Origin of the sequence: Streptomyces sp. NPDC047061 (assembly GCF_040643955.1) — a bacterium.
In the GTDB taxonomy this organism is placed as follows: Bacteria; Actinomycetota; Actinomycetes; order Streptomycetales; family Streptomycetaceae; genus Streptomyces.
In genome coordinates, this window is the sequence record NZ_JBEYVI010000049.1 from 1 (window position 1) to 56595 (window position 56595).

The 56595-nt window shown below is 71.0% G+C and carries 47 protein-coding genes and 4 pseudogenes (1 of these 51 only partly in view); 28 read left to right on the forward strand and 23 right to left on the reverse strand.

From position 1 onward, the window contains the following. A partial coding sequence (locus ABZ887_RS43265) for a type I polyketide synthase (RefSeq protein WP_361303216.1) occupies positions 1 to 2882 on the forward strand: 2882 nt, incomplete at its 5' end. A gap of 99 nt (positions 2883 to 2981) precedes the next feature. Here the strand turns inward: ABZ887_RS43265 and ABZ887_RS43270 are convergent. The 3 genes from ABZ887_RS43270 to ABZ887_RS43280 are packed head-to-tail and all read right to left on the reverse strand — an operon-like array spanning position 2982 to position 7551. After that, entirely contained in the window at positions 2982 to 3755 is a 774-nt protein-coding gene (locus tag ABZ887_RS43270) for an AfsR/SARP family transcriptional regulator (RefSeq protein WP_361303219.1), read from the reverse strand. Further along, positions 3752 to 6829: an amino acid adenylation domain-containing protein gene (locus tag ABZ887_RS43275; protein ID WP_361303222.1), complete on the reverse strand. Its 3078-nt coding sequence runs from the start codon at positions 6827 to 6829 to the stop codon at positions 3752 to 3754. The genes ABZ887_RS43270 and ABZ887_RS43275 overlap by 4 nt, the downstream gene beginning before the upstream one ends. After that, positions 6826 to 7551 carry a hypothetical protein gene (locus ABZ887_RS43280; RefSeq protein ID WP_361303225.1) on the reverse strand — a complete coding sequence of 242 codons (726 nt, stop codon included), beginning with the start codon at positions 7549 to 7551 and terminating at the stop codon, positions 6826 to 6828. The genes ABZ887_RS43275 and ABZ887_RS43280 overlap by 4 nt, the downstream gene beginning before the upstream one ends. A 292-nt stretch (positions 7552 to 7843) precedes the next feature. Here ABZ887_RS43280 and ABZ887_RS43285 point away from each other — a divergent pair, with 292 nt between their 5' ends. Genes ABZ887_RS43285 through ABZ887_RS43300 form a run of 4 tightly spaced genes read left to right on the forward strand, consistent with a single transcriptional unit; the run spans position 7844 to position 11171 of the window. Further along, positions 7844 to 8149: a hypothetical protein gene (locus tag ABZ887_RS43285; RefSeq protein WP_043687803.1), complete on the forward strand. Its 306-nt coding sequence runs from the start codon at positions 7844 to 7846 to the stop codon at positions 8147 to 8149. Then, on the forward strand, positions 8146 to 8925 hold the full coding sequence (locus ABZ887_RS43290; protein ID WP_361303228.1) for an SDR family oxidoreductase: 780 nt from the start codon (positions 8146 to 8148) through the stop codon (positions 8923 to 8925). Before ABZ887_RS43285 ends, ABZ887_RS43290 begins: the two co-directional genes overlap by 4 nt. A 48-nt stretch (positions 8926 to 8973) precedes the next feature. Beyond that, positions 8974 to 9591, forward strand: a complete 618-nt coding sequence (locus ABZ887_RS43295) for a helix-turn-helix domain-containing protein (protein WP_361303231.1) — start codon at positions 8974 to 8976, stop codon at positions 9589 to 9591. A 32-nt stretch (positions 9592 to 9623) separates the two neighbouring features. Then, positions 9624 to 11171: an MFS transporter gene (locus tag ABZ887_RS43300; protein WP_361303234.1), complete on the forward strand. Its 1548-nt coding sequence runs from the start codon at positions 9624 to 9626 to the stop codon at positions 11169 to 11171. 261 nt (positions 11172 to 11432) lie between these two features. On the opposite strand, the pseudogene ABZ887_RS43305 reads toward ABZ887_RS43300, so the two are convergent. Next, a pseudogene (locus tag ABZ887_RS43305) lies at positions 11433 to 11852 on the reverse strand (IS21 family transposase); the annotation flags it as partial. Positions 11853 to 12220: 368 nt separating this feature from the next. On the opposite strand from ABZ887_RS43305, the gene ABZ887_RS43310 reads away from it, so the two are divergent. Both ABZ887_RS43310 and ABZ887_RS43315 read left to right on the forward strand, forming a co-directional pair. Then, the gene (locus ABZ887_RS43310; RefSeq protein ID WP_361303416.1) at positions 12221 to 13273 is read left to right on the forward strand and encodes a MupA/Atu3671 family FMN-dependent luciferase-like monooxygenase; all 1053 of its coding nucleotides are present in this window, start codon (positions 12221 to 12223) and stop codon (positions 13271 to 13273) included. 58 nt (positions 13274 to 13331) lie between these two features. Beyond that, positions 13332 to 15938 (forward strand): annotated as a pseudogene (locus tag ABZ887_RS43315) (AAA family ATPase); the annotation flags it as partial. A 36-nt stretch (positions 15939 to 15974) separates the two neighbouring features. Here the strand turns inward: ABZ887_RS43315 and ABZ887_RS43320 are convergent. From ABZ887_RS43320 to ABZ887_RS43335, 4 genes are all read right to left on the reverse strand, one after another. Further along, positions 15975 to 16478: a flavin reductase family protein gene (locus ABZ887_RS43320; RefSeq protein ID WP_361303237.1), complete on the reverse strand. Its 504-nt coding sequence runs from the start codon at positions 16476 to 16478 to the stop codon at positions 15975 to 15977. Next, on the reverse strand, positions 16445 to 16681 hold the full coding sequence (locus tag ABZ887_RS43325; protein WP_361303240.1) for a hypothetical protein: 237 nt from the start codon (positions 16679 to 16681) through the stop codon (positions 16445 to 16447). The genes ABZ887_RS43320 and ABZ887_RS43325 overlap by 34 nt, the downstream gene beginning before the upstream one ends. Before the next feature lie 510 nt (positions 16682 to 17191). Then, on the reverse strand, positions 17192 to 17464 hold the full coding sequence (locus tag ABZ887_RS43330) for a hypothetical protein (protein WP_361303243.1): 273 nt from the start codon (positions 17462 to 17464) through the stop codon (positions 17192 to 17194). Then, positions 17461 to 18231, reverse strand: coding sequence for an alpha/beta fold hydrolase (locus ABZ887_RS43335; RefSeq protein WP_361303246.1), 771 nt, complete (start codon positions 18229 to 18231; stop codon positions 17461 to 17463). The genes ABZ887_RS43330 and ABZ887_RS43335 overlap by 4 nt, the downstream gene beginning before the upstream one ends. A gap of 311 nt (positions 18232 to 18542) precedes the next feature. Here ABZ887_RS43335 and ABZ887_RS43340 point away from each other — a divergent pair, with 311 nt between their 5' ends. Then, positions 18543 to 21254 carry an AAA family ATPase gene (locus tag ABZ887_RS43340; protein WP_361303249.1) on the forward strand — a complete coding sequence of 904 codons (2712 nt, stop codon included), beginning with the start codon at positions 18543 to 18545 and terminating at the stop codon, positions 21252 to 21254. Between the two features lie 254 nt (positions 21255 to 21508). On the opposite strand, the gene acnA is transcribed toward ABZ887_RS43340, so the two are convergent. Further along, positions 21509 to 24223: an aconitate hydratase AcnA gene (acnA, locus tag ABZ887_RS43345; RefSeq protein ID WP_361303252.1), complete on the reverse strand. Its 2715-nt coding sequence runs from the start codon at positions 24221 to 24223 to the stop codon at positions 21509 to 21511. A gap of 638 nt (positions 24224 to 24861) precedes the next feature. On the opposite strand from acnA, the gene ABZ887_RS43350 reads away from it, so the two are divergent. The 3 genes and pseudogenes from ABZ887_RS43350 to ABZ887_RS43360 form a co-directional block, all read left to right on the forward strand. Then, positions 24862 to 25785 carry a GNAT family N-acetyltransferase gene (locus ABZ887_RS43350; RefSeq protein ID WP_361303419.1) on the forward strand — a complete coding sequence of 308 codons (924 nt, stop codon included), beginning with the start codon at positions 24862 to 24864 and terminating at the stop codon, positions 25783 to 25785. 357 nt (positions 25786 to 26142) lie between these two features. Beyond that, positions 26143 to 26865, forward strand: a complete 723-nt coding sequence (locus ABZ887_RS43355) for a hypothetical protein (RefSeq protein WP_361303255.1) — start codon at positions 26143 to 26145, stop codon at positions 26863 to 26865. Between the two features lie 420 nt (positions 26866 to 27285). Beyond that, a pseudogene (locus tag ABZ887_RS43360) lies at positions 27286 to 27366 on the forward strand (CGNR zinc finger domain-containing protein); the annotation flags it as partial. Positions 27367 to 27378: 12 nt separating this feature from the next. Here the strand turns inward: ABZ887_RS43360 and ABZ887_RS43365 are convergent. The 4 genes from ABZ887_RS43365 to ABZ887_RS43380 form a co-directional block, all read right to left on the reverse strand. Next, entirely contained in the window at positions 27379 to 27657 is a 279-nt protein-coding gene (locus ABZ887_RS43365) for a PqqD family protein (protein ID WP_361303258.1), read from the reverse strand. Positions 27658 to 27673: 16 nt separating this feature from the next. Further along, complete coding sequence (locus ABZ887_RS43370; protein WP_361303261.1) at positions 27674 to 28360, reverse strand: hypothetical protein; 687 nt, start codon at positions 28358 to 28360, stop codon at positions 27674 to 27676. Between the two features lie 234 nt (positions 28361 to 28594). Continuing rightward, complete coding sequence (locus ABZ887_RS43375) at positions 28595 to 28798, reverse strand: hypothetical protein (RefSeq protein ID WP_361303264.1); 204 nt, start codon at positions 28796 to 28798, stop codon at positions 28595 to 28597. A 107-nt stretch (positions 28799 to 28905) separates the two neighbouring features. After that, on the reverse strand, positions 28906 to 29067 hold the full coding sequence (locus ABZ887_RS43380) for a hypothetical protein (RefSeq protein WP_361303267.1): 162 nt from the start codon (positions 29065 to 29067) through the stop codon (positions 28906 to 28908). A 264-nt stretch (positions 29068 to 29331) separates the two neighbouring features. On the opposite strand from ABZ887_RS43380, the gene ABZ887_RS43385 reads away from it, so the two are divergent. Continuing rightward, positions 29332 to 30861 carry a UDP-N-acetylglucosamine 1-carboxyvinyltransferase gene (locus ABZ887_RS43385; protein ID WP_361303270.1) on the forward strand — a complete coding sequence of 510 codons (1530 nt, stop codon included), beginning with the start codon at positions 29332 to 29334 and terminating at the stop codon, positions 30859 to 30861. Positions 30862 to 31023: 162 nt separating this feature from the next. Here the strand turns inward: ABZ887_RS43385 and ABZ887_RS43390 are convergent, their stop codons facing one another. The 3 genes from ABZ887_RS43390 to ABZ887_RS43400 form a co-directional block, all read right to left on the reverse strand. Next, positions 31024 to 32235, reverse strand: a complete 1212-nt coding sequence (locus ABZ887_RS43390; RefSeq protein WP_361303422.1) for an alkaline phosphatase — start codon at positions 32233 to 32235, stop codon at positions 31024 to 31026. Between the two features lie 263 nt (positions 32236 to 32498). Continuing rightward, positions 32499 to 33410 (reverse strand): helix-turn-helix domain-containing protein, encoded by a 912-nt coding sequence (locus ABZ887_RS43395; protein ID WP_361303272.1) that lies wholly within the window; start codon positions 33408 to 33410, stop codon positions 32499 to 32501. Continuing rightward, positions 33403 to 34314, reverse strand: a complete 912-nt coding sequence (locus ABZ887_RS43400) for a peptidoglycan-binding protein (RefSeq protein ID WP_361303275.1) — start codon at positions 34312 to 34314, stop codon at positions 33403 to 33405. The genes ABZ887_RS43395 and ABZ887_RS43400 overlap by 8 nt, the downstream gene beginning before the upstream one ends. A 230-nt stretch (positions 34315 to 34544) precedes the next feature. Here ABZ887_RS43400 and ABZ887_RS43405 point away from each other — a divergent pair, with 230 nt between their 5' ends. From ABZ887_RS43405 to ABZ887_RS43415, 3 genes are all read left to right on the forward strand, one after another. After that, positions 34545 to 35000: a peptidoglycan-binding domain-containing protein gene (locus tag ABZ887_RS43405; protein ID WP_361303278.1), complete on the forward strand. Its 456-nt coding sequence runs from the start codon at positions 34545 to 34547 to the stop codon at positions 34998 to 35000. 47 nt (positions 35001 to 35047) lie between these two features. Continuing rightward, complete coding sequence (locus ABZ887_RS43410) at positions 35048 to 35416, forward strand: SH3 domain-containing protein (RefSeq protein ID WP_361303281.1); 369 nt, start codon at positions 35048 to 35050, stop codon at positions 35414 to 35416. Between the two features lie 631 nt (positions 35417 to 36047). After that, on the forward strand, positions 36048 to 37052 hold the full coding sequence (locus tag ABZ887_RS43415) for a substrate-binding domain-containing protein (RefSeq protein ID WP_361303284.1): 1005 nt from the start codon (positions 36048 to 36050) through the stop codon (positions 37050 to 37052). A gap of 14 nt (positions 37053 to 37066) precedes the next feature. Here ABZ887_RS43415 and ABZ887_RS43420 read toward each other — a convergent pair whose 3' ends face one another. After that, positions 37067 to 38080 carry a LacI family DNA-binding transcriptional regulator gene (locus ABZ887_RS43420; RefSeq protein ID WP_361303287.1) on the reverse strand — a complete coding sequence of 338 codons (1014 nt, stop codon included), beginning with the start codon at positions 38078 to 38080 and terminating at the stop codon, positions 37067 to 37069. 235 nt (positions 38081 to 38315) lie between these two features. Here ABZ887_RS43420 and ABZ887_RS43425 point away from each other — a divergent pair, with 235 nt between their 5' ends. Genes ABZ887_RS43425 through ABZ887_RS43440 form a run of 4 tightly spaced genes read left to right on the forward strand, consistent with a single transcriptional unit; the run spans position 38316 to position 42640 of the window. Further along, positions 38316 to 39266, forward strand: a complete 951-nt coding sequence (locus ABZ887_RS43425; protein ID WP_361303290.1) for a TIM barrel protein — start codon at positions 38316 to 38318, stop codon at positions 39264 to 39266. Positions 39267 to 39277: 11 nt separating this feature from the next. Beyond that, positions 39278 to 40717, forward strand: a complete 1440-nt coding sequence (locus tag ABZ887_RS43430) for a sugar porter family MFS transporter (RefSeq protein ID WP_361303293.1) — start codon at positions 39278 to 39280, stop codon at positions 40715 to 40717. Positions 40718 to 40760: 43 nt separating this feature from the next. After that, positions 40761 to 41777: a Gfo/Idh/MocA family oxidoreductase gene (locus tag ABZ887_RS43435; protein WP_361303296.1), complete on the forward strand. Its 1017-nt coding sequence runs from the start codon at positions 40761 to 40763 to the stop codon at positions 41775 to 41777. Beyond that, on the forward strand, positions 41774 to 42640 hold the full coding sequence (locus ABZ887_RS43440; protein WP_361303299.1) for a sugar phosphate isomerase/epimerase: 867 nt from the start codon (positions 41774 to 41776) through the stop codon (positions 42638 to 42640). Before ABZ887_RS43435 ends, ABZ887_RS43440 begins: the two co-directional genes overlap by 4 nt. A gap of 115 nt (positions 42641 to 42755) precedes the next feature. Here the strand turns inward: ABZ887_RS43440 and ABZ887_RS43445 are convergent, their stop codons facing one another. Further along, positions 42756 to 44744 (reverse strand): BTAD domain-containing putative transcriptional regulator, encoded by a 1989-nt coding sequence (locus ABZ887_RS43445; RefSeq protein ID WP_361303302.1) that lies wholly within the window; start codon positions 44742 to 44744, stop codon positions 42756 to 42758. Positions 44745 to 44812: 68 nt separating this feature from the next. Between ABZ887_RS43445 and ABZ887_RS43450 the strand changes: the two genes are divergently transcribed. Further along, on the forward strand, positions 44813 to 45685 hold the full coding sequence (locus ABZ887_RS43450; RefSeq protein WP_361303305.1) for an alpha/beta hydrolase: 873 nt from the start codon (positions 44813 to 44815) through the stop codon (positions 45683 to 45685). A 77-nt stretch (positions 45686 to 45762) separates the two neighbouring features. On the opposite strand, the gene ABZ887_RS43455 is transcribed toward ABZ887_RS43450, so the two are convergent. After that, positions 45763 to 46182: a DUF6299 family protein gene (locus tag ABZ887_RS43455; protein WP_361303308.1), complete on the reverse strand. Its 420-nt coding sequence runs from the start codon at positions 46180 to 46182 to the stop codon at positions 45763 to 45765. A gap of 272 nt (positions 46183 to 46454) precedes the next feature. Between ABZ887_RS43455 and ABZ887_RS43460 the strand changes: the two genes are divergently transcribed. The 6 genes from ABZ887_RS43460 to ABZ887_RS43485 all read left to right on the forward strand — a co-directional run bounded on the left by ABZ887_RS43460 (position 46455) and on the right by ABZ887_RS43485 (position 51199). Then, on the forward strand, positions 46455 to 46655 hold the full coding sequence (locus ABZ887_RS43460) for a DUF5999 family protein (protein ID WP_361303311.1): 201 nt from the start codon (positions 46455 to 46457) through the stop codon (positions 46653 to 46655). Positions 46656 to 46784: 129 nt separating this feature from the next. Beyond that, a complete protein-coding gene (locus ABZ887_RS43465) occupies positions 46785 to 47609 on the forward strand; it encodes a PaaX family transcriptional regulator C-terminal domain-containing protein (protein WP_361303314.1) in 825 nt (274 codons plus the stop codon). 210 nt (positions 47610 to 47819) lie between these two features. After that, positions 47820 to 48371, forward strand: a complete 552-nt coding sequence (gene cysC / locus ABZ887_RS43470; RefSeq protein WP_361303317.1) for an adenylyl-sulfate kinase — start codon at positions 47820 to 47822, stop codon at positions 48369 to 48371. Further along, entirely contained in the window at positions 48368 to 49270 is a 903-nt protein-coding gene (gene cysD / locus ABZ887_RS43475) for a sulfate adenylyltransferase subunit CysD (protein WP_361303320.1), read from the forward strand. The genes cysC and cysD overlap by 4 nt, the downstream gene beginning before the upstream one ends. 2 nt (positions 49271 to 49272) lie before the next feature. After that, a complete protein-coding gene (locus tag ABZ887_RS43480) occupies positions 49273 to 50481 on the forward strand; it encodes a GTP-binding protein (RefSeq protein ID WP_361303323.1) in 1209 nt (402 codons plus the stop codon). A 265-nt stretch (positions 50482 to 50746) separates the two neighbouring features. Further along, positions 50747 to 51199 carry an ATP-binding protein gene (locus ABZ887_RS43485; protein ID WP_361303326.1) on the forward strand — a complete coding sequence of 151 codons (453 nt, stop codon included), beginning with the start codon at positions 50747 to 50749 and terminating at the stop codon, positions 51197 to 51199. On the opposite strand, the gene ABZ887_RS43490 is transcribed toward ABZ887_RS43485, so the two are convergent. The 4 genes and pseudogenes from ABZ887_RS43490 to ABZ887_RS43505 form a co-directional block, all read right to left on the reverse strand. Next, positions 51181 to 51330 carry a hypothetical protein gene (locus tag ABZ887_RS43490; protein WP_361303329.1) on the reverse strand — a complete coding sequence of 50 codons (150 nt, stop codon included), beginning with the start codon at positions 51328 to 51330 and terminating at the stop codon, positions 51181 to 51183. The two genes, ABZ887_RS43485 and ABZ887_RS43490, sit on opposite strands and share 19 nt — an antisense overlap. 33 nt (positions 51331 to 51363) lie before the next feature. Continuing rightward, a pseudogene (locus ABZ887_RS43495) lies at positions 51364 to 52802 on the reverse strand (amino acid permease). A 118-nt stretch (positions 52803 to 52920) separates the two neighbouring features. Next, entirely contained in the window at positions 52921 to 53928 is a 1008-nt protein-coding gene (argF, locus tag ABZ887_RS43500) for an ornithine carbamoyltransferase (RefSeq protein WP_361303332.1), read from the reverse strand. A 104-nt stretch (positions 53929 to 54032) separates the two neighbouring features. Next, positions 54033 to 55256 carry an arginine deiminase gene (locus ABZ887_RS43505; RefSeq protein WP_361303335.1) on the reverse strand — a complete coding sequence of 408 codons (1224 nt, stop codon included), beginning with the start codon at positions 55254 to 55256 and terminating at the stop codon, positions 54033 to 54035. Between the two features lie 151 nt (positions 55257 to 55407). Between ABZ887_RS43505 and ABZ887_RS43510 the strand changes: the two genes are divergently transcribed. Further along, on the forward strand, positions 55408 to 56541 hold the full coding sequence (locus ABZ887_RS43510) for an SPFH domain-containing protein (RefSeq protein WP_361303338.1): 1134 nt from the start codon (positions 55408 to 55410) through the stop codon (positions 56539 to 56541). Then, a protein-coding gene (locus ABZ887_RS43515; RefSeq protein ID WP_361303341.1) for a hypothetical protein crosses the window boundary here: on the forward strand, positions 56538 to 56595 show its beginning. It continues 854 nt past the right edge of the window; the window shows 58 of its 912 coding nt (coding positions 1-58); its start codon is at positions 56538 to 56540; its stop codon lies beyond the right edge, outside the window. Before ABZ887_RS43510 ends, ABZ887_RS43515 begins: the two co-directional genes overlap by 4 nt.

A 56595-nucleotide genomic window follows, 5' to 3' on the forward strand; every position in this document is an offset into this window, starting at 1 on the left:
CCTACTGGACATCCCAGATCCGCAGCACCGTCCGCTTCCACGACGGCCTCACCCACCTCCACACCGAGCACTCCCCCGCCCTCTACCTCGAACTCGGACCTCGGCCGACGCTCACCACCCTGACCCAGCAGAGCCTGGACGGAGTGGTGGCGCACGCCGTCCTCGATCATCGCAAGGACGACGCCACCGCGTTCCTGACCGCGCTCGCGCACACCGGGGCACCGTGGAAGGCTCCGGCTGTCCGGCCCAGGGTGCCGCTGCCGACCTACCCGTTCCAGCACCGCCGCTACTGGCTGACCGGCGACGCCGCCCCCGAGACCGCGACCGGTCTCGGGCTGGCCGCCGCCGGGCATCCGTTGCTCGGCGCGGCCGTCGAACTGCCCGACGAGACCGTCGTTCTCACCGGGCGGCTCTCGACGGGAACCCATCCTTGGCTGCTCGACCACGCCGTCCACGGGACGCCGCTGCTGCCCGCCGCCGCCCTCCTCGACCTGGCGCTGCACGCCGGGCGGGCCGTCGGATGCCCGGTCGTCGACGAGCTGACGCTCCTCGAAGCCGTGCTCCTCGCCCCGGAGACGCCGCTCGACCTGCACCTGATCGCCGGGCCGCCGAACCCGGCCGGGACGCGCCGGCTCACCGTGCGCTCCCGCCCCAGCGGCTCGGACACCCCCTGGACGGAACACGCCACCGGCACGCTCACCTCGGTCGAGCCCGCCCCTGTGCCCGTCCCGGACGTCCCGGACGACGCGAGCCCCGTGGACGTCAGCGGGCTGTACGAGACGCTCGCCGCCCACGGCTACGACTACGGGCCCGCCTTCCAGAACCTGGCCGGGCTGAGCGAGTCCGGCGACGCGCTGCACGCGACCGTCCGGCTCGGCGAGGACACCCCCACCACAGGATTCGGCGTCCATCCGGCGCTGTTCGACGCGGCGCTGCATCCGCTGGCGCTGCGCGAGGCGTCGAACGGGGGGCGGCTGCTGCTGCCGTACTCCTGGTCGGGGGTCGTCCTGCACGCGGCGGACGCGACCGAGGCGCGGGCCGTCGTCGAACCGGCCGGCGGCGACGCCCACCGGATCGTCCTCGCGGGCGCCGACGGCCGGCCCGTCCTGACCGTCGGATCCCTGTCCGTCCGCGCCCTGCCCGACGGGGCCCTCGCCGGACGGCGCCGCGACCCCCTCTACGAGACCGCCTGGGTCCCGGCGTCGGCCTCGGCCGACCCGCAGGAATCCCCGTACGTCCTCCTGCCCGTCCCCGACGAGCCGCGCGAGCCGCTCGACGTGGCGTCGGCCGCGCTCCCGGGGCTGCGTGACCTGCTCGACGGAGACGCCCGCATCGTGGTGGTCACCTCGGGGGCCGTCGTGGCCGGGCCGGGTGAGGACCCGCGCCTGGACCACACGGTGCTCTGGGGCCTGGTCAGGACGGCCCAGTCCGAGCATCCCGGACGGATCGTGCTGATCGACTCCGACCGGACCGCGGCGTCCGCCGCCGCCCTCGCCCCGGCGATCGCGTCGGGCGAGCCGCAGCTCGCGCTGCGGGACGGCCGTGCCCTGGTCCCCCGGCTGACGCCCCTGACCGCCGCCCCGGACGCCCCGCCGCCGTTCACCAGGCCGGGCACCGTCCTGATCACCGGCGGCACCGGGGCGCTCGGCGGGCTCATCGCCGAGCACCTGGCCGTCCGGTACGGCGTCCGGCGCCTCCTGCTCACCGGGCGGCGCGGCCCCGACGCCCCCGGCGCGGCGGACCTCAAGGCCCGCCTGGAGGAGCACGGCGCGCACGTGACGATCGCCGCCTGCGATGCCGCCGATCCCGGCGACCTCGCCGCGCTCCTCGCGTCGGTCCCGGCCGAGCACCCGCTCACCGCCGTGATCCACGCGGCCGGAGTACTCCGCGACGCCCCGCTGCACGCCCAGACCGACGACCACCTCGCCGACGTGTTCCGGCCCAAGATCGACGCCGCCTGGAACCTCCACCGGCAGACCCGCGACCTCGACGCCTTCATCCTGTTCTCGTCCGCCGCGGGACACCTCGGCACGCCGGGGCAGGCCAACTACGCGGCGGCCAACACCTACCTCGACGCCCTCGCCCACCACCGCCACGCCAAGGGCCTCCCCGCCACCTCCATCGCGTGGGGGCTCTGGGACCAGGGCGGCATGGGCGGCGCTCTGTCGGCGGCGGCGCTGGCGCGGCTCGCCCGCTCCGGCATCGTCCCGCTCCCGCCCGAGCAGGGCCTCGCCCTGTTCGACGCCGCCCTCGCGGCGGGCCGGCCCGTACCGGTGCCGATCGGCCTCGACACGGCGGCGCTGCGAGGCTCCGACGCCGAAACCCTTCCCGTCGTGCTACGGGGCCTGGTGCGGAGCCGCGCGGTCCGGCGAGCGCCCGCGGCACTCTGGACCGACCGGCTCACCGGCCGCACCGCCGACGAGCAGGAGGGCCTGCTGGTCGGCCTCATCGGCGGGGAGATCGCCGAGGTCCTCGGCCTCGACGGCGCCGCGTCGGTCTCCCCCGACCGTGGCCTGTTCGACCTGGGCCTGGACTCGCTGACGGCGATGGACCTGCACGGCCGGCTGTCCCGGGCGACCGGGCTGAAACTCCCGTCCACGCTGGTCTTCGACTATCCGACGCTGCTCCAGCTGGCGGGCCGTCTCCGGGACGGCCTGGACCCCGGGCGTCCGGGCGAGGCCTCGCCGCTGGCGGCGCTCGCCGAACTGGAGGCCGCGTTCGCCGACCTGCCCGACGACCCCGAGCTGCGGTCCGCCGCGGCCCGGCGGCTGCGGGACCTGGTGGACCGGCTCGGCGAACGTCCCGGGCCCGGCCCGGCCGACCGGTTCAGCGGGGCCGACGACGAGGAGCTGTTCGCCTTCCTCGACGGCCCGGCCGACTGACCGCCCGTCCGGGCCCGGCGGTCGCCGGGCCCGGACGGACATGCGGAAAGGCCGCGGGCCCGGGGACAACTCCCCGGGCCCGCGGCCTTTCGAGAAAGTTCAGCCGGCGACGCGGACCCGCCCCGAATCGCGGGCCAGGATCGTCCGCTGCGCCTCGCGGAGCCCCGACCCCGGTTCGAGGCCGAGCTCCCGGTCGAGGGTGTCCCACGCGCTCCGGTAGACGCGCAACGCGTCGGCGCGCCGCCCAGAGCTGAACAGCGCCCGCATCAGCTGCTCGTAGAAGACCTCGTTCAGCGGATACTCGTTGATCAGGCCGTAGAGGAAGCTGACCAGCTCCCGATGGCCGCCCAGGATCAGCTTGGCCTCGACCAGCCGCTCCAGGCACTCCACCCGGATCTCCTCGACCCGGGTCACGAGACCGCGGCCCATCGGCCCGAGCGGCAGCCCGCTGAGCATCGGGCCGCGCCACAGCGCGAGGGCCTGCTCGAACATCACGAGCGCGGCCTCGCACCGGCCCCGCCGCAGCTCGCCGCGGCCCACCCGGACGAGGTCCTGGAACAGCAGGTAGTCGATGTCCTCAGGGGCGGCCCGCAGCACGTAGCCGGGCGCCTGCGTGACGATCGGGCTCTCCCCGGCGCCGGGCCTGGACAGGAGCTTGCGCAGCTGCGAGATGTAGACGTGCAAGGCGGGAACGGCACGCAGCGGCGGGTCCCCGTCCCAGATCTCCTCGACGAGCTGCTTGGTCGAGACGACCTGGTTCACCTGCGCCAGCAGCGCCGCGAGCGCCGTCCCCATCTTCTGGGCCTGGACCAGGTGCACGGTGTCGGCATCGGCGTCGACCAGCTTGATGGGACCAAGGACCTGGTACCTCACAGGCTGCCTCCTCCACGGATCCTGGCGGCGAGCGCCAGCGGCGTCGGATGTTCGAAGATCTCCGCGAGCGGCAGCGTCACAGCCGTCAGCTCCTCGACCCGCTGTCCCAGCAGCGCGCCCTGCAGCGAGTTCCCGCCGCTGAGGAAGAAGTTGGTGTGGCCGTCGGGGTCGGGGACGTCGAGCAGCTCACGCCAGATGCCCAGCAGGGCCGTCACGAGCTCGTCGCCGTCGGCGGGCTCGCCGCCCGCGCGGGCGGCGGGCACGGTGCGGCCGGCCAGGAGGCGGGTCAGCGCCGGATAGTCGATCTTGTCGTTGGCGGTCTTGGGAAACTCCGCCAGCTCCGCGAACTCGGCCGGGACCATCGAGCGGGGCAGCCGCTCACCGGCCCAGCGCCACAGCTCCTCGGGAGACGGGACCGTCCCGGCGGCGGTCACGAACGCGACCAGCCGGCCGTCGCCGGTCGGATCGCCGTCGAGGACGACGGCCACCGACCGCAGATCGGGATGCTCGGCCAGGATCGACTCGATCTCACCCAGCTCGATCCGGTTGCCGCGCAGCTTGATCTGCCGGTCGCCGCGGCCCAGCAGGACGAGGCTCCCGTCGGCCTGCCAGCAGGCGGTGTCCCCGGTCCGGTAGAGGCGGCCGAGCCCCGGAACGTCGGGGAACCGCTCGGCGGTCAGGTCGGGGCGGCCGTGGTAGCCGTCGGCGAGACCGCCTCCGGCGATGCACAGCTCACCGCGCACGCCGATCGGCAGCGGCCTGCCGTGCGGGTCGAGGACCAGCACGCGGGTGTCGCGGATCGGCCGCCCGACGTCCGTCCTGGCGCCGATCGGCCCCGGCACGACCGCCGACGTCGACCAGATCGTCGTCTCGGTCGGGCCGTAGACGTGGTGCAGCTCGCAGCCGGTCTCCAGCAGGCGCCTGGCCAGCTCGGGCGCCAGCGGTTCGCCGCCGCTCAGCACCTGCCTGCCGCCCAGTGCCGGGCCCGCCTCGTCCAGGACCGCCCGCCAGGTCGTGGGGGTCGCCTGGACGGCGTGGGCGCCGTGCCGCTCGATCACCCCGGCGAGGACTCCGCCGTCGACCCTGGCCCGGTCGGGGGCGACGATGACGCGGCCGCCCGAGGCCAGCGGGACGAACAGCTCCAGGCCCGAGATGTCGAACGCGAACGTGGTCAGCCACACCATCGCGTGCCCGGAGTCCGCGCCGAGTTCCTCGGCGAAGTGGGCGACGAGGTTCGCCAGCGCGGCCCGTCCGACCAGGGTGCCCTTCGGCCTGCCGGTGGAGCCCGAGGTGTACATGAGGTAGGCGAGCGCGGCCTGGTCGTCGTCCGGGGCCGGGCCCGCGGGGACGCCGCCGTCGCCGGGCACCTCAGGGATCTCCCGGACGTCCGGGGCCTCGGCGGCGGGCTTGCGCCCGTGCCACAGGAGCGTTCCCGCTCCGGAGTCGGCCAGCTGGTGATTGATCCGGGCCGCGGGATGGTCGGGGTCGATCGGGAGGTACGCGGCGCCGGTCAGCCAGACGCCGAGGACGGCGGCGGCCAGTTCCGGCCCGCGGGGAGCGGAGACCGCGACGACGTCGCCGGGGCCCGTCCCTTCCAGGAGGTCGCGGACGGCCAGCGCCCCCGCCCACAGGCCGCCCCTGGTGACGGTGCGGTCGCCGTCCAGGACGGCGGGGGCGGCGGGATCCTGGACGGCGTGGGCGTGGATCGCGCCCAGCACGCCGTCCGCGGGTGCGGCCTCGGTGGCGTTCGCGGCGCCGATCACGGCGTGGTCGCGGTCGCTCCACGCCCTCAGCGAGCCGATGGTCGCACCGGGATCGGCGTCGAGGGCCGTCAGGAGCCGTTCGTAGCGGTCCAGCATCAGGTCGACGTCGTCCCGGTCGAACAGCTCCGTCCGGTAGACCGCCCGGATCCGGACGGCGTCGGGCGCCGACATCACGAACATCTCGAGGTCGAACTTGGCGGAGCCGTTCTCCAGGTGCAGCGGCTCGGCCTTGAGCCCGTCGAGGGCGAACGCCGGGATGCCGAGGCCCTCCACGTGGTTGAAGGCGTGCTGGAACAGCATGGTCCGCCAGGAGTCGCCGGAGCGCCCGGCGCGGCGGGTCAGCTCGTCCACCGGGACGTCGGCGTGCACGAGGGCGTCGAAGTAGAGGTCGCGGACGCGGCGGACGAAGTCCCGTACGGTCTCGTCGCGGTCGACACGGGTCCGCAGCGGCAGCACGTTGACGTGGTAGCCGATCGCCTGGGGGTCGGTCCTCGGCCGGGTGCTCGCCGGGACGCCGACCACCAGGTCGGGGCCGGCGCCGTGCGCGTCGAGCAGCAGCAGGTAGGCGGCGAGGAGGACGGCCGTCTGCGGGGCGCGGACCGTGCGCTGGATCCGCCGGACGGCCGCGATGACCGGTTCCGGCAGGGCGCGCAGGAGATGGTCGCCCGCCAGGGTCGGCGCGGACACGTCCGGGCGGCCGCACCACAGGTCGGCGGGGCGGGCCACCAGCCCGGCGAGGCGCTCGTCCCAGTACCGCTCGCTCTCCGCGGTGACGGGCGGGTCCTGCAGTGCGGGGACCACCGCGGTCAGGTCGGACGGGACCGGCCTGCCCGCGGCGAGCGCGGTGTAGGCGGCGGCGAACTCCTCGACGAACACCGGGATCGACGTGGCGTCGAACACGAGGTGGTGGACGACGAAGCACAGGACGTCGGCGTGCTCGCCGGAGAGGACGGCGGCGCGGATCAGCGGCTCGTCCGCGAACGCGAACGGCTCGGCGACGAACGGCGCCAGCTCCTCCTCGGGGGCGCCGCCCGCCGAGGCGATCCGGGTGACCTCCGGGGCCCGCACCGCACCGGACAGGACCGTCCGGAGGAGAGCCGCCCCCTCCGCCCGGTACACGGTCCGCAGGGACTCGTGCCGCTGGATCAGAGCGGTCAGCGCGTCGCCGACGGCGGCGGACAGCAGCCGGCCATCGGTGCGGAACGCGAACGCGAGATTGTTCGGCACTCCGTCCGGGACCATGCGGTCCAGCAGCCAGAGCGCCTCTTGCTTGACCGAGGCCGTGGCCTCCGCCTGCGCGGTGCCGGTCATCGCTCCCTCTCGGTCAGCAGGCCCTCGACGGCGGCGGCGACATCGGGGTCGCGCAGCAGTTCGGGGTGCGGCAGGTCGAATCGGATCTCCCGGGCGACGGCGCCCTCGCGCCGGTCGGCGGGCAGGGTGTTCAGGCCGTTGTGCTCGGTGGCCGAGGTGATCGCGGTCGCCGCGGCCCAGCCGCGGCTCGGGTCGAGTTCGGCCGCCGACACCAGGTAGGACAGGAAGGCGCGGAACCCGCCGAGCAGTTCGGCCGACCGGTCGGCGGCCAGGCCGATCCCGGCGAGGGCCGGCTCTCCGTGCGCCACGACGAGATCGCTGAGCACTTTGGCCAGTTCCGTCATCGCGAGTTTCTCCGCGAGCGCGACGTCGCCCTCGCGGCGGGCCGCCTCGACCTGCGCGGCGGTCATGAACCCTGCGAGCGCGGTGACAGCGTCCAGGTAGTGGCGGTGCAGCAGCGCGGGGTGCGGCACCTCAGGGTCGAAAACAATCAGCATCGGCGGCTCCTGCCAGGCCGACACCCGCTCGACCAGTCCGGCGCCGAACACACTGCCGACGCAGTACCCCAGGACCGCCCGGACCGTCAGGCCGGACGCGTGGACGTCGGCGGCCCACCGGTCCAGATGGTCGTCGGCGGACCTGTCGCCGGGCGCGGGCGGCCGGGTCTCCCAGACCGCGCGGCCCGTCTTGAGCCTGGGGATCAGATCGCTGAAAGAGCCCACGGTCCGCCCCGTCGTGGCGGCGAAATCCGAAGCGAGAATCAGATCCGCAGTCGAGGAACCGCGAAGAACGTTGAACGCTGCCGGCTGTTTCATTTCGCCTCTTGATCTTCATAGACACCAAGGTTCGAACGCGGACCACGCTCGCATCCCGCCGCGGAGGCAGAAACCCCTACCGACCCCATTTCCGCAGGGTGCCCAGCCCGCCTAGGGGCAGTAGGGGCTTCTGGGACGTCAATTCGCCGATCTACTCTCCTGGCCGGAGCGCAGTAATTCACACGGACAGGGAGCGAATATGGGCGTCGACGGAACGTGGCATCTGACTCTCGACAGCGCGATGGGACAGCAGGAGTTCGACTTCGATCTCAAAGCCGCGGGATCGGAGCTGACCGGCACCGGGACGGCGGAAGGCCGTGAGATCGACCCCGAGATCATCGGGGGCGCGATGGACGGCGCGACCGCCTCCTGGAAGGTCAAGGTCCGCAAGCCGATGAAGATCACCCTCACGTTCACGGTCGAGGTCGAGGGTGACGAGATGAACGGCAAGACCAAGGCGGGGATATTCGGCAGCTTCCCGGTGAAGGGCCGGCGGACCTCATGACGGCGACGAGGCCGGTGGACCCCGTCGCACCGTTCACCGGCCTGTCCGCCGTGGTGACCGGCGGAGGCTCGGGGATCGGCCTGGCGACGGCCCGGATGCTCGCCGCCCGCGGCGCGTCCGTGGTCTGCGTCGACCTGGACCCGTCCGCCGTCGACGGCCCGCTGACCGGCCTGCGGGGCGACATCTCCGATGACGGGATCGCCCAGGTGGTCGCGGCGGCGGCCGAGCGGCTCGGCGGCATCGACGTACTGGTCAACCATGCCGGGCTGCTGGCTCGCGGCTCGTTCGAGGCCAACGGGCTGGACGAGTGGCGGCGGGTGTTCGAGGTGAACGTCCTCGGAACGGTCCGGGTCAGCAGGGCGGCCATGCCGTGGCTGCGCGAATCGGCGAGGGCCGGGCGGAATCCGGCGATCGTCAACACCTGCTCGATCACGGCGCTGGTGGGGATGCCGGGCGGGGCGGTCTACGGCTCGTCCAAGGGCGCGCTGTACTCGCTGACCCTGTCGATGGCGGCCGACCTGCTCGGCGAGGGCGTGCGCGTCAACTGCGTCGCGCCGGGCCCGGTCGACACCCCGTGGGTGCGGCGGGAACTCGCCGTCGCGCCCGACCCGGAGGCCGCGCTGAAAGCCGTCCACGCGCGGCAGCCCAACGGTCGGCTCATCACCGCGGACGAGGTCGCCGAGGCGATCTGCCACCTGGCGGGACCGCTCTCAGCGGCCACGACGGGGACCGCCCACGTCATCGACGGCGGGCTGCGGGGCCTCCGGGTGCCGTAGCCCGTCCAGGCGATTGACACTCTGACACCCTGACGTCATAGTGTCAGCATGACATCGAGGAAGACGCCTGAGGATCGGCGTGACGAGATCCTCACCGCCGCCTTGAAGGTCTTCGGCCATTACGGCTACCGCAGGGCCTCCATGGAACTGATCGCGCAGGCCGCGGGCATCTCGCGACCGGCGCTCTATCAGCACTTCAGCGGGCGGGAGGACATTTTCCGCGCGATGGGGGCCCGCATGCTCGACGGCGTGCTGGACACCGCCCGGGACGCCGCGGCCAGGCAGCCCACCCTGGTCGACAGGGTGTACGCGGCCCTGTCGGTCAAGCTCGAGCTCGTCGTGGGCTCGGTCAACGCCGAGTTCCGGACCGAGCTGCTCACCGAGGCCGGGCTCGTCGCGGCCGACCTGATGGTCTCCTTCAAGATCCGCTTTGCCGACCTGATCGAGGAGCAGCTCGCGGCGTCGTCCGCCGAGCTCGCTCAACTCGGCAGGGTCATCTCGGCGCGCGACTGCGCCGACCTCCTTCTCGACGCCGTCGTCGGCATCAGCCAGGCCGACGCCCCGGCCGAATCACTGCACCGCAGGCTCCACCAGATGGTGGAGCTGACCGTACTCGGGCTCGGGCTCGGGCTCGGGCTGCCCCCGGTGGCAACGCCGGTCCACTGACCGACGCTTCCTCTCTCAAGGAGACACCCCTCATGGATGCCGCTACCGTTCACAAACGGCGCTGGGCGATCCTCGCCGTACTGAGCCTCTGCTTAGTGATCAGCGGACTCGACGCCCTGGTCATCGCGATGGCGGTGCCGAAGATCCAAGAGGATCTCGGGGCCACCGTCGGCGAGATGCAGTGGTCGGTCGACGCCTACACCCTGACCTTCGGCGGGCTGCTGCTGCTCGCGGGAACCCTCGGGGACCGCTTCGGCCACAAGATCATGCTGATGGGGGGGCTCGTCCTTATCCTCGGCTTCTCCGTCGCCGCCGCCTTCGCGAGCGGCCCCGGCACCCTCATCACGTTCCGGGCCGGCATGGGGCTCGGCTCGGCGATGGTCATGCCCGCCACCCTCGCCATCATCAAGCAGGTCTTCCCGCCCGAGGAGCAGGCCAAGGCGATCGGCGTGTGGTCCGGCGCCGCCGGGATCGGCATCCCGCTCGGCCCCGTCATCGGCGGCCTGCTGCTCAACCACTACTGGTGGGGCTCGATCTTCCTGATCAACGTCCCGGTCGTCGGGCTCGCCCTGATCGGCGGCTTCGTGCTCATCCCGTCCTGGCGGGCGCCGAAGGCCATCACGCTCGACCTCATCGGCGCGTTCCTGGCGGTCGGCGGCCTGGTGCTGCTCGTCTACGGGCTCATCGAGGCGCCGGCGGACGGCTGGGGCAGCGGCACCACCCTCGCCTCGCTGATCGGCGGGGCGGTGCTCCTGTGCGGGTTCGTCGCCTGGGAGGCCCGCACGGCCCACCCGATGCTGCCGCTGTCGCTCTTCGCCAACCGGCGGTTCAGCGGCTCCGCCGCCGCCCTGTCCTGCCAGGCGTTCGCGCTGTTCGGCAGCCTGTTCGTGCTCACCCAGTACTTCCAGATCGCCCGGGCCCACGACCCGCTCGCCTCCGGCATCCGCATGCTGGCGATCATCACGCTGGTCATCTCGTCGCCGCTGGCCCCGAACGTCGTAAAGATGATCGGTGACAAGGCCACCATCATCCTGGGGATGCTGCTCATCGGGGCGGGCGCGTTCGCCCTGGCGACCGCCGACGTCGACGCCGAGACGACCATCCTCATCAGCCTCGGCGTCATGGGCTTCGGCATCGGCCTGTCCATCCCGCCGTCGGTCGACGGCATCCTCGCCAACGCCCCGGAGAACCAGGCCGGGACCGCCTCGGCGGTCAACGACACCGCGCTCCAGGTCGGCGGCGCGGTCGGCGTCGCGATCCTCGGCACGGCGATGACCTCGGCCTACCAGGGAGCGCTGCCGTCCCTCGACGCGCTGAGCCCGGCCGACCGGTCGAGCGTCCACGACTCGCTCGGCAGCGCACTGGCCACCACCGCCAGGATCGGCGACACCAGCCTCGCGGCCAAGGCCGTCGACGCCTTCGGTTCCGGCCTCCACGCCGCGGCGATCACCAGCGGGATCGTCGCGGTGGTGGGCGCCGCCGTCACGGCCTTCCTCATGCCGCGCGGACTCAAGCAGCCCGCCAAACCGCACACCGTCCAGGCCGAACAGGCAAAACAGGCCGCCGGCCTCGCCGACTGACCGGACCATCCCCCCGACGGCTTCGGCCGGGCCGCTCCCCCGTGCGGTCCGGCCGAAGCTCTTTCAGTCAGGGAGTCGTAGCTATTCAGGTCGTCCGTGTGGGTGACGGCAGGCTTGTGACCAGCAGTGGAGCTGCTGGCGGTGCGACCCGCATCGACGCCAGTCAAGAATCCGATGCTCGATATGTCCGGTTTTATGTCGGAGGTGAGGCGGTTCTTGAGCCGGTAGCCGGCACCGTTGATGGCGAGGATTTCGCAGTGGCCCGGCGAACGCAACAGCCTCCGGACACAAAGGGACTGCTTCGCCGGGGGCGACATGGCGGCGGACCACGGTCCTGGTCCGGTCGTGGACGATCACGCCGGGCACCCCGCCGTAATGTGCGGACGCCCGGCGGTGGCGCTCCCAGAAAGCCGCAAGGTTCTGGCTGGTGGTGAAGCAGCAGAACGGATCCCGGGAACAGGAGAGGACCCTGTGGAAGGAGTAGACCTTCGGGATCCCGACGTTGGCCAGAATGCCGCCCTGGCCGCCCCGGTCGACCTGGGCCTGGGCGCCGGGCACCACCTCGAAGCGGCGGCGCAGCTTCGCCAGTTCCCGCGGGGTGTATCCGAGTTCCTCGGCGATGCGCGGGCGGGCCTGCTGCACATACATCTTGAGGCGCTGGTAACGGTGCGGGAAGCCGTACCGTGGGCACATGTGATCGATGCCCGGCTTCGGCTTGATCACCTGGTTTCCCAGATCCGACCGTGGCGCCGGAGCCGGAGGCTCGGGCGGCCCGTCGCTTCCAGCCACCGCTCCGGCTCCAGCAGCATGCCCCGGGCCCCTCATCGCCTCATGACGTCAGCGACAGGCCCCTCCCACCGGCCCAGCTCCCTGCCAGACACGCCGAAGCACCTCTGCAGATCAACCCGTACGCACCTCTGCACCAGAGCCTGTACACCGACATCACCACCCGAAAACCCCTACGCGCCCGCCCCGCCGGAGGATAGGGGGAGGTTTAGGGGTCAGCATCCGCGCTCCTCTGATTATCGTGCCATTGGCCGATGGTCCGGATGGAGACGGAGTTCACCGTGGATTTCAGTCTGTTCTACTTCGCCGACACAGGAAACGCTACGCAGAACAGATATGAGCTCCTTCTCGAAGGTGCGCGATTCGCCGATGGTCACGAATTCTCCGCCGTGTGGACACCTGAGCGTCATTTCCATTCCTTCGGCGGTCTCTACCCCAATCCCGCGGTGACCTCGGCCGCCGTCGCGGCGATCACCGAGCGCGTCTCCATTCGCGCCGGCAGCGTGGTCGCCCCCTTGCACCACCCCGTCCGGATCGCCGAGGAATGGTCGGTCGTGGACAACCTCTCCGGGGGCCGCGCCGGGGTCTCGTTCGCGTCCGGATGGAACGCCGTGGACTTCGCCCTGCGGCCGGAGAACTTCGCCGACAGCAAGCGTGTCCTCGTCGAGACCGTCGAGACCGTGCGGCGCCTGTGGCGGCAGGAGGAGCTGGAGTTCACCGACGGCACCGGAGCCGCCTCCTCCGTGCGGATCTTCCCGCCGCCGATCCAGCCCGAACTCCCGGTCTGGCTCACCAGCGCGGGGTCGATCGAGACCTTCCGGCAGGCCGGCGAGCTGGGCGTCGGGGTGCTCACCCACCTGCTCGGGCAGGACCTCGACGGCCTCGCCGGGAAGATCCGCGCCTACCGGGACACCCACGCCGAGCACCACGGCACCCGCGGCCATGTGGCCCTCATGCTGCACACCTACATCGGGACCGACCGCGACGAGGTCAGGCAGCTGGTACACGACCCTTTCAGCGCCTACCTCCGCAGCTCCATCGGCCTGTTCGCGCGGGCCATCAGCGCCGACATGCCGGGCGTCGACCTGAACCGGCTGACGCCCGCCGACGTCGACTTCATCATCTCCCGCTCCTTCGACCGCTACTTCGACACCGGCGGCCTGTTCGGCACGGTGCAGGACGCGGTGAAGACGGTGGAGACACTGAAGGACATCGACGTCGACGATCTCGCCTGCCTCATCGACTTCGGCCTCGACACCGGCGTCGCGCTGGAGGGCCTGAGCCGCCTCGACGAGGTCCGTCGGCAGCAAAACTGATCGCGTTCAGGTCCCGGGAAACATCGCATATCTCATCAGTGCCCGGCGCCAACGGGGGGTGCGTGTCACGTTGAAACGCCAAGCTGAGTTCGAAATCCTCTCTTCACTTCTGTCCGACGTCCTGCACGGTAAGGGCGGCGCCGCTCTGATCACGGGGCTCGGTGGCTACGGCAGGACCAGTCTGCTTCGCGCCTTCGGCGAGGAGGCGACGGCACGGGGCGCCGTTTTCCTCGGCGCCTCCGCGACGCGCGCCGATGACGATCCCGCCGAGCTTTTCGGTCAGCTCCTGCTGCATCCACAGATCCCGTCATCGGCAGCCGAGTGCCTGTCCGAAATATGGGTGGAGGGGGGCCGCCCGCCCTCGGTGGCGCAGCTGCACCGGTTCTGGCGGCCCGTCCAGGAGCTCGCCGACCGCACCCCGGTGGTCATCGGCATCGACGACACCCACCACGCGGGCGCCGAGGTGCTGCGGAGCCTCCTCTACCTCGCCCGGCGGCTGGAGACCGCGCCGATCCTCATCGCGATGACGCTGTCATCCTGCCCGCTCGACGAGCGTCCCCAGTTCTCCGCCGAGATGAGCAGCCAGCCGCACTGCCGCCACATACGGCTGGAACCGCTGCCGCCGCCGGCCGCCGCCGCCGCCGTTCGGCGCGCGCTGCGGCCGATCACGCAGGACGTCAAGCCGTCCGGGTTCGTCCGGCTCAGCGCCGGCAACCCGCTGCTGCTGTCGGCGCTCGTCGCCGACGCCCGCGCCTACCGGCCCCCGGCAGGGACCGCGGTGCCGGGAGGCCACTTCGCGACGGCCGTGTGGCGGCTCCTCCACCGGGGGCATCCGACCGTCGCCGAACTCGCACGGGCCGTCGCCGTCCTCGGCGACGTGGCCACCCCCGGACTGCTCGCCGAGATCCTCACCATCGACCCGACCGTCGCCGTCCAGGGGCTCCAGACCCTCGAGGCGTCGGGGCTGCTGCTCGGCGACGGGTTCCGCGCCGACGCCGCCCGCGACGCCGTCCTGTCCAAGATCCCGGCCAAGCGGCAGGCCGAGTTGCTGCGGCGCGCGGCGGCCGTCCTGCGGGACGACGGCGCGCCGCCGACCCGCCTGGCCGCGCTGCTGTCGAAGGCCGGCGACATCGACGAGCCGTGGATGGTGGACGTCCTCCGGGACGCCGCCGGCCAGGAGGAGCGCGGCGACTTTCCCCGCGCCGTCCGCTACCTGCGGCTGGCCCGGCAGGCCTCCGCACGGGGCGGGCCGGAGCACGCCCAGATCACCTCCGATCTGGCCGCCGCCGAATGGCAGATCGACCCGCTCTCGGTCGTCCGGCTGCTGCCCGACCTCGACGAGGCGGCGAGAGGCGGCAGGCTCACCTCCTCGCAGACCGAGAACCTCGTCACCTGTCTGCTCTGGCACGGTCGGCGCGAGAATGCCCTCGCGCTGCTGGCCAGCGGAGTCGACCTCGGCGCCCCGCCGGACTGGGCGGAGGGGTTCCGCTCCTGGCTGTACCCGTCCCTCGTCCCCGAGCAGGCGGGCCCGCCCGACGACGTCCGGACGGCCGGGACCGCGGCCATCCCGGGCATCGAGATCGACGACGACATGCTCATCGCGGCCGAGCAGTCGCTGCTGAACACCCGGCTCGACGACTCGGCGCTGGTCCCCGCGCTGTCGGCCCTCTCGATGCTCGTCTACATCGATCGCCTGGACCGTGCCGGAACCTGGATCGACATCCTGTTACAGGCGGCCGAACGCCGCGGCTCGGTGACGTGGCGGGCGCTGCTGTCGACCGCGCTCTCGATCATCGATCTGCGCCGCGGCGACCTCACCGCCGCGGACGCGCACGCCCAGCGCGCGCTGTCGCTGCTGTCGAATCGGAGCTGGGGGATGGCGATCGGCCTGCCGCTGTCGAGCGCGGTGAACGCCTCGACCGACCGGGGCCGCCATGACGAGGCCGCGGCCCTGCTCGCGGTGCCACTCCCCGACGGCATGTTCGAGACCCTCCCCGGCCTCTACTACATGTACGCGCGGGCCCGGCACCACGCCGCCATCGGCCACCATCTGACGGCGCTGGCCGACTACGACTCGTGCGGCGAGCTCATGCGCTCCTGGGAGATTGACCAGCCCGCGCTGATCCCGTGGCGGAACGGCGCGGCCCTGGCCGGTCTGCGGCTCGGCCGCACCACCTACGCCCACACCCTGCTGGCCGAGCAGCTGGCGATGACAGAACCGTGGGATCTGCGCACGCGCGGCGCGACCCTGCGGATCCACGCCATGCTGTCGCACGGAGCCGATCGGGTCGCGATGCTGGGCCAGGCGGTCGCGGCTGCCGAGCAGACCTTCGACCTCGTCGGCCTGGCGACCGTCCTCACCGACCTGGGCCGGGCCCAGCGGGCGCAGAACGACTTGGCCGGCGCGGAGGCCACCTGGCGCCGGGCCGGCGCGCTGATCGCCCGGACGGGAATGAAGACCCCGTCCGATGCTCCGTCGCAGGCGAGGTCCGCCCGTGACGACCGGGCGGGCACGATGGAGCTGAGCGACGCCGAGCAGCGGGTCGCCTCGCTGGCGGCGGCAGGCTACTCCAACCGGGAGATCGCGACCGAGCTCTGCATCACCGTCAGCACCATCGAGCAGCACCTCACCCGGGTCTACCGCAAGCTGAAGGTGAGCCGGCGCCTGCACCTGGCCAAGGCTCTGGAGGCCTCACCCGACCTATCCGGCGAGCGCCCGGAACCTGCTGCGGTGGAAGACCAGCGGGCGCTCGCCCTGATAGTCGGCGACGGCCCGAACCTCCAGCAGGACGACGAGGTGGTCCCCGGCGAGGATCTCGTCCGCGACCACGCACTCCAGCCACGCGACCCCGCCCGGCAGCAGCACCGCGCCGCTGTCGACCGGGGCCCACTCGACCCGCCCGAACCGCTCGGCGGCGGGCCCCGCGAGGTCGCGGCAGATCCCGCCGTCCCCCTCGGCCAGGACGCTGATCCCGACCGCCGGGCTCTCCCGCAGCTCCGGCCACGTCCGTGAGGTGACCGATACGCACACCGACACCAGGGCGGGCTCCAGCGACACCGACGTGAACGAACTCACCGCCATTCCGGCCGGTGCGCCGTCGCGGACGGCGCACACGGCGACGACGCCGCTCGGGAAGCCGCCCAGTACCGTCCGCAGGTCCCGCTCGTCGGTCACCGCACGCAGTTGCGGCCGTCGCTCTGCCATCCCGCCCCCTCGTCATCGCGCCCGGACAGGCCGTCAACGAACTTCCGCCAGGCATTCCGCTCCCCCGAGGTCAGCGCTCCGGCCCCGACGACATCGGGATGCAACGGAGGCGGCCCGGCGAGTTCCGGCTGAGGGACGAGGAAAGGGACATTGGCCACGGCGAACACACCGCCCTGGCATTGCCCGGCGGAATCCAGCAGCATTCTGCCCAGCATCCGGACAATCGATCCCACCATGCCTCCCCCGACGCCTGGACAATACTGCAACCCTAACCACCCACCCTTAAGAACCCCCAAATCACCGCAGCGAATACAGGAATCGTCATCGGCCATGCGATCTCGGAGTCATGAATGCCGAGCAGAACGGCCGACCGGAACGTGTGCGGGGGTCTGTACGCATGGCGATCGAGACGATGACGCCGCCAGCGCGCGGCTGCCCAGGAGCGAGCGCGGGCGGCCTCTTTGCCGGGTGCCATCAAGGCCACGCGGTGTGACACCTGCCCCACCAGCAGCTTCTTCGTCTACTGGCGCTCCCCGCCCCCACCCCCGTCAGCCGCGTCAACAACCGGGTGTCATGACGCGCCGACACGGACAGCGCCGTGGTGATGAACGCATCGGCGACTTGCCGGCGCCCGGTCGTGGATACGGGACAGGACGACGGAGCCGGGATCAGCCGCCGGGCCTCGAATTGTCCCGTTGGTTCAAGGGTGACTTTTACATCAAGGAAGTCGAGCCAACGGTGCGCGAGGGGGAACCATGCAGAACTGGAGCGTGCGGCTCGGCGTCGATGCCCATGGACATCAGATCGGTGACTCTTGATGCCACAGCTCGCCGGGCGCAAGCTCTGACTGCAGCGAATTCACGACGTCGACTGGGAACCGCGCGTGCGACCACCGCTTCTTCGGCATCGTAGAGCGGAGCTTCGCTGAACTCGTCGCCGAAAGCCTCTGCGGCAGCCGCCTGCGCCGGCAGGATCGCTTCGATCATGGATGTGACGGAGTGGACAGGATGAGCTGGGACACCTCGGCGACGACCTTGTCTGCGCGCGGCGTCAGATAGAAGTGGTCGCCCTTGAAGACGCGCATCGAGAAAGTGCCGCTGGTGTGCTCGCGCCAGGCCTTGGCCTCCTCCAACGTGGTCAGCGGGTCGGCGTCTCCGACGAAGGCGTGGATCGGACAGGTGACGCGAGGGATGCCGACGGGCCGGTAGGTCTCGATGGCGGTGTAGTCGGCACGCAGAGCCGGCAGGAAAAGGCGGCGAGTTTCCGGATCGGCGAATGTGGCGGGGTCTGTGCCGCCGAGCGCAGCGACGGTGGCGATGAGCCCGGCGTCGTCCTGACGGTGCACGGCCTCCTCTCGGATGCGGGAGGGTGCGCGCCTGCCGGAGACGATGAGCCCGGTGGGCGTCTCGTTCAGCTCTGCTTCCATCAGCCTCGCCACCTCGAACGCGAGCGCGGCTCCCATGCTGTGACCGAAGAACCAGGTACAGCCCACCTTGTCCTTGGGCAGGGCGCGGAACACTTGGGCGGCCAGGGTGTGGATGTTGCTGATTGCGGGTTCCCTGTGCCGGTCCTGACGCCCCGGGTACTGCACGGCCAGGACCTCCACCTTTCCTGCCAGCGCTCGAGAAACCGGGAAGTAATAGCTGGCTGCCCCGCCCGCGTGAGGGAAACAGACCATTCTCGGCGCCGGCTCGTCCGCAGGTTGAAAGCAGCGCACCCATGCCGATACGTTGTTTTGGGGGATTACCGACATCAGCCAAGGTCCTTGGATTCGGTGTTTGGTGAAGAGCGACAGCCTCCAGCCCTGCTTTCAGCCTTCAGTCGGGTCCCTCTGGACGGCAACCCCTACGGCCTCCTACATCACCCCTCTCCGACCCCGACTCGACAGGGCGGTCACGCCTCGCTCATAACGAATCACACAGAGTGACGAATCTCTATTCTTTGCCATGCCTTGGTGTTCTGTTTCGTTCTGTTCTACATGAGCCGCTAGGCTGCAAGTAGTGAGGTACATGGGACACGCATCTCGGTCGGGCATGGTAATTACTTCACACGGGGGTTTGCTGTATGTTGTTCGTCGAATGCGGTGAAGCGTTCCGTATTCTGCGTGATTTAATGTCGCTGTCTGCCGCCGGAAATGGTCAGCTCGTTCTTGTGAGCGGCGCATTAGGAGGCGGAAAAACGCGCCTTCTTCATGAATTCTGGAAATCGGCATCAGGACATGACGCACTCGTGCTCTGGGCTACCGGCTCACGCGCCGAGCAGGGACTGCCGATGGGGGTGGTCGATCAGCTGATTCATCACGCGGATCTTCCGAATGACCTCACCGACGAGATATCCCGGCTCATCGGCCGGTCCTTTCAGGAGTTCAGCGCTCCTGCGTTCGAATCACCGGCCGAGTTACCGGCGCTGCGGGAAATCTGCCAGCTGCTGTTAGAGCTGTGCACCGAGAGGCACGTCGTGATTTGCGTCGACGATCTGCAGTTCGTCGACCCTGCCTCTCTGCAGGTTCTGCTCTACCTGCAGCACAGGATGAGGTCTCGGCGCCTGTTGGTGATCCTCAGCGAATGGGAGTATCCGTGGGTTGCCCAGCCGCTGTGCCGGGCCGAGGTCACCTGGCAGCCACACCTGCGGATCCAGCTGAAACTGATGACCGAGGAAAAGATCCGCTCGTTGCTCGCAACGATCACTGATCCGTCTGCCACCGCCTGGCTCGCGCGCAGGCTCCACCACCTCAGCGGCGGCAACCCGACCCTCGTCAACGCCCTGGTCGAGGACTTACAGCTCGCAACGGAACACGAGGGGGCGCCTGGTCCCGGTGTGGGAAAACGGTTCGGCCGGGCCGTAGTGACCTGTCTGCACCGCTGGGAACCCCAGATGTTCGACGTAGCCTGCGGCCTTGCGGTGCTCGGCGAGCACGCCTCCCCTTCTCGGCTCAGTCGGCTGCTGGATCTCGATGCGGCACAGGTCGGGCATTTGATCGAGGTCCTCACCCGGGCCGGTCTCATCCGCGCCGGCCGCCTGGGCTCCTGCGAGGTCGCTTCCGTAATCCTGGCCGGCATGTCGGCCGAGGAACGGTCGGCGATGCACTTGGGCGCTGCAGGCCTGTTGTACGACGCCGGAGAAGACGCTGCCGATGTTGCCGCGCATCTGCTCGCCGCAGCCCGCGCGGACGGCGACTGGGCTCCGCGAGTGCTGTCCGAAGCGGCCGAACGGGCCCTGGGCAAGGGGGACTCCACGACCGCGCTCAGCTGTCTGGGCCTGGCGCTGGACGCGGCCGACGACGCCGACCAGCGTCGCGTGGTCCTGCGGCAGCTGTTCAGACTCACACTGCAGACCAATCCCACCGCCGCGCTCTCGTTCCTGTCGCCACTCCGGGAGGCGCTGCGCGCGGGCAGGCTCGTCGACCGGGACGTAGTTTCCCTCGTACGACTCCTGGTGTCCCGCGGGGACGCCGACGGCACGGTGAGTGTCATGGAAGACGCCATGACGAGCGGCATCGCCCTCGGTCAAGAGGCCCGCTTGGAACTTGAGTTGACGTTCCGGCGCTGGTACGGCGCCGCGTGCCCGCCGTTCCTCACCTCGGACAGTCTGCGAGCCTGGTACACCAAGGCCTCCGGTATCGGGGCACCGTGCCCTGACACGGGCCAGATCTTCGCCCGGGTGTGGGTCAGGGGTGGTGACGAGGAGAGCGCGGAGGCGGCCGAGCAGGTGCTCCGGCAGAGCAGACTGGGCGTCAGGCCGCTGGAGACGATGAGTGCGGCAATTCTTGCCTTGGCCTACGGAGGCCGGTGCGACAGGGCGCTGTCCTGGTGCGACGAACTGATCGAGCATTTCGGCGACCGGGGTGCCACGGCCTGCCTGGCTGAAATGCAGGCTGTACGGGCCGATGTGTGCTTGCGCAGTGGCGATTCTGACGCCGCGATCGAACTGGCGCAGAACGCGGTCACGCTGCTTCGGAACGAGGGCTGGGGCCTGCTCGTCGGGTACCCGCTGTCGGTTCTCATCGAGGCCAACCTCGAACTGGGCCGAGTACGGGAGGCTGTGGACATCGCCGCGCGGCCCATACCGGAGGCGATGCTGGAGACGGCCGTCGGTGTCCGCTATGCGCACGCCCTCGGACGACTGGCGATGGCCAGTGGCAGGATCACCGAGGCTCTGGACTACTTCCACGCCTGCCGCCACCGGCTGGATGTGTGGAACGTGCAGATGGGCGTGCCCGTCCCGCTGCCCGTCAGCACGGCCGAGGCCCTACTGATCAGGGGCGACACGACCGGCGCGCGCGAGGTGCTCCAGGACTGGCTGGAGCAGCCTGCGTGCCGGGACGGCAGGACAGCGGGCATGGCACTGCGTCTACTGGCCGCCACCGCGGAGCAGGACGAGCGGGTGCGGCTGCTGCTGCGCGCGGTGGACCGGCTCAGGGCCGCTGGCGATTCCGTCGAACTGCTCCGGGCGGAAAGGGAACTGCAGCACGCCTACGACGGCGTCGGCCGGCGCTTTGAACCACGGGATGACACGCGTCCGGGCCGGCCCGAAAGGGTGCCCGATCCGGCCGGCAGCAATTCTGTCGGCGATCTTGAGGAGCTCAGCGGGGCTGAACTGCGGGTAGCGAGGCTTGCCGCGATGGGACGCTCGAACCGCGACATCAGCCACGAACTGTGGATCACCGTGTCCACCGTGGAACAGCATCTCACCCGGGTCTACCGCAAGTTGAGGATAAGCGGCCGGTCCAAGCTGTCGAAGCTGTTCGGTCCTATGGCGATGTGCGGACCGCAGTAGGTCGCCGAACAAGAGGACCAAAGAGGACGGCCTTGACGATGTCGGTGATGCGGTTGGTGCTGCAGCGGAGCGGGCTTCGCCCCGACGCCCGTCAGGCCCTCCAAGCCGTCCGCTGGAGACAGGACTTCACCACCGGCAAGCTCACCATCGAACGCGCCTACCTGATCACCAGCCTGCCGTGTTCGGCGCGGCGTACACGCGCGAGCGCCCCGCTCCCCGCGAGATGCAGGGGCAGGGCGCTCGTTCACGTCAGGTCAAGAACCGACAAGCTGGCGCAGCACGTACTGCATGATGCCGCCGTTGCGGTAGTAGTCGGCCTCACCGGGGGTGTCGATGCGGACGACCGCGTCGAACTCGACGCCCGTGTCGGTGGTGACCTTGACCGTGCGCGGGGTGGTGCCGTTGTTGAGCTCCTCGACGCCGGTGAAGGAGAAGGTCTCCTCGCCGGTCAGGCCGAGGGACTCGGCGGTGGCACCCTCCGGGAACTGCAGCGGCAGCACGCCCATGCCGATCAGGTTCGAGCGGTGGATGCGCTCGTACGACTCGGCGATGACGGCCTTGACGCCGAGCAGCGCGGTGCCCTTGGCGGCCCAGTCGCGGGACGAGCCGGAGCCGTACTCCTTGCCGGCCAGGACGACCAGCGGGATGCCCTGCTCGATGTAGTTGCGGGAGGCGTCGTAGATGAACGCCACCGGCGCGTCGGCCTGCGTGAAGTCGCGGGTGTAACCGCCCTCGGTGCCCGGCGCGATCTGGTTGCGCAGGCGGATGTTGGCGAACGTGCCGCGGATCATGACCTCGTGGTTGCCTCGGCGCGAGCCGTAGCTGTTGAAGTCACGACGCTCCACACCGTGCTCGGTGAGGTACTTGCCGGCCGGGGTGTCGGCCTTGATGGCACCGGCCGGGGAGATGTGGTCCGTCGTCACCGAGTCGCCGAGCTTGGCGAGGACGCGGGCGCCGGCGATGTCGGTGACCGGGGCCGGCTCGTGCTGCATGCCCTCGAAGTACGGGGGCTTGCGGACGTAGGTGGACTCGGCGTCCCACTCGAAGGTGTTGCCGGTCGGGACCGGGAGGGACTGCCACTGGGCGTCACCGGCGAAGACGTCGGCGTAGGACTTGTTGAACATGTCCTCGCCGATCGCGTTGGCGACGACTTCGTTGACCTCGGCCTCGGTCGGCCAGATGTCCGACAGGTAGACCGGCTTGCCGTCCTGGTCGGTGCCGAGGGCGTCCTTGGTGATGTCCACCTTCATGGAGCCCGCGAGCGCGTAGGCGACGACCAGCGGCGGGGAGGCCAGGTAGTTCATCTTGACGTCGGGGTTGATGCGGCCCTCGAAGTTCCGGTTGCCGGAGAGGACCGAGGTCACGGCCAGGTCGTGGTCGTTGACGGCCTTGGAGACCTCCTCCGGCAGCGGGCCGGAGTTGCCGATGCAGGTGGTGCAGCCGTAGCCGACCAGGTTGAAGCCGACCTTGTCGAGGTAGGGGGTCAGGCCCGCCTTCTCGAAGTAGTCGGTGACGACCTTGGAACCCGGGGCGAGGGTGGTCTTGACCCAGGGCTTGCGGGTCAGGCCCTTCTCGACCGCCTTCTTGGCCACCAGGGCGGCGGCGACCATGACGTACGGGTTCGAGGTGTTGGTGCAGGAGGTGATGGCCGCGACGGTGACCGCGCCGTGGTCGATCTCGTACGTCGTGCCGTCGGGGGCGGTGACGGTGACCGGGTTGGTCGGGACGCCGTTGGAGGACGCCGGGGCGTCGGAGGCCGGGAAGGACTCCTTGCCCGCCTCGTCGGCGGTGTCCACGTAGTTGCGGACGTCCGTCTTGAACTGCTCGGCGGCGTTGGCGAGGACGATACGGTCCTGCGGGCGCTTCGGGCCGGCGATGGAGGGGACGACGGTGGCGAGGTCCAGCTCCAGCTTCTCGGAGAAGTCGGGCTCGGCCTTCGGGTCCAGCCAGAGGCCCTGCTCCTTGGCGTACGCCTCGACGAGCGCGACCTGCTGGGCGTCGCGGCCGGTCAGACGCAGGTAGTTCAGGGTCTCGTCGTCGATCGGGAAGATCGCGGCGGTGGAGCCGAACTCCGGCGACATGTTGCCGATGGTGGCGCGGTTGGCGAGGCTCGTCGCCGCCACACCCTCGCCGTAGAACTCGACGAACTTGCCGACGACGCCGTGCTTGCGCAGCATCTCGGTGATGGTGAGGACGAGGTCCGTGGCGGTCGTGCCCGGCTTGAGCTCACCGGTCAGCTTGAAGCCGACGACGCGCGGGATGAGCATGGAGACCGGCTGGCCGAGCATCGCGGCCTCGGCCTCGATGCCGCCGACGCCCCAGCCGAGCACGCCGAGGCCGTTGACCATGGTGGTGTGCGAGTCGGTGCCGACCAGGGTGTCGGGGTAGGCCTGCCCGCCCCGCACCATGACCGTGCGGGCCAGGTGCTCGATGTTCACCTGGTGGACGATGCCGGTACCCGGGGGGACGACCTTGAACTCGTCGAAGGCGGTCTGGCCCCAGCGCAGGAACTGGTAGCGCTCCTTGTTGCGGCCGTACTCCAGCTCGACGTTCTGCTTGAAGGCGTCGTTGGTGCCGAACTTGTCGGCGATGACGGAGTGGTCGATGACCAGCTCGGCCGGGGCCAGCGGGTTGATCTTGGCGGGGTCGCCGCCCAGCTCCTTCACGGCCTCACGCATGGTGGCGAGGTCCACGACACACGGGACGCCGGTGAAGTCCTGCATGATCACGCGGGCCGGCGTGAACTGGATCTCCTGGCTGGGCTGGGCCTGCGAGTCCCAGCCGCCGAGGGCGCGGATGTGGTCGGCGGTGATGTTCGCGCCGTCCTCCGTGCGGAGCAGGTTCTCCAGCAGCACCTTCAGGCTGTACGGAAGGCGAGCCGAGCCTTCCACCTTGTCCAGCCGGAAGATCTCGTACGACTCGTCGCCCACCTGCAGCGTGCTGCGGGCGTCGAAGCTGTTCGCCGACACGACAGTCTCCTTCATTGATGTGCGCGTACCACCGTCAATCGTGCCGCCACGCCGACTTGGCCGATCCAGCAAGGTCAGGCTAAGTTAGGTATGCCTTACCGGGGTGGCGGCTACGGTGCGCCTGGGCAGATATCTCGATGTCGAGATAACTCTAGTACACGGGCGCCGGTTGGTCATGCCCGGACCCGATGTGGCGTCTCAGCGAACCTGGGGCAGTCCCGGTCTCTCTGCGGCATCGGTGGCCGCGTCTCGGGCCTGCAGGGCGGTGTCTCAAGTCATTCCGAGGTACCGCTGACGCGCCTTTCCCACGGTCGCTCTACCGCGTCGGTGATGGGTCACGGGGGCCGGGACGGATGCGGCGGCCCTCTGGGTGCGGCTGGTCGGGCCGGCTGGTGTCCGGCGTGGGACACGCTCTCGCTGATCGAAAACGGTTTGCGCACCGGGGCCGCGGTTGGATAGACGTTGCGACCGGGCCCCTGCCACGAGGGTGAGGGCACGACAGCGAGAGGAGGGATAAGCCGATGATCCCCATGATCACCGCGCTTGCGTCCTCCCGGGGCGCGGACCGCGTCTGACCCCGGAGCGGACGGGCGCCTTCACCGGAGCGTGCCTGAACCGTGAAACAGAACGACCTGACCATGCGTCCCCTCAACGGACCCGAAGAACTCGACCTCTTCTCCCAACTGCCCTACGTCCTCAACGAGGAACTGGCAGACGACCTTGCCGTCGGCCGCCGACGCCCGGAATGGATGTGGGTCGCCCTGCGCGGTGACCGCCTACTGGCCAGAGCTGCCTGGTGGAGTCGAGCCGGCAGCGACACACCCCTCATCCTGGATGTCCTCGACATCGACGACAACGCCGCGGATTCCGATCACAGGGACATCGGGGTGCGACTCCTGCACACCGCGATGGCCGCCACCCTTCCGAACGGATCGCGTCCCCCTGAGTACAGCCGTTTCGTCCCGCCGGACTGGCGCGAGAACACGGTGACCGGACAAGCCGTCGAGGACCGCATGACGGTACTGGAGAGGGCCGGTGCCCGGCTCTTCGTCGAACGACTGCGGCTGGAATGGCGCCCGGAATCACCGGTCCCCAGGCCCACCGAGCGCCTTGCGTTCCGCCCGATCCGCGATGCCAGGGAGCTCGTGGCCTTGATGACCTCGGTTCTGGACGGCACGCTGGACGCGCATGGCCGTGACGACCTGACCCGGATGTCCGCCCAGGAGGCGGCCGTCAAGCACTACGAGGACGAACTGGCACGCTACACAAGCCCGCGAGACTGGTGGCGGATCGCAACGCTGCCCGATGGAGAGCCAGTGGGGTTCGTCCTCCCGGCCCACAACGGCTACAACGCGATCATCGCCTACATCGCGGTCCTTCCCACGCACCGCGGCAACGGCTACATCGACGACCTTCTCGCCGAGGGCACCCGCATCCTCGCCGAGCAGGACGTCCCCCACATCCGCGCGTCCACGGACCTGGGCAACGTCCCGATGGCGAACGCCTTCCAACGCGCTGGATACGTCAATTTCGGGCGTGAGATCAATATGACCTGGAACTGATTGAGCACCGGGCGGGGGCGCCACAGACGGTGCCCCCGCAAACACCCGGGCTGCCTCGGCTTTTCCGCCCCCTGGGACGGTCGGTACGACACCTGACGGCCGGCCCGGTCACTGGCGTGCCCTTCGGTCCCCAGGCCTCAACGATCAAGTCCGGTCGGGGTGCCGGACGCTGTCAATGATCCGCCACTTCGTGGACAAGTAGCCGCCGGTAGCCGTCAAGACCTTGTCACCTTCTTCCAGGCTGCCGTCGGCGGGAGCCCGCCCCTCTACGATCAACTCCACCCGAAATAATGGGGGGAACGAATGCACCGGATGTCGCGGAGCCCGTGCGGCCCTGCCGCAGAGCAGCGCTGCAACATGAAAGCCCATGCCGACTTATTGCCGCTAGGCGAACAGCCCACAGAACTGTCCAAGACGTTGACGACGCCGGAATCCGAGATTGCCGAGATGCAGGCCCGGTTGGCAGCCGCAGAGAGAAAGCGAGACGGGATCACCGAGTTTCTGAGGGCCGCGGAGGAGGAGCGTGACGGAGTCCCCCTGGGTGAAGCCGAGGCTCTCCGCGGGCAGTTGGATGCCCCCACGCTCCGCGGCGTCCTGGAACAGGCGAAGCAGTACTTCTCTCTGCTCGCGGTCACCGCCGATCCCGACGAGGCCAAGCGACTCGAGCACCACCAGAAGGCGCCGCACTGGAGGAAGCGTCTCGCAGCCGCCCTCGCGACCATCCAGGCGTACGCGGAGACCAAGAATCTGGCCAGGGCTCATGGCCGTGGGGCGGGCCCCGGCCTCGCCAACCTGAAGGCGTACTGCGACAGCCATCCATTCCCTTTGCTCTCCCCGGCCAAGGTGATCCTGAGCGAGGGAAATTTCGCCAGCCGCAGCCCTCGCGGCAAAGCGGACAGGAAACTCCGAATCCCCGAAGTCATCCACCCGTCGGGACGCGTGGTGATGCTGGAACACATCCGCATCGGAGACGGCGCCCCGCCGGCACCCCGCCTGCATTACCTCGACGACACGAATCAAAGCGGCCTGGTCGTTGTCGGGTTCTTCGGTGAACACCTGACCAACGCGAGCACCAACTGACCGGAGGAAGCCGATCGAGGCCGGCAAGTGGTCTCGGAGGGTGGTGCTGGCGCTCGACCCCGCCGGCAATGGGCACCCGGGCTCCGGGGCGGTTGCAGACGGGCGCCGGTCGAACGCGCCGGCCTCGCGGTTTCCCTGATCGGTTCCGTTGCGGCCACCGTGGCTGTCGCCGCGTCCGACGCCGTCTCGCACAGGACGACCCGCCGAGGTCGGACTCGCCGTCGGCGAGAGCCGGACCGGAAAGGCTCGCCACGGCGATCACGACACTGACACCGAAGGGCAGCCGCCCCAGACCCAGGAGGATCGTCCCCAGCCCCGCCGCATACAGGACGAGGGCCCCGGCCAGCAGGCGCCCCGGCCGTCCCGCTCTGTCGAGGAGCGCCCCCGGCACTGGCCAGGGCGAACGCCGCCAGCAGCAGGGCCGGTCCCGAACGCCGCTGCTGCTCCCGCCGATGCGCCACCCGCGAACGGGTCGCAGCCCATCGGCGCTCACGGCACGGCCGCCGCCGGGTTTCAGGGGCTCTCGATCCAGCCGTAAGCGGTGAGGTCGGCCAGGAGGCGGGCGACCGGGGCGGCGGCCTGTGCCGGGGAGCAGTCGGCGGCGGTGGCGAGGACCGTCACCAGGTCCTGCTCGGTGCGCGGTTCGCGCAGCGCCTCCAGGAGGATGCGGGCCGCCCGGTTGACGTGGGCGGCGGTGAAGGCGGTGGCGTCGATCACTCTGGCGCCGCCGTCCGGCTCCGAATGGGGGTGCAGGGAACCCACAAGGCGGATCGTCGGCGTGTCGGAAATCATGTCAGAGTGTGTCAAGTCAGGCATCCGTCGAGACGAAGTCGTAGTGCATACCGGTCAGGCCGTTGCCCACCCCCAGATGGACGCCCGCGGCACCCTCGTTGAGCAGGCAGTTCAGACTCCAGTTCACCCGGTCGGCGGACAGCGCCCCGGTGCCGATGGCGACCTCGGTGACCGCGCCCCGGTACTCGGGGCCGCTCGTCGCGTGGATGCCGTCGGCGAACGGGCCGAACCCGTCGACGAATCGGTTGTCCTGGATCCTCACGTACAGCGGACAGGATTTCCGCATCTCTTCCGTCAATTCGGCGGCGGCTCTGAATCGGCCGGCGCGGACGCCCGTCAATTCGCGGTGTCTGGAGACGAGTACGGAATCGATCCGCAGCATTCCGGAAACCCTGAGGTCGGTGTCGATCCGGCCGGCCAGATCGGTCGGCGACATGGCCATCTCGAAGTAGTTTCCGATGGTGGAGTGCTCGTCCGGAAGAAGTCCGGGACGGGTACGGCTGGAAAGCTGGAGTTCTCCCGGAAGGCGGATGAAGAGATCCGTTCCGGGTCCGGTCATGCGCAATTCTTCGCGGGCCGGCAGAAGTTGGGAGACGATCCGGCGGTTCGCCGCGACACAGCCCGGGATGTCGATCTCGGAGAACCTTTCCAGGCCGTATCCGGCGACCCGCGGATCGGCGGAGAGGAGGCCAGTGGAATCCACAGCACACCGGATCCGGAAAAGATGTCGCGCAGGGCCCGGCGGGACGGCAGCCGGCCGTAGTCCAGCGGTACCGCGACCACTCGCCGCGGTGCCGGCTCGCGGCCGCCCAGCACGCCGTCGAACGTCGACGCCGGCACCCCGTGCGCCGTCAGCCCGTCCGCGAGACCCGGCTCGTCGGTCACGAAAACTCCGTCCTGACCTGTGAACACCACATCCAGGGCGGCCAGCGGACCATCACGCATCGGGCACCAGCGCGGCCAGGCAGGGACAGGTCGGGATGTCACCCAGATGGCTCTTGCGGACCGAGGGCGCCTGTCGGCGTACGCCCTCTCCGGCAGCCGCGCCGGGCTCCGGCTTCCCGTCCGGAATCTTCAGGGCGCGGCCGTATATGCCACCGCCGGCCGCCACGCCTTCCGCCACCCAGACCCTTCGAGACATGTGCGATACCTACTGTGTGCGGTGAGAGTGCGGGAATTTCCGGTGGCTGCCGCGGGTGCCCTTTCGACAGGGCACCGGAGGCGGTCCGCTGCGCAATGGACCGTGAATCAGATTCCGTTGTAGATGATCGCGAGGAACCGCTTGGGGTTCTCGCCTTCGGGCGTCAGGGCGGTCGTTCCCTGATCGGCGCCGAGGGATCCGAGCGGGGTGGACTTCGGGACTTCCGGATTTCCGAGGGACCGGGTGGTCTCCATGGCCGCCTGGGGCATTTCCCGTACCTCCGACTTGAGCCTTGTGACACGTGCCGACGGGGGGCGCCGGGCACCACTCCAGCGTGCGGAGGAAAGGCCTCCGGACAACGGCCCGCGGAATTCCTGACCACACGTTGGGAGCCGTCTTGACGTGCTCTCACCCCGCCCTTGCGCGAATCGGAACGACGGTCGACGGACCGAACAGCCGCGCCCGTTGACAGGGCATCACCCGAACGGACCCCCCAACGGGCGCCATCTCATATCTGAGATAACCTCGGCCTCATGGCAGACGACTACCTCGTACGCATCGGCAAGCTCATCCGTGACGCCCGGCAACACCGTGGCTGGACACAGACACAGCTGGCGGAGGCGCTCGGCACCAGTCAGAGCGCTGTCAACCGCATCGAGCGCGGCAACCAAAACATCAGCCTTGAGATGATCGCTCGAATCGGTGAAGCCCTGGACAGCGAGATCGTCTCACTGGGCTACGCGGGCCCGATGCATCTGCGGGTGGTGGGCGGCCGTCGGCTGTCCGGCGCGATCGACGTGAAGACCAGCAAGAACGCGTGCGTGGCCCTGCTGTGCGCCTCGCTGCTCAACAAGGGGCGCACGGTGCTGCGCCGGGTGGCCCGGATCGAGGAGGTGTACCGCCTGCTGGAGGTGCTCAACTCCATCGGCGTGCGCACCCGCTGGATCAACGACGGCGTCGACCTGGAGCTGGTCCCCCCGGCCGACCTCGACATGGCGTCGATCGACGCCGAGGCCGCCGTACGCACCCGCTCGATCATCATGTTCTTCGGTCCGCTGCTGCACCGCATGGACCACTTCAAGCTGCCGTACGCCGGCGGCTGCGACCTCGGGACCCGGACCATCGAGCCGCACATGATCGCGCTGCGCCGGTTCGGTCTGGACATCGCGGCGACCGAGGGGCAGTACCACGCGCAGGTCGACCGCGCGATCCGCCCCGACCGGCCGATCGTCCTGACCGAGCGCGGCGACACGGTGACCGAGAACGCGCTGCTGGCCGCGGCCCGCCACGACGGCGTGACGGTCATCCGCAACGCGTCCTCCAACTACATGGTCCAGGACCTCTGCTTCTTCCTGGAGGCGCTCGGCGTCAAGGTCGAGGGCATCGGCACCACGACCCTGACCGTGCACGGCGTCCCGACCATCGACGTGGACGTGGACTACTCCCCCTCCGAGGATCCGGTCGAGGCGATGAGCCTGCTGGCGGCGGCCGTCGTCACCGAGTCCGAGCTGACGGTCCGCCGTGTCCCCATCGAGTTCCTGGAGATCGAACTCGCCGTCCTGGAGGAGATGGGCCTCGACCACGACCGCAGCCCCGAGTACTTCGCGGACAACGGCCGTACCCGCCTGATCGACCTCACGGTCCGCCCCTCCAAGCTGGAGGCGCCGATCGACAAGATCCACCCGATGCCCTTCCCCGGCCTGAACATCGACAACGTCCCGTTCTTCGCCGCCATCGCGGCAGTCGCCCAGGGCAAGACCCTCATCCACGACTGGGTCTACGACAACCGCGCGATCTACCTCACCGACCTGAACCGCCTCGGGGGCCGCCTCCAGCTCCTCGACCCGCACCGCGTCCTGGTGGAGGGCCCGACCCGCTGGCGCGCCGCCGAGATGATGTGCCCGCCGGCCCTGCGCCCCGCCGTGGTCGTCCTGCTCGCCATGATGGCGGCCGAGGGCACGTCCGTGCTGCGCAACGTGTACGTCATCAACCGCGGCTACGAGGACCTCGCCGAACGCCTCAACACGATCGGGGCGCAGATCGAGATCTTCCGGGACATCTGACGGCCGAATGCCGCCGCGCCCCGGTCCGACCTGCTGGTTCGCGGGTCGGGGAGGGGTGCGGCGGCATCTCCGGGGCGGTTCCGGGACTTTGGCGGGCGCCGTGGTGATCGCCTTTGCCGAAGTGGAGCCCGGTCGGCCCCGGTCGACGCCGCCGCTCGTCGGTCAGCGGCGCGTCAGGGCCTGGCGCAGCACGTCGTACACGTGGGTGTTGGCGTGCTTGCCGGTGAAGCGGTCGGACAGCGGGCCGACCGCGGTCACGGGAACGTCCACACCGGTGTGCCCGGACGTGGTCCAGTCGATGTAGAAGCTCTTCTCGCTGCCGCGGATGCTGAACGGACCGTCCTCGGCGGAGATGCCGGTGCCGGACTCGTCGGCCGCGTCCGAGTCCTCGACGGCCAGGCCGCCGGTCTCGTGGTCGCCGGTGACGACCAGCAGGGTGTCGGGGTGGGTGGCGACGTAGGCACGGGCCACGGCCACCGCCTTCTCCAGTTCCTGCATGGACTGCAGGACGCGGGTGCCGTTGTTCGCGTGGGCGAACTCGTCCACACCCTCCTCCTCGACCATGAGGAAGAAGCCCTTCTTGTTCTTGTCCAGCGTGCTCAGGGCCTTGCTGGTCATGGTGGAGAGACCGACCACCGGGCTGTACACGTCGCCCTGGCCCTCGGCGCGCTGCTGGAACATCTCCTCGTTGGCGAAGAGACCGAGGAGCTTGCCGCCCTTGGCGCTGCTGAGCTGCTCCGCGCTGGAGACGTAGGAGTAACCGGCCTTCCTGGCCTTGGCGATGAGGTCGCCCTTGGTGCCCTTGCTCGCCTCGGACGGGTCCTCGGCGGGCTGGTCCTTGAACGCACCGGCGCTGCCCGCGGGCAGCCACCAGTCCTCGCCACCGCCCAGGATGACGTCGGGCTTGCTGACCTCGATGTACTGGCGGGCGATCTCGTCCTGCGCCGAACGGTTGGCGGTGTTCGCGAAGAACGCCGCCGGCGACGCGTCGGTGACCTGCGCGGTGGTGACCAGGCCGGTGGCCTTGCCGGCCGCCTTGGCCTGCTGACCGAGGGTGGCCAGCGGGTTGCCGTCCACGTCGACGCTGATCGCGCCGTTGTAGGTCTTCTCGCCCGTGGCCCACGCGGTCGCCGCGGCGGCCGAGTCGGTGACGACGGCCTTCGGGTCGTCCGGCTCGGTGGTCAGCTGGCCCGAGACGGGGAGCTTGTCCATCGCGAGCTGGCCGCCCAGGCCGCTCAGGTGCAGGCGGGCGGCCTGGCGCGTGGCGGCGCCCATGCCGTCGCCGTTGATGAAGATGACGTTCTTGGCGGTCGGGGTCTTGGCCGAGGCCTGCGGAGCCGAGGCCGACGCGCCCAGCGTCGGGTTGACCACCATCGTCACGACCGCAGCAGCGACCGCGGCGGCTGCGGGAGCGGCGAACCGCCGAGCCCTACGGACATCCAGGGACACAACGTCCTCCGTTACTGTTCTTGCCCATTGCTTGACCGCGAACATAAGGTCCCTTTGGATGATGTTGACCAAGAACAGATGACCAGTACGCGACGAGATCTTGAGTGGCAGGTAAAGACGCTCGGCCCCGTACTTGTTCGGACAGGTCACGCGAGGGCGGGGTGCGGCGGCGGTCGCCCGGCGCGGTGTCAGCGGCCCCAACCGGTGCAGGCGGAGGAGCCGTCGGGCAGTTCGATGCAGGCCCGTGCCTCGGACGGGCGCCCGAGGCCGATCATCAGGGTGTAGAGGTACCGGCCCGGCACGAGCACCAGCCGTGACTGGTGCCGTCCGTCGGTGGTGTCGACCTGCAGCCGGTCCCCGCTGCGCGGTGCGGTGATCCGGCCCCAGGCCGCCCGGCACGTCGGACTGAAGCGCAGTTCCACGACGCGTCCGGCGATCTCCCGGCGCGCCCGGGTGCCCGCGTCCGTCCAGCAGTCCGTGTCGTGCTGTTCGGCGTCGCGGTCCGTGCAACTCTCCCCCCGGCAGGTACCGCTGCTGGGTCTCGACGCCGGTTCCCGGTGCCAGCCCCCGTACGTCCATGCCACGGCACCCACGGCGAGGACGGTGACCAGCACGGTCCCCGCCGCCACGAGCAGGACGGTGCCGCGGCCCGGTCTCCGGTCCCGGAGGACCGGCCCGTCGGACCGCCCCGGGGGCGGGTCCACGACCACGGCCTGCGCTCCCGCCTCTCGCGGCGCGTCCGTGGCGGGCGCGGCTTCCGCGGGGCCGGCGGCCTGCGGGGCGGTGGCCTGCGGGGCGGTGGCGCGTGCGTCGCGGCCGCTCCACGCGCGGTCGGCGAGCTGCCACAGCGCCAGCAGCCGTACGGGGTCCGCGCCGCTCAGCTTCGCGAGTGTCTCCACCGCGTCCCGGGGAGGGAGCGTCTTGCCGTTGAGGTACCGCTCCCAGGACGACTTGCTGTACGTGGTCCTGGCCGCGAGCGCGGCGAAGCTCAGCCCGGTTTCCTCCCGAGCCTCCCGCAGCCGCTCCACGAGGTGACGGACCTCGGGTGCGGTGGCCGCCCGCGGCTCACGGCCCGGGCCCGGCCGGGGGCCCTCAGCCACCCGGCTTCCTGAGCTCACGCCAGGTCATGGGACCCACGATGCCGTCGGCGGTGAGTCCGCGGGACCGCTGGAACCCCTGGACCGCGGCCCTGGTGTTGGGCCCGAACGAGCCGTCGATCCCCTTCGGGTCGAAGCCGTGCCGTCTGGCCAGGCACTGCACCTCCGCCACCGCCTCGACGGTGATGCCGACGTGGTACTCGTCGGTGAGGGTCGTGCTGTGCCCGGCGTACAGCAGACCGTCGTGCAGGGTGAAGTAGCACGGGAACGTCTTCGCGGAGTAGGTGGAGGTCGGCACCTTCGTCGTCGCGGCGGCCGCACGAGGTTCCGGGGTCGCCGACGGCGACCCGGGCCAGGCGATGGCCACGGCCACCGCCGCCAGCACGGCGAGGCCTGCCGCCACCACGGCCACACCGGCGACCGTCGCGACCGGCCGTGCCCGACGCGGGGTCCGGCCGTCGTCCGGTCCGCCGTCGTCGGGGCCAGCGTCTTGGGGGCGGTCGTCTTCCGGTCGGTCGTCATCCGGTTGCCCGACGAAGGCCGTTGACTCGCCGGGCTCCTCGGGCACCGCCTTGGAGAGCGCCGGCCGTTCCGGCTCCCGCGGAGCCGGTGCCGGTGCCGGTGCCGGTGCCGTGGGACCCTGCGAGGCGTGGGTGGTGGCCACTTCCCACAGCGCCGCCAGGCCGATCCGGTCCCCGCCGCACACTTCGGCCATGGTCTCGACGGCCTGCCGGGGCGGCGCCACCTTGCCGTTGAGATAGCGCTCCCAGGACGACTTGCTGAACCCCGTCCTCGACTCCAACGCGACCATGCTCAGCCCGCTGTGGTCCTTCAACCGGCGCAGCTCGACCACGAGTCGGCGGATCCGGGGATCCAACGACTCGGGCAGCGCCTTCCATCGCGACATGCCCCAACCCTTCGCGTACGCCGTCGCGCACCCGTCCAGCCCCCGTCCCACGCCCTTCCCGCCTTCACGATATCTGCACATCCCGCCGTCCCGTCGTCCCGCACGACATCCCTGCAGCTCAGCACCGGGATCATCCCCGCTTGTCCCAACTCGCTTTGATCTGTGGCCGGTTGGACGGAGAGCCGACCACGATGGGCCGCGCACCGACCACGACGGGTTCCGGGGGTTCCATGACAGTCACCACGGCGGCAGGCACATCGGCAGGCGCGACGGCAGGCCCGACGACGCACAGGCGTGCGTCACTCGCGCTCGCCGCAGCCGTCCTCCTGGGCGGCACGCTCGCCGGCCAGTTCGCCGCCGGGACCGAGGCCACCGCGGCCACCGCGGCCACGGTCTACGCCTGCAACGTGACCGGCGGATTCGGCCCGCTCACCGCCGGCTACTACACGGGCAGCACCGCGATTCCGTCCACCTCGCAGGTGACCGCCGCCGGCAAGGAGGCCCAGTGCCTCCTCAAGTACCGGGGATACGACCCGGGGACCGTCGACGGGATCTTCGGCTCCAAGTCCCAGGCCGCGGCGAGGGCTTTCCAGCACGACATCAACGACCTCTGCGAGGCCGCGCTCAAAGAGGACGGCAGCGTCGGCCCCAAGACCTGGCCGTGGCTGCGCTATCCGGGGTGCTGACCACCGCTCACGCACAGATCCGTAGTCCCTGAGGAAAGGAACGAGGCATGCGAACAGCATTCCGCGCGAAGCTGGCGGCACTGACGATCGGGGTGCTCGCCGTCCCCGCGGGCCTGGTCGTCACCGCCGCGGGTCCGGCGTCGGCGAGCGCCTACTGCGGCCGGACCGGTCCGCTGAACGACGGCACCGAAGTCACGATGACGAAGGGCGTCTCCGCCAACATGCGCAGCGGCTCCAGCACCAGCTGTGCCGTGAAGGGCTGGGCCGACAACCAGGACACGCTCATGTACTACTGCTACACCTCCGGCGACGGCGGCACCTGGACCTGGCTCTGGAACATCGACGACGGCACGGTCGGCTGGGTGAAGGACTCCCTGCTTCCCGGGAACGGCTCCAACTACTCCTGCGGCTTCTGACCGAGGCGCCCCTCTGACAAGCTCGCGCGGGGGCGACGGGGGTGTCCCCGCGCGAGCTCTCCCGGCACCGGCCGATCCAGCCCCCCTGGGCCACCCCTCCCCCGCAACCCCGGCGCCTCCGCCGCCCCGTCGCCCCTGCCGCCCCCGCCGAGAAGGCCGTCTCCCCCACTTCGCACCGCCCGCCACCCTCACCGGCGCGGCGGGCATCGGCATGCCCGCCGACCAGCCGCGCGCCCCCTCGGTGGCCGCCGCGCGAGCCCCGTCCTCCTTTGTTGGAACGTCATGACAAAGTCATTGACAACCCCTGAGGGCGCGCCCATAGTACGTGTCACTAGAGCGCGCTAATAAAGCGCTCTAGCGCAGACACGAGCCGCAAGCCGCAAACCGCCGTCGGTCGTACCCCTGACCGTCGGCACGGAGCTCCACTCCCGCCCGTGCGAGGCACCCGGTCGGCCACCGGCGCCGCATGCCCCCACCGCCGGCGGTCCACCCGCGCGCTTCACGACTCCCCGATCCGCCACACCCCGGCACCGGGCCACCGGGCCGGCGAAGACATCCCCTCCCCGTCATTCATTACCGCTCGTTCCGCTCCGCAGAGCCGACCCAGACCGCACAGCGAGGTGCTAGGGACATGCACAGAAACCACCGAGCCGCCGCCATGGCCGCCACCGTTCTCGCGGGCGTCCTGCTCGCCGCAGGCTGCTCCAGCAGCTCCGGCGGCAAGAACTCCGAGAACAGCGGCGCCGCCGCGTCCGCCGGCAAGGCGTCCACGCCCCGCATGACGGTGGCCATGATCACGCACGCCCAGCCCGGCGACACCTTCTGGGACCTGATCCGCAAGGGCGCGGCCGCGGCCGCCGCCAAGGACAACATCAAGCTGGTCTACTCCGCCGACCCCAGCGCCGCCAACCAGGCCAACCTGGTGCAGAACGCGATCGACCAGAAGGTCGACGGCATCGCCCTGACCGCGGCCACACCCGACGCCCTGAAGGCGGTGGTGGCCAAGGCCAAGGCCGCGGACATCCCGGTCGTCGGCTTCAACTCCGGTCTGGACGCCTGGAAGAAGCTCGGCATGCTCGAGTACTTCGGCCAGGACGAGAACATCGCGGGTGAGGCCTTCGGCCAGCGCCTCAACCAGCTGGGCGCCAAGCACGCCCTGTGTGTCGTGCAGGCCCAGGGCCAGGTCGCCCTCGAAGCCCGCTGCGCGGGCCTGGCCAAGGGCTTCAAGGGCAAGACCGACAAGATCTACGTCAACGGCACCGACATGCCCTCGGTCAAGTCCACCATCACGGCCAAGCTCCAGCAGGACTCCTCGATCGACCAGGTCGTCACCCTCGGCGCCCCGATCGCCCTGACCGCCATCCAGTCCGTCAAGGACGCCGGCAGCAAGGCCAAGGTGGCCACCTTCGACCTCAACAAGGACCTGGTGTCCGCCGTCCAGGACGGCTCCGTCGAGTTCGCGGTCGACCAGCAGCCGTACCTCCAGGGCTACCTCGCCGTCGACTCCCTGTGGCTCTACAAGAACAACGGCAACTACAGCGGCGGCGGCACCGCCCCCGTCCTGACCGGGCCCGCGTTCGTCACCAAGGACAACGCCGGCACCATCGCCGAGTTCGCCGCCAACGGCACCCGCTGACGCTCAGTCGGCGATCACCCGGCAAGCGGGCCGTCTCCTGCGGGGGGCGGCCCGCTCGTGCCGCGTACCACCAGTTTCGGGTCCAGCACCGCCTCGCGCGGCTCCAGTTCGGGCTCCTCCAGCCGCTCCACGGCGAACCGCACCGCGTACTCGGCCATCAGCCGCGCGTCCTGACGGACCGTGGTGAGGCCGACCGGCATGAGGTGGGAGAGATGGCTGTCGTCGAAGCCGACCACGGAGACGTCGCCCGGGACCTCGACGCCACCCCGCGTCATCGCCATCAACACGCCCATCGCGCAACGGTCGTTGCCCGCCAGCACCGCGGTCGGCAGCGGCAGCCCGCGGTCGCGTTCCGCGAGCAGCAGCCGTCCGGTCTCGATGCCGGACTGCTCGGTGTGCGCACCGGGTATCACCCGGCTCTCCGGCTCCAGTCCGTGCCTGCGCATCGCGGCCCGGTAGGAGCGCCGCCGCTCGGCCGAGCCGGGACCCCGGCCGCCGTCGATGTGCACGATCCTGCGGTGACCGAGCTCGACCAGGTAGTCCATGGCCTGCCGGACGCCCTTGCTCTCGGCGCTGTGCACGAAGTCCACCCGGGCCCTCGGCACCCGGCTGCTGACCGACACGGTCACGACACGCCGGCCGAGCCCGTCCAGGTAGGCGGGGTCCGCGTCCGGGCCGAGCAGGATCAGCGCCTCGCTGCGGTGGGCGAGCAGAGCCTCCACCGCCTTCTCCTCGCTGCGGCCCTCGGCGGCGGCGGAGAGCAGCACGTCGTAGCCGAGCCGCTCGGCCTCCGGGTAGATGCCCTCGATGAGGTCGGTGTGGAAGGTCTGGTGGACGGTGAACATCACGCCGAGGGTGCGGCTGCGGCCCCGGGCCAGCAGCCGGGCCGCGCTGTCGGGGCGGTAGCCGATCTCGTCGGCGACCCGGAGCACCCGCTCGCGCGTCTCCTGGCTCGCGCCGGGCTGGTTGCGGAACACGATCGACACCAGCGCCCGGGAGACACCCGCCCTGTCGGCGACGTCGGCCATCGTCGGCCGCCGCCTGCCCGCTGCATCCACCAGTGCACCCACCCTTCGACGGAGCCCACCCTAGGGCCTGCCCCCGGAAGCTCCCGGAAATCCCCCGGCGACAAGGTATTGACATGACATTCGGACAGGGGTCATCGTACTCGCACTAGAGCGCGCTAGTAGAGCGCGACAAAGGCCCGCCTCCCGCGACCGAGTCCCCCTCTCCCGGAGGACCCCCTCCCCCGAAGGACACTCCATGGCAACGGCGCCATCCGCCCTCCGCACCACCGCAGGCAACCTGTGCCTGGGCTCGGCACCCGACTCCTGGGGCATCTGGTTCCCCGAGGACGAGCACCAGGTCCCGTACACCCGCTTCCTCGACGAGCTGCAGCAGGCCGGCTACGAGTGGTTCGAGCTCGGCCCCTACGGCTACCTCCCCACCGACCCGCAGCGGCTCAGGGACGAACTCGACGCCCGCGGGCTCAAGGTCTCCGGCGGCACCGCGTTCGGCGCGCTGCACCGCCCCGAGGCCTGGGACGAGATGCTCGCCCACGTCCGGCAGGTCGCCACGCTGACCCAGGCCGCGGGCGCCCACCACCTGGTGCTCATCCCGCCCATGTACCGGGACGAGAAGACCGGCGCGTTCACCGAGTCGCCGGAGCTGACCGCCGGCCAGTGGGCGGGCTTCGGCAAGGCCGCCGACCGGCTGGGCCGCCTGCTCCTCGACGAGTACGACGTACGGCTGGTGATCCACCCGCACGCCGACAGCCACATCCAGACCCAGCCGGAGATCGAGCGGCTGCTGAACGAGTCCGACGTCCGGTACACGAACCTGTGCCTGGACACCGGACACGTGGCCTACGGGGGTGGTGACAACGTCGACCTGATCCGCCGCTTCGGCGAGCGCGTCGGCTACGTCCACATCAAGCAGATGGACCCGGAGATCCTCGCCCAGGTGGCGGCGGAGGACCTCGGCTTCGGCGAGGCCGTGAAGCGGGGCGTGTGCGTCTCGCCGCCGGCCGGGGTGCCGAACCCCGCCGACGTGATCGCCGAGCTGGCCGGCCTCGACGCCGAGCTGTTCGTGATCGTCGAGCAGGACCTGTACCCGTGCGCCCCCGAGGTGCCGCTGCCCATCGCCACCAGCACGCGCGAGTACCTGAACGGCCAAGGGCTGTCCGGTACCCGGCGCCCCGCCCTCGGCCGGTGAGGAGGCGGGCCATGAACGTCAGGGACGACGCGATCCAGGCCACCGCCCCCGAGGCCACCGTCCCCGGCACCGACCGGCCCTCCGCGGCGGTCTCCCGGCGACTGCGGGCCATCACGGTCGTCGCCACCTTCGGCGGACTGCTCTTCGGCTACGACACCGGCGTGATCAACGGTGCCCTGCCCTACATGAGCAGGGACCTCGGGCTGAACTCGTTCACCGAGGGCATGGTCACCAGTTCGCTGCTGCTGGGCGCCGCGCTCGGTGCGGTGGCCGGCGGCCGGCTGTCGGACGCGCGCGGCCGCCGCCGTACGATCCTCGCCCTCGCGGTGCTGTTCTTCGTGGGCGCGCTGGGCGCCACCCTCGCGCCGACCACCGCGGTGATGATCGTGGCACGGTTCGTGCTCGGCCTCGCGGTCGGCGGCGCGTCGGTGACCGTGCCGGTGTACCTGGCGGAGATCTCACCCGCGGAGCGGCGCGGCGCGCTGGTCACCCGCAACGAACTGATGATCGTCAGCGGGCAGTTGCTGGCCTTCACCTCCAACGCCGTGATCGCGCACGTCGGCGGCGAGAGCGGTGGCGTCTGGCGCTGGATGCTGGTGATCGCCACCGTCCCGGCCGTGGTGCTGTGGTTCGGGATGCTGGTGATGCCGGAGAGCCCGCGCTGGCTGGCCTCCAGGACCCGGTTCGGCGAGGCGCTGGAGGTGCTGCGGCAGGTGCGGTCCGCGCAGCGCGCCGAGGCCGAACTGGCCGAGGTGTCCGCGCTCGCGGTGCGGGAGGAGCAGGAGAGGCTCGGCGGCTGGCAGGACATGAAGGCCACGCCGTGGCTGCGCAAGCTGATGTTCGTCGGCTTCGGCATCGCGATCGTGCAGCAGATCACCGGCGTCAACACGATCATGTACTACGGCACCCAGATCCTCTCGGACGCCGGTTTCGCCGCGGACACCGCGCTGACCGCGAACATCGCCAACGGTGTGATCTCGGTCCTCGCCACGTTCGCCGGCATCTGGCTCCTCGGGCGCGTCAACCGCCGTCCGATGCTGATGACCGGTCAGATCGGCACCACGCTGGCCCTGTTGTTCATCGGCGTCTTCTCCCTGGTGCTGCCCGCCGGGGACGGCCGGGCCTACGCCGTGCTCGCCATGACGGTCACCTTCCTCGCCTTCCAGCAGGGCGCGATCTCCCCGGTGACCTGGCTGATGCTCTCCGAGATCTTCCCGATGCGGATGCGCGGCTTCGGGATGGGCGTCGCGGCCGTGGTGCTGTGGCTGACCAACTTCGTGATCGGCCTGGTCTTCCCGTCGCTGGTCTCCGCCATCGGCATTTCCAACACCTTCTTCCTCTTCGCCGTGGCCGGGATCCTCTCGCTCACCTTCGTGAAGCTCCACGTCCCCGAGACCAGGGGCCGCACCCTCGAAACCCTCGAAGCCGAACTCCGGGCGCGCTTCTCCTGACCCCCCTGTCTGCCCCCCTGCCTGACCCCCTGAAGGGACGACCATGACCGTACGTGTAGGAGTCGTCGGCGCCGGCTGGATCGGCAACGAGCACATCCAGCGCCTCACCCACACCATCACCGGGGCCCGCGTCACCGCGGTCACCGACATCGACCCGGCCCGTGCCGCCGAGGCCGCGGAGCCGGTCGGCGCCCGGGTGCTGCCCGACGGGGCGGCCGTGGTCGCGGCCGACGACGTGGACGCCGTACTCGTCACCTCCTGGGGCCCCACCCACGCCGAGCACGTGCTGACCGCGATCGCCGCCGGGAAGCCCGTCTTCTGCGAGAAGCCCCTCGCCACCACCGCCGAGGACTGCCTGCGGATCGTCGAGGCGGAGCAGGCGCACGGGCGGCGGCTGGTGCAGGTCGGCTTCATGCGCCGCTACGACGCCGGCTACCGGCAGCTGAAGGAGGTCATCGACTCCGGCCGGATCGGCGCACCGCTGATCGTGCACTGCGCCCACCGCAACCCGACCGTCCCCGAGTCGTACACCTCCGCGATGGCCGCGCTGGACACGGCGGTGCACGAGGTCGACGTACTGCGCTGGCTCCTCGACGACGAGATCGTCTCCGCCCAGGTGGTCCTGCCGCGCTCCACGAGCAAGCGGTCCGGGCACCTGAAGGACCCGCAGATCATGCTCTTCGAGACCGCCAGGGGCGTCCGCGTCGACCTGGAGGTCTTCGTCAACTGCCGGTACGGCTACGACATCCAGTGCGAGACCGTGGGCGAGGAGGGCCTGGTCCGGCTGCCCGACCCGGCCGCCGTCGGCGTCCGTACCGCCGGTCGGCACAGCACCGCCGTGCTCACCGACTGGGTGGGCCGCTTCCGGGACGCCTTCGACACCGAGTTCCGCGAGTGGATCGCCGGCCTGGCGGCGGGCGAGGAGCCCACCGGTCCCTCCGCCTGGGACGGCTACGCCGCCACCGTCATCACCGCCGCGACCGTCGAGGCCCTGGAGTCGGGCACCGTCGTCGCCACCGACCTCAAGCCCCGCCCGGCCTTCTACGGAGGCACCGCATGAAGATCGCCCTCGACCCGTACATGTTCCGTGTCCTGCCGATCGACGACATGGTCCGCACGGTGGCCGAACTCGGCTACGGATACATCGAGTTGTCGCCGCGCGACGACTTCATGCCGTTCTTCCTGCATCCGCGCGCGGACGACGGGCGGATCGCTGAGCTGAAGAACTCGCTGCGCACGCACGGCGTGCAGCTCTCCTCGGTGCTGCCGCTGTACAAGTGGTCGTCGCCGGACGAGGCCGAGCGGCAGGCGGCCGTCCGCTACTGGAAGCGGATGATCGAGATCACGGCCGATCTCGAATGCCCGCTGATGAACAGCGAGTTCAACGGCCGCCCGGAGCGCGCCGCCGAGAGCGAGGCCGCGTTCTGGCGCTCGCTGGAGGAACTGCTCCCGCTCTTCGAGCGCGAGGGCATCGCCCTCAACCTGGAGGCGCACCCGGACGACTTCTGCGAGGAGAACACCCCCGCGGTGGACCTGGTCCGCGCGATCGACAAGCCGTGGGTGAACTACCTCTACTGCGCCCCGCACTCCTTCCACCTCTCCGGCGCCGACCCCACGGCCGACATCGCGGCGATGATGCGTTACGCCGGTGACAAGCTGCGGCACGTGCACATCGCGGACTCCTTCAACCACAAGGGCTCCAGCGGGCTGCGCTACATCCTCAACCCGCCCGGCACCACGGCCCGGATCCATCAGCACCTGGACATCGGCCAGGGCGAGGTGGACTGGGACGCCTTCTTCGGCACCCTGCGCGAGCTGGACTTCGACGGTGTCGCCACCGCCTGCGTCTTCGCCTGGGAGGAACGGGCGCGCGAGTCCTCGGCGTTCATGCTGGACCGCATCAGGAAGGAGCTGGCGGCGTAGCGCTGCGCTGGGAGGCCGCGGTGGGTTCGTTTTCGGCTGCGGCGCCGTCGTGGCTGGTCGCGCCCACGTGGCGGAGCCGCATATGGATACAGCCCCGCGCCCCTTTGGGGCGCGCTTAGCTGAGAGCCCCATCCAGCTTCGTCAGCCAGTCGTCGATCGGACCGGCCGTCAGCAACCCGCTGCTCGCGCCGGCGATTTGGCCGGCGGCCGGGCGCAGCGCGGCCTGGCAGCGGTGCAGGGTCGGCTGGTCGCCGAGTTCCAGGGCGGCGGCCGCCGCGACGCACCACAGCGCCTCCTGCACGAGGTCGGCAGGAGGCTCGGGCAGCCCGCGCAGCGCGTCGCGGGCTGCCCCTTCGTCGTCGGCGGCGAGGGCGAGCGCGGGCCGGATCCAGGGGAGGTACGGCCCCCAGTCGGCGCCCGGGTCGACGGCGTCCCGGATTCCGCGGGGCCGCTCCGCCAGGCGGAGGCAGAGCAGCGCGAGAGGAAGCAGCCCGTCGCGCACCCCGGGCATCCCGGGCCCGTCGAGAAGCCGGCCGACCTCACGGTAGGCGGCCTCGACGGCACCGGTTCCTCCCTCGTCGTGGCCGGTCCCGCCCGTCGCCGCCAGGCGCAGCGCCCGGTATCCCGCCGTGAACACCCTTGCCAGCGGCAGTTCATGACGGTCCGCCAGCTGATCGACGGCTGCCGCGTGTTCGTCGGCCGTCGTGAAGTCCGCGAGCGCGGCGCGCGCCTGTACCCGGATCAGATGGCCCAGCACCTCGTAGGTGGCCAGGCCGTGCCGGGCCGCCAGAGCGACCAGTTCGGTGCCGACGGCGTCGCGGCGCGGGGCGAGGCCGGGCCGGGTGCAGGACTGCATGAAGACGCCGTTGAGGGCGAAGGCGAGCAGCGCCGGGTCGTCCAGACGACGGGCGAGGCGCTCGGCCTCGGCGGCGGCCTGCGCGGCGCGGTCGGACCTGGTGCCGCGTGACTCCAGGGCGACGGTGGCGAGCAGCCGGCAGCGGGCGGCGTCCTGGGCCGGGGTGGCGGGGAGGCGGGCCAGTGCCCGTTCGGCGGCCCGGACGATGCGGCGGGCGCCCGTCTCGTCGTCGGACCGGGTCCAGATGGCGGGGACGTCGTAGGCGCCGATGACCCGGGCGGTGAGTTCCGGGTCCCCGAACTCCTCGGCCGCGGTGATCGCCGCGAGCCGGTGTTCGCGGGCGGCGGCCAGCCCGCCGGAGCCGGTCACCGCGAGGGTGCGGAGCAGTCCCACGGTCGATTCGAGGCGGGCCCGGGATCCGGCGGCGACGGTACGGTCGTACGCCTCGGCGGCCCGGGACCAGACCCGGGCCGGTGCCGACTCGCGTTCCGCGTCCAGCCCCGGGTCCTGCGCGAGGATGCCGGCCTCCAGCCGGCGCAGCGCCCGGCCCGGGTCGACGCCCAGCTGTCCGGCGAGGGTCGCGCGGGCCCGGCGCAGCACCGCGAGGGCGTCGCCCTGGCGGCCGGTCCGGTAGAGGGCGAGCGCCAGCAGCCGCCAGGCCTCCTCGCGCCACGGGTGCCCGGCGAGGTGGGCGTCCAGATCGGGCACCGCCTCGGCCGCCCGGCCCGCCGCCAGGAGCGCCTCGGCCCGCTGCTCCACGGCCCGCAGCCGCAGTTCGGCGAGCCGGGCCCGCTCGCCCCGGCACCACTCCTCGTCCGCGAACTCGGCGTAGGCAGGCCCCCGCCACAGCTCCAGCGCCTCCCGCAGCAGCTCCGCGGCCGTCCCGGGCTCCTCCTGCCCGGCGGCCGTCACGGCCCGCTCGAACCGCCAGGCGTCGACCGTTTCCGCGCGCAGGGCGTAGCCGGGGCCGTCGGTGACCAGCAGCCGGGCCGGAGTTCGGGGCGGCCGGTCGGGTTCGAGGGCCCGCCGCAGATCCCCGACGAAGGTGCGGACGGCGCCGACGGCGGTGGGCGGCGGCTCCTCCCAGAGGTCGGCGACCAGCCGGGCGACGGGCACTACGCGTCTGCGGGCGACGATCAGCCGGGCCAGTACGGCGCGGTGCCGGGGGCCCTTCAGGGCGAGCGGGAGACCGACCCGCTCGGCCGTCACGGGTCCGAGCACCCCGAAGGCGACCTGGTCGTTCCTCACCCGCCCACCGTACGTTCTGCCGACCCGCTGCTGATTCGCTGCTGATCGGGGAACGGGAGCCTCGGCGCATGAACATCCCCGGTTTTCAGCAGCACCGTGTCCCGGTCGCGGACGGCGTCGCCCTGCACACGGCCGTCGGCGGCACCGGCAGCCCGGTCGTCCTGCTGCACGGCTTCCCCCAGACCCACCTGATGTGGCGGCACGTGGCCGCCGGCCTCGCGGACGGACACACCGTGATCTGTCCCGACCTGCGCGGCTACGGCGCGAGCGACAAGCCGGCCGACGTGGACGGGACGTCGTACGCGAAGCGGACCATGGCCGCCGACGTGGTGGCGCTCGCCCGGGCCCTCGGCCACGAGCGCTTCGCGCTCGCCGGGCACGACCGGGGTGCGCTGGTCGCCTTCCGGGCCGGGCTCGACCACCCGGACGCGGTCACGCACCTGGCGCTGCTGGACGTGCTGCCCACCCTGGACATGTGGGAGGTACTGCACGGCGCCACGGCCGCCGTCGCCTTCCACCTGTACCTGATGGCCCAGCCGCCGGGCCTGCCTGAGGAGTTGATCGGCGCGGCCCCGGACCTGTTCTTCGGCCACTTCCTCGACCTGTGGACCCGCGACCCCGTGGCGATCCCGGCCGACGTCCGCGCCGCCTATCTCGCGGCCTGCCGGGCGGCGGTGCCCTCGATCGTGGCCGACTACCGGGCCTCGGCCGGTGTCGACGCCGGCCACGACCTGGCCGACCGGACCGCCGGGAACGTCCTGTCCATGCCGGTCACCGTGCTCCAGCAGGACTGGGGTGCCGCCCTCGGCTACGACGCGGCCGCGGTGTGGCGGGCCTGGGCCCCGGACCTGGAGCACCGGACGGTGACGTGCGGGCACTTCATGGCGGAGGAGGCGCCGGACGAGATCACCGCGACGCTGCGCAAGCTGCTGACCCGCTGATCTGGCGACCGGGCGACCGAGCCCCGGTGGCCCCGGGCCCCGGCGACCGGGGCCCGGTGCCCGTGTCCGGGTCAGGCCTAGGTGAGGGTGATGTCCCGCTGGCCGGTGGCGTGGAAGGACGGCAGCGGCAGGCCGCCCGTGGAGCGCAGCTCCATGATCGTGGCCTCCACGTGGGCCGCGCCGGGCTTCAGCTTCTCCGAGGTGACCTTGCCGGTGTTCTCCCAGCGGTGCTCGGCGCCGTCGCAGACGGCCCGGGTGCCGCCGATGCCGTACTTGTAGTTCGGGGAGTCCTGGCTGACCGAGGAGCTGATGAACACCGGTCCGTCTGCACCGGTGCAGGTGTAGGTGCCGGAGAGGGTGACGGTGCCGTCGGAGGCGAGACGGCCGGTGCGGTCGACGGTGACGGACTCGCCGGGGGCGGCGGTCGCGGGGGCGACGGCGGCGCACAGCAGGGCGACGGAACCGAGGGCCGCGGCGAGGACGATGCGTACGGGCATGGTTTCCTTCCCGGATCACGAGGTGGGGGCATGCCCTGGATACCGGGCGACCGGGCCCGGGAGCGTGATCGTCACCCCTTCGGTGGCGCGTCCCGCCGTGCCCGGGACGCCGGTCGTATCCCGGAGCCGCGGCGACCGTCGTGGGAACGTCCGGGAGTTGTCCGCGTGTTGTCACAGGTCGCGGCGGGAGGTTCCCCCGCGTTCACGACAGGAGCATGGTCTGGTCATGCCGGTCGGCGACCGCGCCGGAGGCAGACCCGTGGAGGTGCGCCATGTGTTCCCACCAGTTCCCGAGCGCGACGGCCGACCGCGGCCCGGCGCACATCGTCGCCGCCCACCCCGAGCAGGGCTGGACCCTGCTGTGCGACGGGGCGATCGTCTTCGACGACACGGGTGAGCTCCACCCCGACGGCAGCGTGGTCCCGCCGCGCCGCGGCCCGGCCGACCGTTTCGCCGTCGCCATCGCCGCCTGACCCGGCACCGGCACCGGCACCGGCACCGGCACGAACCCTGGCCGCCGGGCGTCCGGGACGGGCTCCGGAATCCTGACTCACGTTCAGCCATGCACCGAAGGTGACCAGCAGTGATGCCGGGGACCTAAAATGATCAACGTGCCCGAGCAACACGCCCCGAGGTCCCTCATCGTCACGCTCTACGGCGCGTACGGCCGCTTCCTGCCCGGCCCGGTGCCCGTCGCCGAGCTGATCAGGCTGCTGGCCGCCGTGGGCGTGGACGCCCCCTCCGTACGTTCGTCGGTGTCCCGGCTGAAACGGCGCGGGCTGCTGGCCCCGGCCCGTACCGCACAGGGCACCGCCGGGTACGAGCTCTCCGCGGAGGCACGGCAGCTGCTCGACGACGGCGACCGCCGCGTGTACGCCGACGCGCCGCCCGAGGACGAGGGCTGGGTGCTCGCGGTGTTCTCCGTACCCGAGTCGGAGCGGCAGAAGCGGCACGTGCTGCGCTCGCGGCTGGCCGGACTCGGCTTCGGCACCGCCGCGCCGGGCGTCTGGATCGCCCCGGCCCGGCTGTTCGAGGAGACCCGGCACACCCTGCGCCGGCTCGGCCTCGACCCGTACGTGGACTTCTTCCGGGGTGACCACCTCGGCTTCGCACCCACCACCGAGGCGGTCGCCCGCTGGTGGGACCTGACGGCGATCGCCAAGGCGCACGAGCAGTTCCTGGACGCCCACGAGCCGGTGCTGCGCGGCTGGGAACACCGGTCGGACACCCCGCCCGAGGACGCCTACCGCGACTATCTCCGCACCCTCGACTCCTGGCGCCACCTGCCGTACACCGACCCCGGACTGCCGACGGGCCTGCTGCCCGCCGACTGGCCCGGCACGCGCTCGGCGGCCGTCTTCCGCGCCCTGCACGACCGGCTGCGGGAGGCCGGGGGCACCTTCGTCGGACTGGAACCGTCCCAGTGACCGGCTCTCCGGCCGACTCCGCGAACGGCTCTGTGAACGGGCCGACGGCCCTTTGTGAAATGTTCATTGCAGGCCCCTGTGACCTCTTGCCTACCAGGAGTCACTCAGTTAAACCTCAGCTTCCTTAACCGTTCCTCTCAGACTTCTTACCTACGCTTCGACGGGTCGTACGCGAGTTTGACGAGTAGGTAAGGAAGAGGTCTGTTGCGCATGACCACCACGCCAAGGGCCCAGGGAGCCACGGTCTGGCTGACGGGGCTGCCGAGCGCGGGGAAGACGACGATCGCCCGCCTCCTCGGCGACCGGCTCAAGGCCGAGGGACACCGCGTGGAGGTCCTCGACGGCGACGAGATACGCCGCTTCCTCTCGGCCGGCCTCGGCTTCTCCCGGGAGGACCGCAACACCAACGTGCAGCGCATCGGCCTCGTCTCCGAGGTCCTCGCGCGCAACGGCGTGCTCTCCGTCGTCCCGGTCATCGCGCCCTACGCCGACAGCCGCGAGGCGGTACGGGGCCGGCACGAGAAGAGCGGGACGCCGTACCTGGAGGTGCATGTGGCGACCCCGGTCGAGGTGTGCAGCGAGCGGGACGTGAAGGGTCTGTACGCCCGGCAGGCCGCGGGTCAGCTGACCGGGCTGACCGGCGTCGACGACCCGTACGAGCCGCCCGTCGACCCGGCGCTGGTGCTGCACACCCAGAAGCAGACCCCGCAGGAGTCGGCGGACGCGGTGCACGCGCTGCTGGTGGAGCGGGGGCTGGCATGAGCACCTTCACGCTGTCCCATCTGGACGCGCTGGAGTCCGAGGCGGTCCACATCTTCCGCGAGGTGGCGGGCGAGTTCGAGCGGCCGGTGATCCTGTTCTCCGGCGGCAAGGACTCCATCGTCATGCTGCACCTGGCGCTGAAGGCCTTCGCCCCGGCCGCGATCCCGTTCTCGCTGCTGCACGTGGACACCGGACACAACTTCCCCGAGGTCCTCGCCTACCGCGACCGTACGGTCGAGAGGTACGGGCTGCGGCTGCACGTGGCCTCCGTGCAGGACTACATCGACCGGGGCGTGCTGCGCGAGCGGCCCGACGGCGTCCGCAACCCGCTGCAGACCGTGCCGCTGACCGAGAAGATCCAGAGCGAGCGCTTCGACGCGGTCTTCGGTGGCGGCCGCCGCGACGAGGAGAAGGCCCGCGCCAAGGAGCGGGTGTTCTCGCTGCGCGACGAGTTCTCGCAGTGGGACCCGCGCCGCCAGCGCCCCGAGCTGTGGAACCTCTACAACGGCCGGCACGCCCCCGGCGAGCACGTCCGCGTGTTCCCGCTCTCCAACTGGACCGAGCTGGACGTCTGGCAGTACATCGCCCGCGAGGAGATCGAACTGCCGCAGATCTACTTCGCGCACGAGCGCGAGGTGTTCCAGCGCGGTGGCATGTGGCTGACCGCCGGCGAGTGGGGCGGGCCGCGCGAGAACGAGTCCGTCGAGAAGCGTCAGGTGCGCTACCGGACCGTCGGCGACATGTCCTGCACCGGCGCCGTCGACTCCGACGCCGACAGCATCGAGAAGGTGATCGCGGAGATCGCCGCCTCCCGGCTCACCGAGCGCGGCGCCACCCGGGCCGACGACAAGCTCTCCGAGGCCGCGATGGAAGACCGCAAGCGCGAGGGGTACTTCTAAGCATGAGCACGACCATCGACACCCTGCGGTTCGCGACCGCCGGCTCCGTCGACGACGGCAAGTCCACCCTCGTCGGACGGCTGCTGCACGACTCCAAGTCGGTCCTCGCCGACCAGCTGGAAGCCGTCGAGCAGGCGTCCCTCAGCCGCGGCAAGGACGCCCCCGACCTCGCCCTCCTCACCGACGGCCTGCGCGCCGAGCGCGAGCAGGGCATCACCATCGACGTGGCGTACCGCTACTTCGCGACCCCGAAGCGCCGGTTCATCCTCGCCGACACCCCGGGCCACGTGCAGTACACCCGCAACATGGTCACCGGTGCCTCCACCGCCGAGCTGGCGATCATCCTCGTCGACGCCCGCAACGGGGTCGTCGAGCAGACCCGCCGGCACGCGGCCGTGGCCGCCCTGCTGCGTGTCCCGCACGTCGTCCTCGCCGTCAACAAGATGGACCTGGTCGGCTTCGAGCGGGCCGGGTTCGAGCGGATCGTCGCCGACTTCACCGCGCAGACCGCCGAGCTGGGGCTCCCCGAGGTCACCGCGATCCCGGTCTCGGCGCTGGCGGGCGACAACGTCGTCGACCGGTCCGCGCACATGGACTGGTACGGCGGCCCGGCGCTCCTGGAGTTCCTGGAGAACGTCCCGGTGGCCGCGGACCCGGCCGACGCCCCGGCCCGCTTCCCGGTCCAGTACGTCATCCGGCACGGTGACGTCCGCCACTACGCGGGCCAGCTGGTCTCCGGCTCGCTGCGGGTCGGCGACCGGGTCACCGTGCACCCGTCCGGCGAGACCTCCGAGATCGCGGCGATCGACGTGCTCGGCACCGAGGTCGCGGCGGCCCACGCCCCGCAGTCCATCGGGGTGCGGCTGGCCGACCAGCGGGACGTCTCGCGCGGCGACATGATCACCGCCGGGCCGGAGGCGCCCGCGCTCACCCAGGACGTCACGGCCGCCGTCTGCCATCTGGCCGACCGGCCGCTCAGGGTCGGCGACCGGGTGCTGCTCAAGCACACCACCCGGACCGTCAAGGCGATCGTCCGCGACCTGGCGGGCGCCACCGAGCTGACCGCCAACGACCTGGGCCGGATCACCCTGCGCAGCGCCGAGCCGCTGCCGCTGGACGCCTACGCGGTCTCCCGCCGTACCGGCGCGTTCATCCTGATCGACCCGGCGGACGGCGCGACGCTGACCGCGGGAATGGTCGAGCTCGACTGATCCACGCACGCGCCTGAAGGAGCCCCCGGCAGCTGCCGGGGGCTCCTTCGTGTTCCGCACGAGAGTTCCGGACGGACAGTCACAAGGTCACGGCGCGTCAATAAGGCGGTAACAGTGCGGGCGCGCGTGCGAGACGGCCCGCCGGCCGGGGTAAGCAGCCCGTTACCGGGACGAAGGTCCGGTCCGGGGCCCGCCGACGGCCTCCGGAACGGGACCCGTACCATTCCTACAGTTGAAAGCAGGACAAGCAGTGATCGCCTGCGCCATGAACGGAATCGCCGTGCACGAACCACCCTCCTCCGCCGCCTCCTGGCGTATCGCGCTGCCGCACACCGTCGCGGCCGTGCCGGTCGCCCGTGCCCTGGTGCGTTCGGCGATGGAGGAGACGGGCCACGCGGCGGACCCCGACACCGCCGAACTGCTCACGGCGGAACTGGTCGCCAACGCGGTGGAGCACGCCTCCGGTCAGGGACCGATAGAGCTGGTCGTCGAACTGCTGCCGGGGGGCTGCAAGGTCGAGGTGCACGACCCGGACCCGGCGCCGCCCGGCCATCTCACCCGTCCGGTGATCGAGGAACCCGACCCCCTGCAGGAGGGCGGGCGCGGCCTGCTGCTGATCCGCGCCCTGAGCTCGTCCTGCGGGCACCGCCCCACGGAGTCCGGCAAGGCGGTGTGGTTCAGGCTTCCCGCAGTACCGCGTCAGTGGCGGCCGGCGTAGTCAGCCCTGCTGGGGGTGCGCAGGAAGAGGTGGTGGGCCGAGGGGCCGGCTACGGCGAGGACCGCGAAGAGGCCGACGGCGACGACGATGTAGGGGTGGGCGTTGCCGGTCTTCTGGAGGACCCACTGCACGCCGTCAGTGCCGTCGGCCGGTCTTCCGCGGGCTCAGACGGCCTGCGGCTCCCGCTCGGGGACAGCGTCCGAGGCCTCGCCCAAGCCTCCGACCAGCGTGGAGTTCCGACGCCCGTAGCCGAGGTAGACCAGCAGGCCCACGGCCAGGAAGACGGCGAACTGGAGCCAGGTCGTCCACCCGGTCTCGTACATCAGGTACAGGCAGAAGCCGACGCCCAGCAGCGGCGCGACCGGGTACAGCGGCACCCGGAAGGTGCGCGCGAGGGCCGGTTCGCGGCGGCGCAGGGCGATCACCGCGATGTTCACCACGGCCATGATCGCGAGGGTGCCGATGGTGCACAGGTTCATCACCGCGTCCAGCGAGGCGAAGGCCGCCGGGATCGCGAAGACGGCCGCGACGATCAGGGTGCCGGCCACCGGGGTGGCGGTCCTCGGGGAGACCTTCTCGAAGACGCGCGGGATCAGCCCGTCCCGGGACATGGACATGAGGATGCGGGTCTGGCCGTACATCACCGCGAGGACGACGGAGGCGATGGCGACGACCGCGCCGAAGGCGATCACGCCGCCGCCGATCGTGGACCCGGTGACCTGGTTGACGACGTAGGAGAGGGCGGCGGGACGGCCCGCGACCTGGTCGCCGCCGATGGCGCCGATGGCGGCCAGCGCGACCGCGCAGTACAGCAGGGTGACGACGCCCATGCAGACGAGGATGGCGACCGGAATGTCCCGGCGCGGGTTCTTCGCCTCCTCGCCGGCCGTGGTGATCGCGTCGAAGCCGATGTAGGAGAAGAACGCGGCGGTGGTGCCCGCGCCGATACCGCCGAGTCCGGCCGGGGAGAACGGCACCAGGTTGCCGTCCTTGAAGGCGCTGAAGCCGATCACGCAGAAGGCGACCAGGATGACCAGCTTCACGGCCGCCATCGCGGCGGTGGCCCGGGCGCTCTCCCGCACCCCGCGCACCAGCAGCACGGCGGCCAGCGCGATCACGATCACGGCGGGGAGGTTCACGATCCCGCCGTCGCCGGGGCCCGCCGACAGGGCGTGCGGGAGCTGCAGGCCGGTGAGGCTGTGCAGCAGTTCGTTGACGTACTGGCTCCAGCCGACCGCGACGGCCGAGATCGAGATGCCGTATTCGAGGAGCAGGCACCAGCCGACCAGGAAGGCCGTGGACTCGCCGAGGCCCGCGTAGGCGAAGGATACGACGATCCGGAGACCGGGATCGCGCCGCCCAGCTCGGCGAAGGAGAGGGCGGTGAAGACGCAGGTGATCGCGGCGAGCACGAAGGAGACGACGACGGCCGGGCCGGCCTGGGCGACCGAGTCGGAGAGGCCGACGAAGATGCCGGTGCCGACGATCGCGCCGATGCCGAAGCAGATCAGCTGGAAGAGGCCCATGGTGCGGCGGAGGCCGTGACCCGCGCGGTCGGCGCCGGATTCGGCGACCAGCAGGTGCGGGGACTTGATGCGGGGCATGCGGGTGGTGCTCGTTTCTGGTGGTGCGGGTGCGAGCCGGGTTCGGTCGCGGTGGCGGCCACGGCGTGGGGTGGTGCCGGGCCGCCGGAAAGGACAGGGCAGCTTCGCGGAGAGCGGGTCAGGCGAGGGTGGCCACCAGGACCGCCTTGATGGTGTGCATCCGGTTCTCGGCCTCGTCGAAGACGACCGAGTGCTCGGACTCGAACACCTCGTCGGTGACCTCCAGCTCGGTCAGTCCGTGCCGCTCGTGGATCTCGCGGCCGACGACGGTGCCGAGGTCGTGGAAGGCCGGCAGGCAGTGCAGGAACTTGACGTCGGCGTTGCCGGTGGCGCGCAGCACGTCCATGGTGACGGCGTAGGGGCCGAGCAGCCCGATGCGCTCGTCCCAGACCTCCTTGGGCTCGCCCATCGACACCCAGACGTCGGTGGCGACGAAGTCGGCGCCGCGCACCCCGTCCTTCACGTCCTCGGTGAGCGTGATCCGGGCGCCGGACGCGCCGGCGAGCTGCTGGGCCAGCTCGACGATGGTGTCGTCCGGCCACAGCAGGCGGGGCGCGACGATCCGGACGTCCATGCCGAGCAGGGCGCCGGTGACGAGGTAGGAGTTGCCCATGTTGTAGCGGGCGTCGCCGAGGTAGGCGAAGGCGATCTCCGCGAGCGGCTTGTCGCTGTGCTCGGTCATGGTGAGCACGTCGGCGAGCATCTGGGTGGGGTGCCACTCGTCGGTGAGGCCGTTGTAGACGGGCACCCCGGCGAACGCGGCCAGCTCCTCGACGACGCCCTGGCCGTGCCCGCGGTACTCGATCGCGTCGTACATCCGGCCGAGGACCCGTGCGGTGTCCTTCACCGACTCCTTGTGCCCGAGCTGCGAGCCGGCCGGGTCGAGGTAGGTGGTGGAAGCTCCCTGGTCGGCGGCGGCGACCTCGAAGGCGCAGCGGGTGCGGGTGGAGGTCTTCTCGAAGACCAGTGCGATGTTCTTCCCCCGCAGGTACTGCGTCTCCGTCCCGGCCTTCTTGGCCGCCTTCAGCTCGGCGGCCAGCTCGACCAGCCCGCGGAACTCCTCCTGGGTGAAGTCCAGCTCCTTGAGGAAGTGGCGGCCGGCGAGGGCGGTCGGGACAGTCGCCATGGGGGCGCTCCAGCGGTAGGGGTCGACTTCGGGGACTTTGGAAGTCTATACGATGTTCCACATTTCTATACAGGCACCGCCGGGCTGTCCCGATCGGCACGTTTTCATACCGCATCCCGCTCCACCGGGCAGCTCATGCAGCGCGGCCCGCCTCTCCCCCGCCCCAGCTCGCTCCCCGGGATCTCGATCACCTCGATGCCCTGCTTGCGCAGGTGGGTGTTGGTGGTCGAATTGCGTTCGTAGGCGACGACGACGCCGGGTTCGACGGCGAGGACGTTGCAGCCGTCGTCCCACTGTTCGCGCTCGGCCGCGTGCACGTCCTGGGTGGCGGTCAGGACCCGGATCTCGCTGAGGCCGAGGGCGGCGGCGATCGCCCGGTGCATGTGCTCCGGCGGATGGTCGGTGACCTTGAGCTCCTTGTCGCCGGCGCCCGGCTCGATGGTGTACGAGCGGAGCATGCCGAGCCCGGCGTACTGGGTGAAGGTGTCGCCGTCGACCATCGTCATCACGGTGTCGAGGTGCATGAAGGCGCGCCGCTTCGGCATGTCGAGCGCGACGATGGTCTGCGCCGAGCCGGCCGCGAACAGCTTGTGCGCGAGCATCTCGACGGCCTGCGGGGTGGTGCGCTCACTCATGCCGATCAGGACCGCGCCGTTGCCGATCACCAGGACGTCGCCGCCCTCGATGGTGGAGGGGTAGGCGGCCTGCCCCTCCGACCAGACGTGGAACGTTTCGCCACGGAAGAGCGGGTGGTGCCGGTAGATCGCCTCGAAGTGCACCGTCTCGCGCTGCCGGGCGGGCCAGCGCATGGCGTTGATGGAGACGCCGTCGTAGACCCAGGCGGAGGTGTCGCGGGTGAAGAGGTGGTTGGGGAGCGGTTCGAGGAGGAAGTCGTCGAGGTCCATGGCGTGGAAGCGGACCGAGGTGGGCTCCGCATGGGCGGCCAGGAACTCCCGTTTGGTCATGCCGCCGACCAGCGCCTCGGCGAGCTCGCCCGCCGGCAGCATCTCGAAGGCGGCGCGCAGGTGGTCGGTGGCGAGGGGGCCGTACTCCTTCTCGTCGAAGACCCGGTCCAGGACGAGGGTGCGGGCGGCCGGGATTCCCAGCGCCTCTTCGAGCAGGTCGCCGAAGAGATGGACGGCGACCCCGCGGTCGCGCAGCACGTCGGCGAACCCATCGTGCTCGGCCCGGGCCCGGCGGACCCAGAGGACGTCGTCGAAGAGGAGGGCGTCCTTGTTGCTCGGGGTGAGCCTTTTGAGCTCCAGATCCGGCCGGTGCAGGATGACGCGGCGCAGCCGCCCGGCTTCGGAGTCGACGTGGAATCCCATGCCTCCATCCTGACCATCGCGGACCGTCTTCACCCCCTGCTCGACCGTTTCTTGTCCCGGCCGCCCTGCAGTTTCTTCTTCTCGTCCCCTTGACGACAAGCGACGCACCCGCGATTATTGTCATGTTGACTCTAAATCGCGAGGGGGTTCCATGGCCGACATCACCCGGCGCCTGGGCTGGCGGCATCTGCGCGGCGCGCCGACGGCGCATGTCAGACACCACCGGGGCGAGAAGCTGCTGCACGACGGTCCGGGGCTCAGCTTCTGGTTCCGTGCGCTCACCGCGGCCATCTCCGAGGTCCCGGTCGACGACCGCGAACTGGCGATGACCTTCCACGCCCGTACGGCCGACTTCCAGGACGTGGCGGTCCAGGCGACCGTCACCTACCGCGTCGGCGACCCGGCCGTCGCGGCCACCCGCCTCGACTTCTCCATCGACCCGGACACCGGCGTCTGGCGCGGCACCCCCCTCGAACAGCTCGGCACCCTGCTCACCGAGACGGCCCAGCAGCACGCGCTGGACGCGCTGGCCCGCACCCCGCTGGCCGAGGCACTGGTCGACGGCGTGGCGGTGGTCCGGGAGCGGATCGCGGCCGGCCTGGCGGCGGAACCGCGGCTGCCCGCCACCGGCATCGAGGTGGTGGCCGTCCGCGTGATGGCGCTGCGGCCGGAGCCCGAGGTGGAGCGGGCACTGCGCACCCCGGCCCGCGAGCAGATCCAGCAGGAGGCCGACCGGGCGACCTACGAGCGGCGCGCGGTGGCCGTCGAGCGGGAGCGGGCGATCGCCGAGAACGAGCTGGCGAGCCAGATCGAACTGGCCCGCCGTGAGGAACAGCTGGTCGAGCAGCGCGGCACCAACGCGCGCCGCGAGGCGGAGGAGCACGCGGCGGCGGACGCGGTCCGGGCGGCGGCGGAGGCGGCCCGCACGGTGAAGCTGGCGGACGCCGAGGCGGCCCGCACGGTACGGCTGGCGGACGCGGAGGCGGCCAGGTCGGTCAAGCTGGGCGAGGCGGAGGCGGAACGGTCCGTGAAGCTGGGCGAGGCCGAGGCGGCGCGGGCGGTGACCCTCGCGCGGGCCGAGGCCGCGGGGGCGCGGGAGGTCGGCGAGGCGCGGGCCGCGGCGCAGGAGGCCTGGCTGCGGGTGCACGGCGAGGCGGACGTGGCCACGCTGCACGCCCTCACCGGCACCCGGCTCGCCGAGAACCTGCCGCGCATCGACAGCGTGACCGTGTCGCCGGACGTGCTGACCGGGCTGCTCGCCAAGCTGGGCGGGGAGCGGGAGTGAGCCTCGCGCCGCGGGCCGTGCTCGTCCACCGGACCACGGAGTACGAGGAGTTGG

Bases quoted from the DNA above. Each gene is read 5' to 3' on its own strand.
- ABZ887_RS43275 (WP_361303222.1), bottom strand. From the start codon at position 6,829: ATGACCGGCACCGCGCAGGCGGAGGCCACGGCCTCGGTCAAGCAAGAG.
- ABZ887_RS43285 (WP_043687803.1), top strand. From the start codon at position 7,844: ATGGGCGTCGACGGAACGTGGCATCTGACTCTCGACAGCGCGATGGGA.
- ABZ887_RS43290 (WP_361303228.1), top strand. From the start codon at position 8,146: ATGACGGCGACGAGGCCGGTGGACCCCGTCGCACCGTTCACCGGCCTG.
- ABZ887_RS43295 (WP_361303231.1), top strand. From the start codon at position 8,974: ATGACATCGAGGAAGACGCCTGAGGATCGGCGTGACGAGATCCTCACC.
- ABZ887_RS43300 (WP_361303234.1), top strand. From the start codon at position 9,624: ATGGATGCCGCTACCGTTCACAAACGGCGCTGGGCGATCCTCGCCGTA.
- ABZ887_RS43310 (WP_361303416.1), top strand. From the start codon at position 12,221: ATGGAGACGGAGTTCACCGTGGATTTCAGTCTGTTCTACTTCGCCGAC.
- ABZ887_RS43320 (WP_361303237.1), bottom strand. From the start codon at position 16,478: ATGGCAGAGCGACGGCCGCAACTGCGTGCGGTGACCGACGAGCGGGAC.
- ABZ887_RS43325 (WP_361303240.1), bottom strand. From the start codon at position 16,681: ATGCTGCTGGATTCCGCCGGGCAATGCCAGGGCGGTGTGTTCGCCGTG.
- ABZ887_RS43330 (WP_361303243.1), bottom strand. From the start codon at position 17,464: ATGATCGAAGCGATCCTGCCGGCGCAGGCGGCTGCCGCAGAGGCTTTC.
- ABZ887_RS43335 (WP_361303246.1), bottom strand. From the start codon at position 18,231: ATGTCGGTAATCCCCCAAAACAACGTATCGGCATGGGTGCGCTGCTTT.
- ABZ887_RS43340 (WP_361303249.1), top strand. From the start codon at position 18,543: ATGTTGTTCGTCGAATGCGGTGAAGCGTTCCGTATTCTGCGTGATTTA.
- ABZ887_RS43350 (WP_361303419.1), top strand. From the start codon at position 24,862: ATGCGTCCCCTCAACGGACCCGAAGAACTCGACCTCTTCTCCCAACTG.
- ABZ887_RS43355 (WP_361303255.1), top strand. From the start codon at position 26,143: ATGAAAGCCCATGCCGACTTATTGCCGCTAGGCGAACAGCCCACAGAA.
- ABZ887_RS43365 (WP_361303258.1), bottom strand. From the start codon at position 27,657: ATGATTTCCGACACGCCGACGATCCGCCTTGTGGGTTCCCTGCACCCC.
- ABZ887_RS43375 (WP_361303264.1), bottom strand. From the start codon at position 28,798: ATGTCTCGAAGGGTCTGGGTGGCGGAAGGCGTGGCGGCCGGCGGTGGC.
- ABZ887_RS43380 (WP_361303267.1), bottom strand. From the start codon at position 29,067: ATGCCCCAGGCGGCCATGGAGACCACCCGGTCCCTCGGAAATCCGGAA.
- ABZ887_RS43385 (WP_361303270.1), top strand. From the start codon at position 29,332: ATGGCAGACGACTACCTCGTACGCATCGGCAAGCTCATCCGTGACGCC.
- ABZ887_RS43390 (WP_361303422.1), bottom strand. From the start codon at position 32,235: ATGGTGGTCAACCCGACGCTGGGCGCGTCGGCCTCGGCTCCGCAGGCC.
- ABZ887_RS43400 (WP_361303275.1), bottom strand. From the start codon at position 34,314: ATGTCGCGATGGAAGGCGCTGCCCGAGTCGTTGGATCCCCGGATCCGC.
- ABZ887_RS43405 (WP_361303278.1), top strand. From the start codon at position 34,545: ATGACAGTCACCACGGCGGCAGGCACATCGGCAGGCGCGACGGCAGGC.
- ABZ887_RS43410 (WP_361303281.1), top strand. From the start codon at position 35,048: ATGCGAACAGCATTCCGCGCGAAGCTGGCGGCACTGACGATCGGGGTG.
- ABZ887_RS43415 (WP_361303284.1), top strand. From the start codon at position 36,048: ATGCACAGAAACCACCGAGCCGCCGCCATGGCCGCCACCGTTCTCGCG.
- ABZ887_RS43420 (WP_361303287.1), bottom strand. From the start codon at position 38,080: ATGGCCGACGTCGCCGACAGGGCGGGTGTCTCCCGGGCGCTGGTGTCG.
- ABZ887_RS43425 (WP_361303290.1), top strand. From the start codon at position 38,316: ATGGCAACGGCGCCATCCGCCCTCCGCACCACCGCAGGCAACCTGTGC.
- ABZ887_RS43430 (WP_361303293.1), top strand. From the start codon at position 39,278: ATGAACGTCAGGGACGACGCGATCCAGGCCACCGCCCCCGAGGCCACC.
- ABZ887_RS43435 (WP_361303296.1), top strand. From the start codon at position 40,761: ATGACCGTACGTGTAGGAGTCGTCGGCGCCGGCTGGATCGGCAACGAG.
- ABZ887_RS43440 (WP_361303299.1), top strand. From the start codon at position 41,774: ATGAAGATCGCCCTCGACCCGTACATGTTCCGTGTCCTGCCGATCGAC.
- ABZ887_RS43450 (WP_361303305.1), top strand. From the start codon at position 44,813: ATGAACATCCCCGGTTTTCAGCAGCACCGTGTCCCGGTCGCGGACGGC.
- ABZ887_RS43455 (WP_361303308.1), bottom strand. From the start codon at position 46,182: ATGCCCGTACGCATCGTCCTCGCCGCGGCCCTCGGTTCCGTCGCCCTG.
- ABZ887_RS43460 (WP_361303311.1), top strand. From the start codon at position 46,455: ATGTGTTCCCACCAGTTCCCGAGCGCGACGGCCGACCGCGGCCCGGCG.
- ABZ887_RS43465 (WP_361303314.1), top strand. From the start codon at position 46,785: ATGATCAACGTGCCCGAGCAACACGCCCCGAGGTCCCTCATCGTCACG.
- cysC (WP_361303317.1), top strand. From the start codon at position 47,820: ATGACCACCACGCCAAGGGCCCAGGGAGCCACGGTCTGGCTGACGGGG.
- cysD (WP_361303320.1), top strand. From the start codon at position 48,368: ATGAGCACCTTCACGCTGTCCCATCTGGACGCGCTGGAGTCCGAGGCG.
- ABZ887_RS43480 (WP_361303323.1), top strand. From the start codon at position 49,273: ATGAGCACGACCATCGACACCCTGCGGTTCGCGACCGCCGGCTCCGTC.
- ABZ887_RS43485 (WP_361303326.1), top strand. From the start codon at position 50,747: ATGAACGGAATCGCCGTGCACGAACCACCCTCCTCCGCCGCCTCCTGG.
- argF (WP_361303332.1), bottom strand. From the start codon at position 53,928: ATGGCGACTGTCCCGACCGCCCTCGCCGGCCGCCACTTCCTCAAGGAG.
- ABZ887_RS43505 (WP_361303335.1), bottom strand. From the start codon at position 55,256: ATGGGATTCCACGTCGACTCCGAAGCCGGGCGGCTGCGCCGCGTCATC.
- ABZ887_RS43510 (WP_361303338.1), top strand. From the start codon at position 55,408: ATGGCCGACATCACCCGGCGCCTGGGCTGGCGGCATCTGCGCGGCGCG.